The organism is Pseudogracilibacillus sp. ICA-222130 (genome assembly GCF_037892545.1).
In the GTDB taxonomy this organism is placed as follows: Bacteria; Bacillota; Bacilli; order Bacillales; family Amphibacillaceae; genus Pseudogracilibacillus.
Genome location: NZ_JBBKBG010000001.1, coordinates 57,672 through 115,342, shown reverse-complemented (window position 1 = coordinate 115,342; position 57,671 = coordinate 57,672). Strand labels below are relative to the sequence as shown.

The window sequence follows — 57,671 nt, the reverse complement described above, 5'->3', positions numbered from 1 at the left end:
TCACTAAATCAGATGCTCGATTCTCAATATATTCATAATCTAATGACGCATACCCTTTTGTATGTGATTTCAATTGATCAAAGAAATCAAAAACAATTTCAGACAGTGGTATTTCATATACGACATTGACACGAACATCATCTAAATATTGCATATCAACGAATGACCCACGTTTTCGTTGACAAATCTCCATCACCGGACCAACAAAGTCGTTTGGAACCATGATCGTTGCTTTTACATACGGCTCTAAAATTTGTTCAATTTCAGTTGGCTCCGGCATTTGGGCTGGGTTATCGATACGTAAAACTTCCCCATCTGTTTTATGAACTTCGTAAATAACACTTGGTGCTGTTGTAATTAAATCAATGTTAAATTCTCTTTCAATTCTTTCTTGGATAATTTCCATATGAAGTAAACCTAAAAATCCAGTTCGAAATCCAAAACCTAATGCTTGAGATGTTTCAGCTTCGTATTGTAATGCAGAGTCATTTAATTCTAATCGTTCTAATGCATCACGTAACGGATTATAATCTTCCGAGTTAACAGGATATAAACCACAGAAAACCATTGGATTTAATTTACGATACCCTGGTAGCGGTTCTGTTGCTCCGTTTATTGCATTTGTAATCGTATCTCCAACACGTGTATCTTTCACATTTTTAATTGCTGCCGCCATATAGCCTACATCCCCGACGGTTAAATGGCTACGTTTTTCTTCTTTTGGTGTAAAAACACCGACTTCTAACACTTCATATTCTTTATCTGTTGCCATCATTTTTATTTTATCGCCAACATTAATTTGTCCTTCTTTCACACAAACATATGCGATGACTCCACGGTATGGATCATATAGTGAGTCAAAAATTAATGCTTTTAATGCGTCATCTGGATTCCCCTCTGGTTCTGGTACTGCTTCTACGACCCGCTCTAAAATATCTTCAATACCGATATTTTCCTTTGCCGATGCTAAAATAACATCATCAGGATTGATCCCAACAATATCGACCAATTCCTGAGTAACTCGTTCAGGATCAGCATTTGGTAAGTCAATTTTATTAATGACAGGGATAATTTCTAAATCATTATCTAAAGCTAAATAAACGTTTGCAAGTGTCTGGGCTTCAATTCCTTGTGCCGCATCCACCACTAAAATAGCTCCCTCACACGCCGCTAAACTACGGGATACTTCATACGTAAAATCGACATGCCCAGGTGTATCGATTAAATGGAATATAAAGTCTTCTCCAGCTTTACTCGTATATTCCAGTTGTACAGCGTTTAATTTTATTGTAATTCCACGTTCTTTTTCTAAGTCCATCGCATCTAATAAACGATCAGACATTTCTCTTTCAGTTAATGCTTTTGTATTTTCTAAAATTCGATCTGCTAAGGTTGATTTTCCATGGTCAATATGTGCGATGATCGAAAAATTTCGTACACTACGTTTTTGTTTTTTCATTTCCTGCCACTCCTACAATAAATTGAGCATATATTTTTACATATCTGTTACATGATTATATCAGTACCCTTTATTACTTTCAATATTATTTCACTGTCCTATGTTTTCATCAGAAAAATAAGGAGGCAAATTGATAAAGAAAATCTACTAATGTTGTCATTAAAAAATTAAATAGTTTTTCTATTTTACTAGTGATCGTATAAATAAAAGGTTCGTTTTCTTGTACAATCGTCTCTTGTTCTTCCGGTTCATAATTCCATAAAGGTTGTTCTCTGACATCTATCGTCGGTTCTTCCGTTTGTGCATCTACAGATTTATACGTCATCCCACTTACGAAACAAAATATACAAATGATCATAATGAAAAAAATCCTCATTGTCATTTCCTCCTATTCCTTCATTACTTTTTCTGTATCAAAGTAAAATTGACTAAACGCATCTGCAAAAACATCTACGGTTGCATATAATTCATCAAAGGTATTTTCATAACCTCCAAGCTCAATTAGGAGTGCATTTTCCGATAAATCTTGATTATAAATACCGTCGTTTCCTGGACCAGATTTCGTAATTACTCCTCTACTTAAGCCAGGATATGTTTCATCGATTTTTTTATGGAGTGTTGTAGCAATAGACAAATTTTTCTCGTACTCTTTATGATCTCCTCCAACGACAAATAGTATTGTCGCATAAGTTTTATCGTTAATCGTTTTCGTTGTTTTATCTCTCGGTAAACTATCACGGTGAATATCGATAAAATATTGTAATTGATTATTTTCCTTCATGACGTCTGCGACAACTTCTCTAGATGCTTCATATGATTGATAAAATTGCCATCCTTTTTTATGCAACATCCCTGTTATATCCGTATCATCTACTGTCACACCAATATTTCTTTTTTCCAACTGTTGTCGAAGTCGTTCACTTATTTTTGTAATATTTACTTCGTCATGGTAAGCGCTATTCGGATTCTCTTCCTTTAAATGTGGCAAAAATGATTCACGATTATGTGAGTTATACAAAAATACCGTTTTTGATTGTGTATTCGGTGTTATTTCTTCTTGTTCCTCTTCTTTTAAATTAGCTTCCCTATCTTCGAGAATTAATTCTAATGGTGGTCCTGATTCATGTGATAAAAATTGATGTGTATCTAACTGTTCACTTTGTACGATAATATTTCTCTCGTAAATAGAAATTCCAGGTATTTCTTTAAAGAGGAATGATTTCATATCATCTAGTTGCACACTCGTGATAAGTTGAAACAACGTATCTGCAACAGAAACTCGTTCTGTATCTTCCATCATGACACCAAAAGCCTGATTTTCCGCATTAAATAAATGGATAAAAAGTGAATCTTGTAAATGGATTGTCCAACTCGAAAAAAAAGATGACGACCATTTATCTGTTGACTTAAATGTCGTCATCCACCCGATGCATATAAATAAAAATATCGTTATGATAAACGAAAGGAGTATTCTTTCATAAGACTTCTTTAGAAACATTCGTATCACCCTTACAACCATCATTTTATATGATTTACTTTTGCGTTTGTTATATATGACATTGTATGTATCGTAAGGATGTTTAGAACGTTTATTTTGTATAATCTGTTGTTTTCTTTAATTTTACTTTTTCATGTAAACATGCATTAATAGCCTGTGCTAATAAATGTGCCATGTCTTCCATATATTGATCCACTTCTTTTGGGGTTACAATTAAGTTTTTGCCAGAAGGCGTTAATATTTCCTGTAAAAACGATCGTTTTTCGTCATCAGATAAAGCACCAATCATACCAAGGTATTTTTTTCTTTCCTTTTCATTTGGTAGGTCACTTTCTGATAAATTTTCATGTTGAATGGGAAGTATATTCGGTAAAAGAGCTGTTTTCGGGCGCCCTTCCTCCTTTGCTTCTCGTCCAAGATTTTTTAAAATTTCATTCATCGTATCATGTACGATGGTCACTGCATCCACAACAGTAGGTACACCAATTGCAAATACGGGGATATGTAATACCTCTTTGCTTAATTCTTTTCGTTTATTCCCCACACCAGAACCAGGATGTATTCCTGTATCCGTAATTTGAATGGTTTCATTAATTCTTTCAATCGACTTAGACGCTAATGCATCCACGACAATGACGAAATCAGGTTTTAATCTTTCTATGACACTTAAGACGATGTCACTCGTTTCCATTCCCGTCGTCCCCATGACCCCAGGTGACATTGCTGCCACTCGTCGGTATCCCTCGTGCAGTGTTTCGTCATCGATGAAAAACAAATGGTTCGTAACTAATAATTTATCGATTGCCATGGGTCCTAATGCATCAGGAGTAATATTCCAATTTCCTAATCCAATTACTAAACATGTTGCATCTTCCTCAATCCCATGAGAAGTTAATAATTCATTTAGTTGTTTACTAATTATTTTTGCCGTTTCTAATTGTTTGTTTGCATCTGATTGAATCACTGACTTGGTATGAACCGTAATATAGGTCCCACTTTTTTTATTAATTTTAGATGCAGCAGATTCTTTTACATGAATGGTAGAAATCTTCATTCCTTTTTCACTTTTTTCCGTGATTTTTACTCCTTCAATTTCTTCATTTGTTTCTTGCACATACATTTCTTTTGCTTCCATAGCTAGATCCGTTCTTATATTATGCATGCTCCATTCCCTTTCTATTTCCAAATATGTATACTTAGTTTAAGCGTAAATCTTATTTTTATGTACAACGGTTGAAATTGCGCCCGTTATTTGATAAAATATTTCTGTCGAATTGCGTTGCTTTACGTAATGGAACAACGAATGAATTGGATGAATAAATATTTCATACAGTGAGAACGAAACTATTTATAGGAGGTGACATCATGGCTAACTTAAAATCAGCAATTAAACGTGTAGAAGTAAACAATAAAAAAAGAGATCGTAACCAAGCGATTAAATCTGATATGCGTACAAATATTAAAAAAGTTGAAAAGTTAATCGAGGCAAATGATGTAGAAAATGCAAAAGTTGCATTTTCAGCAACTACGCGCATCATTGATAAAGCAGTTCAAAAAGGGGTAGTACATAAAAACAATGGATTACGCCATAAAGCTCGTTTAGCAAAAAAACTTAATAATGTTACTGCATAAGTTCATTATAAAAAAGATTCCAGTAATAACTGGAATCTTTTTTACTAAATAAAACTAAGTTGTTACGCATACTGTTCTAATGTGGATAATTGATATAAGAGCATTTCGAATGCGATTGCCTTATCCATTACACCTGTTTTAATTTTTTGGTCCGTATTGGTTAATTCCTCCATAATATTTTGTAATGTATGAATTGAATAGCGATTACTTCGCTCACGCGCAAGCTTAACAACATATGGATGTACGTTAACTTCTGACTGAATTCGTTGTAGTGGATATCCTTTATTAACAAGTAGTTTCACTTGGAAAATGATTCTAAATTGATAACTCAATAAAGCAAGTAGCCCTATTTCATCTTCGCGCATTTTTTCTAATCCTTTATAAATATGTATCGCTTCATACAAATCATTTTTTAATACAGCATCTACTAATTGGAGCGCCGTTTGATTTAAGGAAGTAGACATTAAATTACGAACAATCTCCTTTGTAACATGACCACCTTCTCCAACGTATAAGGCAAGTTTTTTTATTTCAGATGCTAACAAAGTTAAGTTTGTCTCAAATTCTGCCTCTAATAGCTCACAAGCATCAGCATCCATCGTTATTTGTTCTTCCTTTGCTAAATATAACACCCAATTTCTAAGTGCTTTTTCTTTTAATGGTCCACAATGAACGACTTCTACATGTTTTTTTAATATTTTCGTTATTTTTTTACGTTCGTCTAGTTTTTCAAATGGAATAATACAGATGAGTACAGAATAATTAGCGGGATGCTGTACATACGCCTCAAGTGTAGTGACATCGTGCTCTACTTGCATCTTTTCTTGTTTAGATGTAATAAAACTCATATTTTCCGCAATAATTAATTTTCGATCTGTAAAAAATGGTATTGTTTCTACATCAACTAATACATCTTGAATAGCTGTTTCGCGTAAATCATAATAATTAATTTCCTCTTGTATTTCATCCTCTAACAGATCCATAATTTTTTGTTTAAATAAATCGATAAAATATTGTGATTCTCCATACAATATGTACACTGGTTGAACATTGTTTTTCTTTAGTTTCTTGAATGCATCATTAAAATCTACCATATTATACACTTTCCTTTTTATTCATTAGGTTAATCATAGCAAAATTTCCTGTTTATTGATATAATTTAAGGGCAATCAATTTATAAATAATTTTTTAAAAAATAGCTTAGTCTAAAGTAGAATTATTTCACGAAATAATTTATACTTATAGAGAAACAGGAGGGATTAAGATGAACGAATTTGAAAAAGACCCACAAGAAAAATCACTTGACGTACCACATGCGGCAACTGGTTTCATCGCTTCATTTGTATTCTTTATTTTTATTTATATACTCGGAGCAGTAATTGCACAAATGAACTAATCGCATACATACGTTGCATGAGGTTGGATAATAATCCAACCTCATTTTGTTTGCTTAAATTCTCGGAAATATGCATGATCCTCTTTATAGTGAAATTCCACTGCACCCTCTTCATCTGTCCGATATATATTTATATGATGGCCTTCTAAACGATCGATCACTTCTGTTGCAGGATGATTATATCGATTATTTTCTCCCACAGAAATAAGCGCTACCTTTGGTCGAACATGGCGCAAAAGCACATCACTCGTAGATGTTTTACTTCCATGATGTGCAACTTTCAATACATCTATTTGTAAATTAGGGTAATGCTCTATCAATGTTGCTTCATTTTCTATATACATATCTCCCGTAAATAACCATGTGGTAGAACCAAATCTCACCAATATATTTAGTGAATTTTCATTTGCATCATTTTTATTGAAGTTAGGTCCAATGATATGCCATTTTATGCCGTTTTCTTCCATGGATGTTCCCGTTTTAATCCGCTTAATTTTATCTATCTCCCTCGCAACACGGGAATTTTCTATGTCGAAATATTCGGATACGATAATTTTTTGGACGTGAAATTGATCCATAATAAACGGTATACTTCCATCATGATCAAGATCTTCATGACTAATAAAAATAGCATCAATCTTCTGAATACCTTTGCCATATAAAAATGGACGTATGACATTTTTATAAACAGAATTAGTCGGCTCCATATTTTCGTATGAAAATTTTGCTCCGGCATCAATCATATATACCCCTTTTCGATATGGCAATTCAATAACAAAAGCGTCTCCTTGCCCTATATTTAACATCGTTACAGTACCATACGGATTAAAATATGGCCGTAATGCTAGAAAAATTAAAAAGGAACAAAATAATAAGCCTGTTATCATTGCCTTTTTCCATATTTTTCTTTCTAAACTTATGAGGAATAATACGAAGAAACTATAATATAAAATAACCGTGAACATATTCATGGATCCAATAAATAAAGGAAATTGACCAAACGTATCAAGTAATGTAATAAGATTTAAAACTTTTTCATGCACAATACGAAAAAGTGTATCAACGAATGAGGTAATTACACCGGGTAATAATATGATGCTAAGTAATTGAATAAACAATATTGGCATTACAAATAAAGTAAAATAAGGGATAACAAGAACATTTATTATAATAGATAAGGGTTGAAATATGGAGAAGTAATGAATTTGGAGTGGCAAAATAGCCATCTGTGCAATAAAACTAATTTGGAGTGCTTGTACCCAACGAATTTTTGTATTTTTTAATAGTTGGGATGAAATAATTAAACTAAAAGTGACTGCAAATGAAAATTGAAATCCAATGTGATAGATAATGTAAGGTTGAAAAATAATTAACAATAGCATAATCATACTTAATAAATCTGCATAAAAAATGTTTAACGAAAATCGTTGCATAACCAAGACGACGATAACCATTAAGGAAGCCCGCCACACGGAAGGTTCTGCACCTGCTAGAAATATATAAATTGGCAAAAAACAAACGATCATAAGTAAAGCATTTTCCTTTGTCGTTACACGCATGGAAACTAATACGAAATAAAGTAGTGCTGTAATAATTCCTACATGTAATCCAGATATCGCTAATATATGAGAAAGACCCCAACGTTGGAATGTGTCCATTATTTCTTCGTCTATTTGAGCTGTATGACCAAATAATAAGGCTTTCATCCATGCACTCGTGACATCTGAAACATTCATATCTATTTTTGTCATGATGGTTTTTCGTATTTCATATAACTTTTGTAAAAAAGAGGTTGTCGTTTTACAATGAAAATGTTCGGTAGGTGAAAGGACTAATTGTTTGTAAATCCCTTGTTTCGCTAAGTAAGTAGCGAAATCAAATTCATAAGGATTTGTCGCTTGCTTAGGAGCGCTTAACTCCCCTTCAAACTGACAAACTGCGCCATACTGTAGGTGCGATAGCATTTGGGATGATGTATCTTTCTCTTTAAAATATGTCGTATATATTTTTTCACCCTCTACTTCCACTGTAAAATAAATCGTTTTATCTGTCTCCTCTATCTTCGTAATAATTTCCCCTTGTATGGTCACATTTTCATTTTCAATTGGATCCTTATGTTCAATAGTTGGGAGATACGCATATGCGATACCTATCATACCTATACTCGTTAAAACGATGGAGATTTTGAGGCCCCTATACACGTATAAATAAACAAGCCAACTAATATATAAAATAATCAATATATAAGATTGGAAATAAAGACTAATTGGTACGAGAATGACGGCGAAAACAATGATATAAAAATGAAATTGAAAAGGATACAATGTTTGCCATTGCCTCCTTTTATTTCACAGTAATTTCAACATCTGTTAATGGAATTTTTTCGTAATCGATATTCGCTTCTTTAAGCAATTGTTCCGCAATTTTATTGTTACGATAATCATCTGAATAATATATTTTCTTCACTCCTGCTTGAATAAGTTGTTTTGTACAATGTAAACATGGGAAATGTGTAATATAAATAACTGTATCATTTGTCGACACACCGAATTTTGCACATTGTAATAACGCATTTGCTTCCGCATGAACGGTGCGTACACAGTGACCATCAATTTCTAAACAGCCTTCATCCGTACAATGAATTCCATCAGCGACAGACCCGTTGTACCCTGTTGCAATCAATCGATTGTCTTTTACAATAACTGCTCCTACATTCAATCTTGTACATGTACTACGTAATGAAACGATATGTGCTTGTGCAATAAAATATTGTTCCCAATTTAAACGGTTCACCTTGTATTCCTCCCTGTATAGCATGTTTGTTTACGGTACAGAAATTTGATCTCGTATATTTTCTAGCGTTTTCTCCCCTATACCGCTTACATTAAGTAAATCTTCAATCGTTTGAAACGGTCCGTTTTCCTCCCGATGGGCAATAATGGTTTCCGCTTTTTTAGGGCCGATGCCATTCAATGTTTGAATTTCTTCTACCGTTGCATGATTAATGGCTATCTTTCCATCTTGTGCATGTTGAGTGTTAGTGGAGGAAATGTTCGGCTGTGTATGTTCAATCTCTTCTCCAATTGTCGGGATATAAATAACCATTTCATCCTGCAACCGCTGCGCTAAATTAATTTGGTTTTCATCCGCATCCTCTGTTAATCCACCTGCTAAATCAATCACATCTTGGATACGGTCTCCTTCATTAATTTTATATAAGCCTGGATGTTTGATGGCCCCTTTAATATCAACCAACAAGATAAGCGGTTCTTCTGCTTCTACTGTCGTTTCTTTTTCGTTTTGCGCAAATACATTGTCTTGTTGATCCACGATCATCGATGTTTCTTCTTCTTTTTTTGAAAAAAATTGCAACAATATAAATGAACCAACGACTATGATAACAATACCAATGACTCCATATTTTCGCCACATATCGAGCAAATGTATTCCCCCTTTATCATGTATTTAAAATGATTATAGGAGGATTTGTTCGTTTTGTAAAATCGGCATAGATAGAAGAAAATCCGAGAAATAGCATTTTCTCGGATTATTTCTGTGCAAAAATGAAAATTCGCTCACCTTTATCTGTAGAAATTTCATTTTGCATAGAAAAATCAGCATAAAATTTAATTTTACGAAATCCAATATTATGTAACACATTTGCATATGTTTCGATATTGTATGTCTTTTCTTCATGAATTTCATCGAAGCGATGATATGTCCCATCCACTTGTTTTTCAAAGATTGTTAAATAATGTGTCATAGCCCCGATTTCTTCCCCTGATTCACAAAACCATATATAAGCAAGTTCATCGGTTACATCAGCAAATGTTTGATCGACTAACATTTTTTCTACGTATGGAAGTGCATGAATATCAAAAATAAATGCGCCGTCTTCTTGTAGGTGTTCATATACACGCTGACAAACAGTTGTCACCTCATCGATATTTGTTATGTAGTTCATGACATCACAATAACTAATAAATAAATCGGTATTAGAAAAACCTTCCAAGTTTGTCATATCTTGATGAATCCAAGGGATATGGACGCCTTGTTGCATTGCTTTCGCTTGTGCAACAGTTAACATATCTGACGAGATATCTACTCCCGTTATATGAAAGCCGCTATTAGCTAAGCGAATCGCAATTTCACCTGTTCCACAGCCTAAATCGACGATATTTTTTGTTTTTAATTGATTTGATTCGATCATGTCTTTCGTAAATTGCACCCAGCTATCATATGGTGCATGTTCCATCAAACGATCATATACGTATGCAAACTCATTATAGGTCATTTATTTATTGTCCCCCTACAACGTCTGCATCGCCCCATAGTTTCTCTAAATTATAGTACATTCTTTCATCTTTATGGAATACATGACATACTACATCTTTTGCATCGATTAAAATCCAACGAGCTTGTTCAAACCCTTCCATTCGTTGAATATCTACACCATTTTCTTCCACTGCATCTTTAATGGAACGAGCGATTGCTTGAACTTGTCTTTCGTTATTTCCATGACAAATGACATACCGGTCGGTAATTGGCGTCAATTGTTCCATATTTAATACAACACAGTTTTCAGCTTTACGTTCCTCTGCAGCTTCTACAATGATTTCTACTAATTCATTCGTTTCTTTCAAAAAAAATCTCCCCTTTATTTCGCTAAATCATTATAAGCTAAAATTGTATCTGGATGAAGTGTTGCATTTTTGCTTATTAAAAAAATAAGTGTATTTTTTAATGCCTGAAATGCAGCTCTTTTTAAATCAACTTTAGCTAACTCTCTCACTTCTTCTACTCCTGGGAAATCTCTACCAGGCTCGATATAATCTGCCACAAAAATGACGAGTTCCTCTACAGTCATTTTTTCCCTTCCTGTTGTATGATAATACATACAATTATAAATCGTTTCATCCGTTATTTGAAATACATCTTGAACAAAATGTGCACCGACTGGACCATGCCATAACTCTTTATTGTATGTAAGTAATGTTTCGTCGATATTATATTGTTTTATTTTATGCATCAATACATCGTCGGGTTCACATTTACATATATCATGTAATAATGCTGCTTGTTCTACAATTTCTCTGTCGGCATTATATCGCACAGCTAGCTCTTTTGCTGTATCATAAACACGCAATGTATGTTCATATCGATTTTTACTTAAATGATTTTCTAAGTATTTCCTATACTGTTCATACGTCATATAATTGATGCTCCTTTATATAAACATACACAGAATCTAGTATCATATATTGGGCTGAAATATGATGTCGTATTCGTTCACGAATATCTGTTGATGATATGTCGATCATCGGAATATCCACTAATAAAACTGGAAAATCAGTCTCTGTTTTGTATGTCGAACGTTTCACACCGATAAACGTGATCATTTTCATCAGTTCATCAATTTTATACCATTTTGGCAAATATTCAATCATGTCAGCCCCGATAATAAAATAAAATTGATGATCATACATTTCTTGTAGTTGCTTTATCGTATCATAGGTGTATGATTTCCCTTTACGTTGCAATTCGATATCATGCAAATAAAAATGGTCATTCGTTGCTATCGCTAATTCCACCATATTTTTCCGATGTTTATTCGATGATGTCGTATTCGTTTTATGTGGTGGTTCATTCGTTGGGATAAACCATATTTCATCTAAATTTTGGCGATGTAACACTTCATTCGCAATGATTAAATGCCCGATATGTGGTGGATCAAATGTGCCACCAAGTATTCCTACTTTTTTCTTCATTTCATCCCTCTTTATTCCATTCATTGTTTTATCGTCCAAATGATGTACAGAAATTTAGGATGCTATGAGCATAAAGATTTCTTATGTTACATTTAGAAGGTTTGAACAAAGTTTCTGCACAACGTATTTTCTCTTACCAAGATCATTAAAAATTTTTAAGTAATGGACGAATTAATTATCATAACTATTCGTTTCCATTCACACTATAGGACTAATTCGGTAATGTAATTGTTTTATTTTCAACTGATTCGCGGTATAAAACAATCGTGCTTCCGATAATTTGTACAAGCGAGGCATTAGTGCCATCGACTAATTGTGTAGCGATATCATCTTTCTCTTCTAAACAATTTTGTAATACAGATACTTTAATCAACTCTCTTTTTTCTAACAGATCGTCAAGCTGTTTCATTAAATTTTCGTTTACGCCACCTTTTCCAATTTGAAATAATGGCTTTTCATGGTGTGCTTTTGCACGTAAAAATCTTTTTTGTTTTCCTGTTAACATATGTTAATCAACCTTCCAATTTCTTTTCTAATTGTGCATCTAATTGTTCCATTTTTGGTGTGGTGTTTGTCCATATTTCAAAAGCATATTGCGCCTGATATAACAACATCGTATGACCAAAATGAATCGATGCACCTAATTGTTTTGCACGCTGTAAAAATGCTGTCTCTAATGGTTGGTATACGATATCACTAACGATTGCCTTTTCATGTACTTCGTTCAATTCAAGAATTGTTCTATCTGTATATGGTTTCATTCCGACTGATGTTGTCTGTATAACAAGAGGAAAAGTATGGATACATTGTGATGCTTCTTCTATTGTCATCACCTTTCCGTTCCTTTGCCCGATGATACTTACAGCTTTTTCCAACGTTCTATTTGCAATGGTAATATTCGTAAACCCTTCTTTTATTAGTGCATTGTAAATTCCCTTGCAAGCTCCTCCAGCTCCTAATAATAATATTGCTTTGTTTTTTTCATTCGCTAAAACTGGATATTTACTTAATAAAGATCGGACGTATCCAGCACCATCTGTATTAAATCCATACCATTTGCCATTTTTATTAAGTACGGTATTGACAGCACCGATCATGCTCGCTTGTTCATCAAGCTCATCTAAATATGGAATAATCGTTTCTTTGTATGGTGCAGTAACATTAAATCCATCTAATTGTAATTCTTTAAATGTTGCAATTTTTTCATCAAATGGTGCATGTACATCAATTTCATATATATCATATGTTCCTTCTATATTCGTACGTTCGAAAAATTGTCGGTGAATCCACGGTGATAAAGAATGTTGAATGGGATAACCGATCAAACCAAACTTATACATCAATATCAAACCTTTCTCTCGTTAAGATGACATAAATGAATCGCGGATAGATACACTAACTCCTTTTGGACTATGTACTTCTATCGTAACATTTCCTTCCAAAATTGTAATCCAACCTAATCCCGGAAAAACAATATCTGTATATCCTTTAGAAATTTTATACGATTGTTTTACAAATGGAGGTAATTTTTGTAATGTTTCTTCATCTGGTGGACTTAATAATGCCCCATTTTGTTTTTCATACAATGTATCTGCTTTTTCTAATTTAGTCCGGTGAATCGGTAATTCATTAGAGAAATAACAAACAAAAGTTTGTTTATTTCCTTTTATAAAATCAAATCGTGCTAAACCACCTAAAAATAACGTCTGTTCACTATTTAGTTGATAGTTACGCGCTTTAACTTCCTTTTTTGGTGAAATTAATTTTAAATCATGTTTTGATACATAGTGTGCCATTTGTTCATGGTTCATGATTCCAGGAGTATCAATTAATGCCGAAGTTTCGTCCAACGGTACTTCTATAAAGCCTAAGGTAGTACCAGGAAAATAGGATGTCGTAATTGCATCTTTAATGCCAGTGGCACGACGAATGAACTGATTAATAAAAGTAGATTTTCCAACATTTGTTACACCGACCACATGAATATTACGACCCCGACGTTCTTTTTCCATAAACATGGCAAGTTGATCCATATCATGTCCTTTTAAGGATGAAATTAAATAAATATCCTCCACTTTTAAACCAATTTCTTTTGCCATTTTAAATAGCCAATGTTTTAATTTTCTTAAGTTGGATGACTTCGGTAATAAATCGACTTTATTTCCAACTAAAATAATTGGATTATCACCTACAATTCTAGGCAAACTTTTCAATAAAGTTCCATTTACATCAAAAATATCAATGACATGAACGACTAAACTATTTTCATTCCGAATGGTACTTACTAAATGTAAAAAGTCATCACTATCCATTGGAACAGTCGTATTTTTATTGTAATGTCTCATCTGAAAACATCTTTGACAAAGAAGTTGTTCTTTATTTAAAGAAGATGCAGGAATATAACCAATGGCTTCTTTATTTTCCGTTTGAAGTTCTGCCCCACAACCACCACAATATAAATCACTCATCACGTAACACCCTTTTCGATAATTTTCCTTTTACATAAAATCTATTTAAAATTTTCTGTTCCATTCGACGGTTAAACTTTGTAATTGGTGCATCGCTTTGCACAATTGGTACGACTAAAATCGTATAAAAACCAGCACGATTCCCGCCGAATATATCTGTTAATAGTTGATCACCAATAACGACTACTTCATCTTTTTTTACACCCATCAATTTTTGAGCGCGACGAAATTTCGATTTTAAAGGTTTATTTGCTCTATGAATAAAGGGAAGATTTAACGGTTCTGAAAATATCCGTACTCTTTCTTCACTATTATTAGAAAAGATCGTTACTTTAATATTCGCTTCTTCGATGCTACGTAACCAAGTTTTAATTTCTTCTGTAGCATTACTTACATTCCAAGGTATTAATGTATTATCCAAATCCAAAATAATTGCTTTCTTTCCATTGTCTTTTAAAAATGTTGGTGTAATATCATACACCGTATCTACATGTTTATTTGGTAAAAATAATTTTAACAAAAATGTCACCTCTAATATATTCTTTCTATTATTTATCCATCCATTTATTTTATAAGTAATTGTTGCTGCTTAATTATAGCACGTACAAGCATTTTTAAAAACAATCTACTATTCCTGCGGCAAGATAATATAACGATGAAATAATATACAAATTAAATGGTACATACAATATTCCATTCATTTGTTTTCATTCTACGATGAGCGTAAAATTTTGTCGAAAAACAGGTGGAATTTTGTCAAAACACGAAGACTTTTCGACAAAATTCCACCCATTTTATACAAATGTGTATAACTATCCTTATTTCATAACGTTGATATAACGGAATTCCTGAAAGTTATCACCAACATTACTCACAGCTTATGCACATAAAAAGAGTGGTTTATCTTTACTTGTCCAAGGGTTCTTTTCATGATAAATTAAACAGACATGAATTTTAAAGGAGAAAGAAAATGAATGAATTATCAAATGAAATGTTAATGGATACGTATGTACATGCTGTACAATTGAAACTAGATGATCACTTTATATTATTGCTTGAAAAGGAATTATCACGACGTAACTTATATCATTTTTATCATTAAATTTTTTATATGTAATACTTTATTTTTAAACGAAATATCTCTATACTTAAATACATATGCATTGAATTTTTGGTAGTTTTTTTTTGAGCAGATTGGAGGACAAACAGAGAATGCTTTTAGCAGTATTAGCACCACTTATTATCGCATTTTTCATCCCTACTTTAAGTAGATGGAAATCAACCATTCACACTGGTATATTTGTTTTTTTCGTTCCTTTCAGTATATTTTTATTTTTCATACAACATATTGGAAAGGATTTCATCCCGATTAAACAAGTATTTGAATGGATTCCATCGTTACATATTAATTTTGATTTATACTTAGATGGACTAAGCTTATTATTCGTTCTACTTATCTCTGGAATTGGATCACTTGTTGTGTTGTATTCTATTTTTTATTTAGACAAACAAGAAAATTTAGGACATTTTTACGTTTATTTATTAATGTTTATGTCCGCAATGTTAGGAATTGTTTTATCTGATAATATTTTCGTCTTATATTCTTTTTGGGAATTAACATCTATCTCATCATTTTTATTAATTGGATATTGGCATTTTAAGGAAAAATCCCGATACGGTGCATTAAAATCTATGATGATAACTGTTTTCGGTGGTTTAAGCATGCTCGGTGGTTTTTTACTACTTTCCGTGATCACGAACACGACGAGTATTCGTGTGATGATAGAGCAAGCAGATTTAATTTTGGAAAGTGAATATTTACCATTAGCACTCATTTTTATTTTAATTGGGGCTTTTACAAAATCAGCTCAATTCCCTTTCCATATTTGGTTACCGGATGCAATGGAAGCTCCTACACCAGTAAGTGCTTACCTACACTCTGCAACAATGGTAAAAGCAGGGTTATATTTAGTTGCGCGATTTTCTCCGATTTTCTCGCAATACGATTGGTTTTTTATTATTGTAACGACTTTTGGAATCATTACATTATGTTGGGGTTCTTACATGGCTGTTCGACAAACTGATTTAAAAGCAATTTTAGCTTTTTCAACGGTAAGTCAACTTGGAATGATTATGGCAATGTTAGGATTTGGGACAGATATTGCTATTTTTGCTGCAGTATTTCATATTTTAAACCATGCAACATTTAAAGGTAGTTTATTTATGGTAGCGGGAATCATCGACGTACAATCAGGAACAAGAGATATACGTCGCCTCGGTGCTCTATATACACTCATGCCAATTACTGCAACATTAGCATTATTTGGTACATTTTCAATGGCAGGGTTTCCACTACCATTTTTAAATGGATTTTATAGTAAGGAATTATTTTTTGATGCTACATTAGGTTTAACAGCAAATGATGTTGGTATTTCAGCAATAATAGCGGCAATTGTTCCATACTTAGCTGTATTCGGTAGTATTTTTACATTCGTTTATTCCATGTATTTATTTTTTGGTGTTTTTGGTAAATCAAAAAATAACCCAGCAGACTTACCAACAAAACCGAAAGAAGCTTCTATTGGCATGCTACTATCACCTATTATTTTAGTATTAGGGGTTGTGATGATAGGTTTAGTTCCCAATTTGTTTAACAATGGGTTATTGGTACATGCTGCAACGAGTATTAAAGCAACAGCATCATATGAACATATTAAGTTCTGGCATGGATTTAATACCCCATTTATGATGTCATTAATCGTTGTAGGGCTTGGGTCAGTTCTTTATCTGACGAAGGATAAATGGGTCAAGGTGTATGATGTATTACCAGGCACATTAAGCTTTAACAAAGTGTATGATAAAACATTAACTTATATAGACAATGGAAGTAAAAAAATTACAAATTCGTATATGACAGGATCATTACGTCATTATATGTTATTAATCGTTGGTTCCATGTTTATCATCTCATTTATTTTTATGTATATAACAGACGGATTTGCTATAAATATGTCTGACTTGGCTGATATTACGTTTATTGAAGTTGTTGTCGTGATAGCAATCGCTATTGCTGCGGTTGGAACCATTTTTTCTAACCATAATATCACTGCTATTTTAATTTTAGGTATTACTGGATATGGTGTTGCAATTTTATTTGTATTATATCGGGCACCAGATTTAGCGTTAACACAATTAGTGATTGAGACAATTACAATGGCATTATTCTTACTTTGTTTCTATCATTTCCCTAAATTGAGAAAAAGAGATGAGTCAAAGAAAACAATCTTTACAAACCTTTTCGTATCAATTGGTTTTGGATTATTAATGACGACCATTGGTATTTCTGCATTAAGCAGTAATTGGTTTGATAAAATTTCGGATTACTTTGTTGAAACATCACTTCCAATTGGTGGTGGACGAAACATCGTAAACGTAATTCTAGTAGACATGCGTGGATTTGATACATTGTTTGAAATTGCTGTTTTAGGACTAGCAGGTTTAACTGTATTCGGCCTCATTAAATTACGGAACAACAAGGGGGCGAAATAAATGGAGTTTATTATAGCGATTTTGGCTGGAGTGTTATTTGCGACTGGTGTGTATAATCTTTTACAGAAACAATTATTACGAATTGCGATTGGTACAGGATTAATTTCTCATGCGGCACATTTATTTATTTTAACGATGGGTAAATTGAAACGTGGCCAACCTCCAATCATTGTCGATAATGTTACAAATTATACAGATCCATTACCACATGCTTTAATTTTAACTTCCATTGTAATTAGTTTCGGGGTTACAAGTGTTGTATTAGTGCTTGCATACCGAACAATCAATGAAAATAAAACAGATAATATGGAGCAATTAAGGGGCAATGAATATGAGTAATTTAGCTATACTACCTATCGTATTACCACTATTAGCTGGTACGATTGTTGCTTTTACCAATAAAAAAGTTACAATCACAAGGTTTTTATCGAAAATATTTATTTTAATTCATTTAGCGTTTACTATATGGATTACATACCTCGTTTTTACAGATGGTACAATTATATTAGAAACTGGTAGTTGGGTTGCTCCATATGGGATTATTTTTGTCGCTGATTATTTATCAATCTTATTAGTTTTAACAACAGCGATTTTAAGTACTGCATGTATTTTTATTGCACCAAAACTTGTCTCTGAACAAAAAGAAATATTTTACTTTTATACATTTACATTTTTGTTAATCAGTGGTGTTTCTGGTGCATTTTTAACAGGAGATTTATTTAACTTATTTGTATTTTTTGAAGTATTATTAATGGCTTCTTACGGATTAATTGTTCTCGGAGGAAGCAAAGAACAATTACGCGAATCTTTAAAATATGTTTTAATTAATTTGTTTTCATCTGTCGTTTTTGTAACGACGGTAGCATTTTTATATGCAGTTGTAGGTACAGTGAATATGGCACATATTGCAGAACGTGTACACGAAGTAGAACAAGCTGGAGTATTAACAACGATCGGTATTGTACTATTTTTCGTTTTTGCAACGAAAGCTGCCCTCTTCCCTTTGTACTATTGGATGCCTAAATCATATATCGTACCGAATCCAGTAACTTCTGCTTTATTTGGTGCATTGTTAACGAAAGTCGGAATCTATTCGATTATACGTGTTTATACGTTAATCTTTATTTATGAATCCGATACAATTCGTAATTTCTTTATCATCATTGCAGGATTGTCGATGATTTTCGGTGTCATAGGGGCATTATCAACAAATGACATTAAATTAATTATTGCGTATAATGTTATCCCTTCTATCGGGTTTGTACTACTTGGTTTAGCAGTATTTAACGAGACAGGTTTAACTGGTTCAACCTATTATTTAATTCATGATATGATTATTAAAACCGCTCTCTTCTTACTTGTCGGTGTCATTTCATATGTTGCCGGTACATCAGACTTAAAGAAAATGGGTGGACTAATTCATTATTATCCTAAACTCGGTTGGATGTTCTTTATTGCTACATTCGTTTTAGCGGGAATTCCTCCATTTAGTGGTTTTATCGGCAAGATTTTACTTCTAAAAGGTGCTTTTGAAACAGACCATGTGATCATTGTCATTGTCGGTTTATTGACGAGTTTACTTATCCTATATTCCGTCATGAAAATTTTCATATTAGGTTTTTGGGGAGAAAAGAAAAAGAACTTTCAGGTTAAACGTATAAACGGAATGTTATACCCTATTGTATTTTTACTTATTTTCTCTATTTTTATGGGGATTGGAGCAGAGTTTGTATATCCTCATATTGAAACAGTTGGCGAATATTTATTAAATCCAGAGGCATATATTAATTCCGTATTAAAGGAGTAATGAACATGACTTTTCAAATTGTTGTTAATTTAATTATATCCTTTATGTGGATGTTTTTGAGTGAAGATTATACATTCGTCACATTCATCTTTGGATATATTTTAGGTGCTCTTTTATTACTACTTTTAAATCGATTATTCCCTAGTCGATATTATTTAGCACCTATCTATAAATTTTTCGTATTATTTCTTATCTTTATTCGTGAACTTATTTTATCGAATATCGATATCGTTAAAATAGTATATAAGAGGAATCCTGATTTCGAACCTGGTATATTTGCACTTCCAGTTGAAGTTGAAAAAGATTGGGAAATCACTCTTTTAGCGAATTTAATTACCTTAACACCAGGAACATTGTCTGTGGCAATCTCAGATGATAATAAACAAATTTTCATTCATGCAATGGATATTGAAGACAAAGAAGAAGCTATAAATGATATTAAAAATACATTTGAAAAAGCGATCATGGAGGTGACGAAATGATAGATGTATTACATGTCGTTGAACATATATTATATATTACAACACTTATCTGTATTACTGGTATTGCATTATCTTTGATTTTACTTATCTATCGTGTCCTAGTCGGTCCGTCGAATCCAGATCGTGCTACTGCTTTAGATGTGATTGGTGTTTGTTTAATGGCAACAGCTGCATTAACATCAATATTACTTGCAACAACAAAATTAAACGATGTTATTTTATTAATTGGGATTTTATCCTTTATCGGTACATTAGCATTAGCAAAATATTTAGAAATGGGTGTTATCATTGACCGAGACTCTGATTAGTATCATTATGAATATTATTATTATCATTCTAATGTTGTCAGGTACCTTTTTCATTTTTTCTAGTGCTTTAGGAATCAATCGATTCCCCGATGTATTCACTCGTTTACATGCAGCAACAAAAGCACCAACATTGGGAATTATGAGTATTTTACTTGCAACATTTTTATTTCTTTACGGTTCACATCAAATCGTAAGTGGAAAACTACTCTTGGCAATTTTATTCATATTTTTATCTTCTCCTGTCAGTGGACATATGCTTTCAAGGGCTGCTCATAAAGCAAATGTAAAGCCTTATTTACGTCATCGCGAAGATGAATATGAAACATATATGCGAACAAAAAATAAAAAACAAGCGAAGTAAATATGAAAGAAACTTGAACAAGTCCAGGGAAGTGAAAAAGATAATTTCAGTAAAGTAATTTGTACTGGAATTATCTTTTTATCTTATTTGATCCAGTCACTCAATAAATGTGCAACGCTTTTATTATTTTTAAGCAAGTGTGTTCTAGTAATATCAGGAAAAAGCTTTTTTAATGGGCTCTTTGTCAAATGGTATTGGTGACCCTCTTAAAGTCATCTAATATTTAATTGTGTTGAGAGCCTTTTAATGATAATCGGTCCTCTTTATTTTTGTATGTTAAAGAGGACCGATTTTTTATTTTAAAACTAACGATGTCTTATCTCTTTTAAATTGGACGTGCAATTTCCTCCGATCTTATTCATACAATGGTAAAAATATGTGATAGGAGGAATCAAATGTCGACAATTTTAGCGATCATGACATATTTTTTAAAACAGTACGTTGTATTCGTTTCGTATATTAAAAACAACGCATTCCCCCATCCATTAACAAAAGAAGAAGAAGAAAAATATGTAGAAGCGATGCTTGCTGGCGACACGATGGCAAGGGATAAATTAATTGAACATAATTTGCGCCTAGTAGCGCATATCGTAAAAAAGTATGGTGATACAAACGAAAAAAGTGAAGATTTGATTTCAATTGGTACAATTGGTTTAATTAAAGGCGTAGAAAGTTTTAAAGCAAATAAAGGAGCAAAGCTTGCAACATATTGTGCTAGATGTATCGATAATGAAATTTTAATGTATTTACGTTCATTAAAGAAATCAAATAAAGATGTGTCTTTATATAGTCCAATTGGCCAAGATTTAGAAGGAAATGAAATGACTTTAGCCGATATATTAGAAGCAGATATAGAAGATATTGTGACATCCATAGAAAAACATATTGAAATTGAAAAGTTAAATCGTTATATTCATCTTTTATCCGAACGGGAGCTGTTTGTTATTATTCACCGGTATGGAATTCATAAAAGTGAGATATTAACACAGAAAAAAATTGCAAAACAATTAAATATTTCCCGTAGTTATGTATCTAGAATTGAGAAAAGAGCTTTAATGAAATTACTTAGGGCGTACATACGGGAGGAAGAAAATAAATCTTAAAAAAATCATACATGTATGAAGAGGTATACCCGTAAAAGTTGGCTAACTTTTTACGGGTATATAAATTTGCAACATTATGATTTATTACGTTTAATTTTGCGATGGTCATCATTTTACTATCATGTTTTTATACTCGTTTAACGAACTCCATAATTAGCTTGGCAGCATTTGTTGCAGCCACTTCTAAAAATTGTTGGAATGACATTGGTGCCTCTTGGCCCGCAATATCCGATAGCGCTCGTATCACTACAAATGGCACATTATATTGATAACAAACTTGTGCAATCGCAGCTGCTTCCATTTCACATGCAATCATGTTTGGAAACAATTCACGAACAGTTTGTACTTTTGTTTGGTCATTCATAAAGGAATCACCCGTTGCAATTAGCCCAATTTCTGAATCAATTTCCATTTCGTTTAAAATCATTCGAACTTGACGTACCAATGTTTCATTTGCCTTAAAAGTTGCTGGCATTTGTGGAACTTGTCCATGTACATAGTCAAATGCTGTTACGTCTACATCATGGTGCACTACAGCATCACTAATAACGACATCCCCTACTTTTAATGCTTTAGAAAATCCTCCGGCTGATCCAGTGTTAATAACGAATGTTGGTTGATACCTTTCCATTAAAATAGCTGTAGTCATAGCAGCATTTACTTTCCCAATACCTGATTTTACTAAAACAACATCTTTCGTTTCTAATGTACCTTTAATATATATGGTGTTTGCAACAGTTTCGATTGTTTGATTTTTTATTTGTTTCTGTAATAATGCAATTTCTTCATCCATTGCGCCAATAATTCCAATTGTCATGATGTTCCTCCAATATTATTGTTCAATATTCAATGATTTTAATTTTTCTACTTTAGTCGGTTTCCAACCTTTGTCAATCTCCCATTGTAAATATACTTTATATACTTTACTTTGATCATTATTAGAAACGGTAGCAATCACTTTTTGCTCGCCCCCATTTCCAACCCAATGTTCGATGATATCATCTTCTTTTAAATCCGTTACATAGGAAATAGCTTTTTTGATCTCTTTCCGATCTTCTGATTCGTTATCGAAATTGACTGTATGTGTACCAGTTTGATTCGTACCAATTGGTGGCCAATCTGCAACAAATGCTTCTTCTACATTGTCATCTGTTGTAAACATTTCTTCTTTCGTTATATCTGTAGGATAATCTTCTTTTTTCATGATTCCTTCTTTTGCTTCTTCTTTATCATTTTCTTCTTCATCGTTTGCTTCGTTATCTTTTTTCTCGTCCTTATTTTCATCTTCCTTGTTTTTCTCATTCGTCTTTTCTTCTTCATCATCATTCGTTTCGACCGCTATATTTTCTGTTGTAGGATCGGTTTCGTTGCCATCATTTGTTGTACTATCTTTCTTAAATATTAAAGTAATTAATAAAATAGCACATAAAATGGCTAGAATGATTAAAACGATTAATTGTATACGATTATTCCGTCTTTTTGAATGTCGATCAACTCTTGATAAATTATTTGGATCTGTCATATGTACTCCCCCAATGTGAAATAGTGTAAAAAAGGTTGGCCCATAATCATGTATTATTTTAACAATATACGTTGTTAAATGATACTGCGTTTACGTTCCAACCTTTAATATGCTATTGAATGGATACAATTTTTACTTGAATCTCTCCACCTGGTGTTGCAACTGCAACTTCTTCGCCTTCTCCATGACCTAGTAAGCTCTTTGCCATTGGTGAATCGTTTGAAATTTTCCCTTCAAATGGATCCGCTTCTGCACTTCCAACGATTGTATACGTTTCTTCTTCTCCATCTGGTAATTCAATAAATGTAACTGTTCTTCCTAATGACACAACATCCGCATCTTCTTCATCATTTTCAATGATTACTGCATTACGAATCATTTTTTCTAATTGTGCAATACGTGTCTCAACGAAAGCTTGTTCATCTTTCGCAGAATCATACTCAGAGTTTTCCGATAGGTCACCGAAATCACGCGCTACTTTAATACGCTCGACGATTTCTTTACGTTTCTCCGTTTTCAAATAGTGTAATTCTGTTTCTAATTTTTCTTTACCTTCTTCAGTCATGTAATAGCTTTTTTCATCTACCATTTTTAGAACACTCCCTAATCTTATCTTATAATCTTTCTATATTTATATTGTCTTAAAACTATTTCAGAACACTTACAGTCATTCCGTCTCCTATTGGAAGGACGGTTGTGTGATATGTTTCTTCTTTCATTAGCCAATGATTAAAAAGGTCGATTTTGTTTGCAAGTTTCTGTAATCTTTTCTGTTCTGTTAATGATGGATCGATGACATATCCTTTAAATAATATATTGTCACAAACAATGGTCACATCATCTGAAATGAGTGGTTGAACTAGTTCAAAGAATTTCTTATATTGCCCCTTTGCTGCGTCGATAAAGATAAAATCAAAGGTTACATCCTCCATTTGAAATTCCTTTAATACGTCTAAAGCATCACCATGAATGACATGAATGTTTGCTTGTTTATTTAACTTCGTAATATTTTCATTTGCCATACGAACCATCTCATCGTCTCGTTCAATCGTTGTAATAACGGCCTCTGGGTATGCTTCATTTATTTTTAATGCAGAATAACCAATTGCTGTCCCAATTTCTAAAACACGTTTCGGTTGTTTCATTCGAATTAATTGTGTTAAAAACTGGATGCCATCTTTTTCAATGATTGGAACACGATGTATCGTCGCATAATCTTCTAATTCTTTTTCCCAGTTTTCACTTGTAGGAATTAATGCTTGAATATAAGTTTTTATTTCATCCATGTTAATATTCATTTTATTTCTAATCACTCTTTATCTTTCTTTTTGTCTTTCTTTTTCGTGTCATCTTTTTTATTTTCTAAGTCGTACCATTCTTTACGGTATTTTTCTTTAATTTTATTATGTTCCTCTAACGTATCTGCATAGAATGTTTCTCCATTTGGACGGGAGAAATAAAATAATTTCGTAAAGTCGTCCCCTTCAGGATGTAAAACAGCATCGATTGCCTCTTTACTAGGTGAAGCAATAGGTCCAACAGGAAGGCCGTCAATTACATACGTGTTATATGGTGTATCTACTTCAATATCATCATATGTGACAACAGCTTTATGCTCAATATTTTTTAATCCATAGAATGCTGTAATATCACTCTGTAATTTCATATTTTCATCTAATCGATTGATATACACTTGGGCTACTTTTGGACGATCTTTTTCAAATTTTGATTCTCGTTCAATAACGGAAGCAAGCGTTAAAACTTCATGGATGGTGAAATCTTTTTCATTCATTGCATCTAATTCATTAATGACTAAATCATTTGTTCGATCTATCATTTGTGTAATTAATTCTTCTGCCGTTATTGCCTCATCGTAAATATCATACGTTCCTGCAAATAAATATCCTTCTAACGCCATATATAGGTCATCATTTAATACTTCATCTGTAATTAAAGACGGGTATTCTTCCATCATTTTTTCTATAAATGATTTGTCTGTTACAGCACGAAGAAAATCTTCCTCTGTAAACTTTAATTTCTTTGACGTAATTTCAGCAATTTGTTCGATATTTCTACCTTCTGGAATCGTTACCCGAAATAACGGTTCTTCTTGCACAGTACCAGTTTGTAGATTATTAGCAATATCGTCCATCGTCATAGACTGATTCAATACATATTCTCCAGCCTGGAAATCACTATAATTTTTAAACTTTACGTAAAACTGGAATACACGTTCATTTTTAATTAAATCATTCTCTTTCAAAATCGTAGCAATATTTGAAGTAGATGACCCTAATGGTATTTCTATTTCAATGTCCTCTGTAGAATTCTTATCTAAAGGTTCGATGGTTGATTTTATATAAAAAAAGCCAAATACAATAACAGCAATAAATAAAACTGTTAAAGTAGTTAATAAAATAAACACAATTTTCCGCACGGTTTTTGCCTCATTTACAATTTCCTCTAAATTTTGCCTCTTACTCATCGCATATTTACTCCTTTTATCTGTATAGGTATAAATACAGATAAAATAACTTATTTTACAATAAGTTATTTCCATCATCTAAAACAGTATTTAAAGTCTCTTCAACTAAATCCCATTCCGCATCATCTTCAATTGCGAAAATTTTAAATTGATTTTCATCTTTTTCATCATCTTCATAACGAAATGCAAATACATCTACTTCTTCATCGTCGGATTGTTCCACAGGAATTACTGCTATGTACGATTGACCATTCTCTTCAATATCAAATTGTGTTAACACTTCAAATAAATGTTCTTCCCCATTTTCATCTGGAATAGTAATTCTTTCATTTGGTTCTAAGCTCATTGTTTAACCTCCTAAGGTTGTTGTTCTAAGTAATTTTGTAAAATGATGACAGCCGCCATTTTGTCGATTATTTCACTTCGTTTCTTGCGACTAACATCACCTTCTAGTAAAACTCTTTCAGCTGCAACTGTTGTTAACCGCTCATCTAATAAATGAACAGGGAGGTTAAATACACGCTCAAGTCTCCGAGCATATATTTGCGATATTTCTCCCCGTTCACCTAATGAGCCATTCATATGTTTTGGTAAGCCGACAACAATTTCGCTTACTTCATGTTGTTCAATAATGTCACGTAATGCTTTATCTGCTGATGACATATCGTTTTCATCCCAGTAAATCGTAGTCAATCCTTGTGCTGTAATTTTTAGGGCATCACTAACAGCAACACCGATTGTTTTAGATCCTACGTCTAACGATAATATCCTCATTGTTGTTCCTTCTTCAAATCAGCTAAATAAAACTTCACTAATTCTTCGATAATTTCATCCCGCTCTAATTTACGGATAAGATTACGTGCATCTTTATAGCGCGGAATATAAGCCGGGTCACCTGAAATTAAATAACCAACAATTTGGTTAATCGGATTATATCCCTTTTCTTTTAATGCACTATGAATCGTGAGCAAAGTTTCTTTTATATCTTGATCATACTGATCATCGTGAAAACTAAATTTCATCGTTTTATCAATTGAACTCATCGTCAGCACCTCGCTTAACAATTGCTTGTCTACATTTTACCACGAATAGTGAAATTATAATATCTTTTTATGTTATTTTAAATGGTTTTCTACATATGAAAATGCGGTTCCTAATGCATCCTTAATTTTTGAAGGATCCTTACCACCTGCTTGTGCCATATCTGGGCGACCACCGCCACCACCCTGGCATTTTTTCGCTGCTTCACCGATTAATTTTCCGGCATGAAGCCCACGAGCAATTAAGTCTTTTGATACACCAGCTATTAACTGTACTTTACCGTTATTTTCTGCCGCTAATAAAATAACACTGTTCGGTAATTGCTCTTTTAATGTATCCATCATATTTCGTAATTGATTCATATCTTTTACATTTACTTGTTCTGCTAAAATTTGAACATCTTCGTATGTTGTAATATTGTTTACTAGCTCTTTTGTTGTTTCATTCGATAGTTTTTGTTGTAAGGAATCATTTTCTTGTTGTAATTGTTTCAGATCATCTAATAACGAATCAACACGTGTTAAAACTTGATCATCTTTTGTTTTTAACTTCGTGCTTAATTTTGTTAACACATTTAATTTATCTTGTAAATATTTATACGCTTCTTTACTCGTCACTGCTTCAATTCTTCTCACACCAGCACCGATTCCACTCTCGGAAACAATTTTAAATAAGCCAATCTCAGCACTATTATTTACATGACATCCACCACATAATTCTACGCTATAATTATCTAGTTGAACGACACGAACGATATCACCATATTTTTCACCGAAAAGTGCCATCGCTCCCATTGCTTTTGCCTCATCAATTGATTTAGACTCAATGACGACAGGAATATTTTCCCATATTTTTTCATTGACAAGTTGTTCAATCTTTTCCAAGCTTGCTTTATCCGTCGCTTCAAAATGTGTAAAATCAAAACGTAAGCGATCTGCACGGACTAATGAACCAGCTTGATGGATATGACTTCCTAGTATATCACGTAATGCTTGGTGTAAAAGGTGTGTAGCAGTATGGTTTTTCACAATTTGATCTCTAATTTCTTGATTAATTTGTGCTGTCACCAATTCTTCTTTATGCAATGTACCTTCGACAACTTTCACTTGATGTAAATGTTGCCCATTAGGTGTTTTTTGTACATCTTGAACAATAGCTTTTCCATTTGCACTTTGAATGATACCGTTATCGGCAACTTGCCCACCACTTTCAGCATAAAAAGGTGTTTCTTCCAAGATAATCGACACTTCTTCTCCTTCTGTTGCTTCTGTAACGAAACCAGCTTCTGTAATTAAATTCAAAATCGTTGTGTTTGTTTCAAAAGTATCATAACCGATAAATGTACTTTTATCATGAATGTTTGTTAAAATATCATTTTGTACTTGCATAGAGCTTGTCTGTTCTCTTGCTTCACGTGCTCGAGCACGTTGTTTTTCCATTTCTTCTTCAAAACCAGCTTCATCGATCGTAAAACCATATTCTAATACATATTCTTCCGTTAATTCTTTCGGGAATCCATACGTATCATATAATTTAAATACATCTACGCCGGGCACAACATTTTTTCCTGTTGCTTTTTGTTCTTCGATAATTTCCGTTAATCTTTGTAATCCATCATTTAACGTTTCATTGAAACGCTCTTCTTCTACTTTAATAATGTTCATAATATGATCTGCTTGTTCTTGTACTTCCGGATAGTAATCTTTCATAATTTCTGCCACTGTCGGCACTAGTGTATACATAAATGGTTTTTCTATGCCGATTTGCTTTGCGTAACGAACTGCACGACGGATGAGACGACGTAAAATATACCCTCTTCCTTCGTTCGATGGTAGTGCATGGTCACCTATCGCAAATGCTACCGTACGAATATGGTCTGCAATAATTTTATATGCTGCATCTGTTTCCGTTGCTTTTCCATATGGAACATTTGCTATTTTTTCCGTTTTTCTAATTATTGGTAAAAATAGATCTGTATCAAAATTCGTTTCTGCATCTTGTAATAAAGAAACTAAACGTTCTAATCCCATTCCTGTATCAATATTTTTCTTCGGTAATGGAGTATACGTATCATCTGGATTATGATTGAACTGAGAAAATACTAAATTCCATACTTCTAAATAACGTTCATTTTCTCCACCTGGATATAACTCAGGATCTGTTGGATCATTTCCCCAACTTTCTCCACGGTCATAAAAAATCTCTGTATTTGGTCCACTCGGTCCTTCTCCAATATCCCAAAAGTTTTCTTCTAAACGAATAATACGTTCTTCCGGTAATTGAATCTCGTGTAGCCAAATATTATATGCTTCATCATCTTCTGGATGTACCGTTACAGAAAGACGTTCAGGATCAAAACCAATCCAGTCTTTGCTCGTTAAAAATTCCCACGCATAATGAATCGCTTCTTTTTTAAAGTAATCACCTATAGAAAAATTCCCTAACATTTCAAAAAATGTATGGTGTCTAGCTGTGAATCCAACATTTTCGATATCGTTCGTACGAATTGCTTTTTGTGCATTGACGATTTTGGGGTTGTCAGGGACGATTGTTCCATCAAAATATTTTTTTAATGTTGCTACCCCACTGTTAATCCATAACAAACTTGGATCATCTTTTGGTACGAGGGAAACACTTTTTTCTACCTGATGCCCTTTTTGCTCGAAAAAGTCTAAAAATAGTTGTCTTACTTCAGCCGATGATAATTTTTTCATCCTATTTCCTCCATCATTCGTTTCATTTTTATTATGTTGCCATTATGTATATAAAAAAATAAAAAAACTCCTCTCTGCAACATTGCAGGGACGAGATTCTATTCGCGGTACCACCCTAATTATGAATTATATAATTCACCACTTTTACATCGTAACGTGATGTTGACGTCGGGTATGAGCCGCACTCAAGTAATAGCTTTCTGTTCGCTCATATTAGGACGTTGCACCAAATTCGCCCCTCTCTATAAATATAATGCTGAACATACTTTTTACTCTCATCATTTTTTCGTATTTTAACGTTAGTATAAGGAACAAACGCGTAAATGTCAATTTACTTGCAAAAAGCCTATACTTCCTTTGTCCTTTAATCACATTTTATATTTTCCCCATCCTAACAACATCTTTATAATGGGTTCGTAATAGGAATATATACTACATATGATATAAGGTTTTACATTTAGTTTATTGTTTTTTCTATCCGCTTTATATTTTTTCGATCGGTTAAAATTACCTTTATACATAAGACGATCGGAATACTCCAAATAACCCCAATAAATCCTGCTACATGTGCCGCAATAATCATCGCTATTAAAACAATCATCGGGTGTAATTGAACAGTTTTTCCTAATATAAAAGGGGTGATAAAGCTATTTTCTATTAATTGGACCAATACATGTAAGATGACCACATAGAAAATATACATTGGAGCAATAAAACTAGCCGCAAACATGACAACAACCGTACCAAAAATGGCGCCGATGAAAGGAATGATATTTAATACTCCCATCATAAGAGCTAAAACAAATGCAAATGGAAGATCCATCCAATAATATACCACCCATAAAATAGCCGTTAATATCGCTGTTACATATAATTGTCCTTTTACATATTGACCAATTGTCTGTTCCATTTTTTGTAATAACGCATTAAATTTGCTCCGTTTTTCTATACTCCCTTTGTCCAACATCCATTGTTTCCACTTTGCACCATCTTTCATCATAAAAAACATAATAAATGGAATGATGGTGCAATAAATAATATATTCCGTAATTTTCGTAGCATACGTAAGCAATGTTACACTAAAGGTACTTATATTTTCTAAAGGTACAGATAGTGTATGTAATAATGATTCTTGCATCTTAACAGGAAGTGTCTCATATAGCGGCATCGCAAGGGCCTGCCAGTTTCTATAAAATTGGCTCGGATGCAAAAATAGACTTTCTGCGTAAATCGTCCGATAAAAGAAATATCCGAGAAGCAATAACATTAAAAAAAGACCAAGAATAAGCATAGCAATATTAATCCCGTCATGCCACGGAAACTTTTCCATTTTCTTTTGAATGGGCCGCAATAAGTATGCAAAAATATAAGCAATTAAAAATGGCAATAAGAGATAAAGCAAAGCCATCACAAGCGTTTGAATGAACGGGATCATTAAAAATATGTATAGAGCGATCATAAAACTAACAGGTCGAATATACCGTTCAAACATGACAAAACCTCCCTAATATAATATGAGTGATATAAGGGAGGTTTATACAAATTAATTTAAAATCGTGTTTGCTCTTCCTCTTCCATAAAATCATACGGTGTAAAATCATCCACATGCACAGGTTCTGGCAATTCATATGTTTCCACTATTTCTACATCGGTATTTGTATCAGATTCAATATTTGTAGCGGTGGCAATGGAAGGTTCCTCTTCTTTTTTCTCGTCTAACTCTCCTTGTAGTTTCTCTTTTATATACTGCTGTAACGTCGTATAACGAACATTCGTGTCAACCGTATAAATCCCTTCCATAAATGCATCCAATTCCCCACATAAAATAAGCGACGTTTTACTTCTCGTAATCGCTGTATACAATAAATTTTTGCGTAACATTCTTCGATATGTCCAAACGATTGGCAAAATAACGATGGGAAATTCACTACCTTGTGATTTATGGATAGAGATACAATATGCATGTGTAAAATTAATATAATCAGAGCGTGTATAAATTACTTCTCTTTCATCAAATTTTATAATGATTTGCTCTTCTTTATCTTCATTTTCCTTTGCAGAAAAAATTTGAATGATTTCTCCAATATCTCCATTATATACACCGTCTTCAGGCTGATTGACGAGCTGAATGACACGATCTCCTACACGATAAACAACTTCTTGAAAGGTTCGTTCCCGTTTTTTCTTAGCTGGTGGGTTAACTAATTGTTGAATGGCTTTATTTAATGCATTAATTCCTGCTTGCGTCTTATACATTGGTGCAAGTACTTGAATATGTTGAATAGGAATATCTTTTTGTAACGCTCTAGAAATAACGGTTGTTACTAACTCGACCACTTGGTCCTCCTGACATGGTAAAAAACTAAAGTCTTTTTCTTTTACGATATCATTCGGTGTACATGCATCATTTTTAATACGATGTGCCAGCTGAATAATTTTCGATCCTTCTTCTTGACGATACACTTCATTCAATTGTACAGCAGGAATTTGTTTACTATGCAATAAATCGGACAATACTTGTCCAGGTCCTACGGAAGGAAGTTGATCTTCATCACCGACGATTAATACTTGCATATCTGACGGTATTGCTTTAAATAAATGATTTGCTAACCACGTATCCACCATTGAAAATTCATCTATAATTAATAATTTACCAGAAAGTTTTTCATATTCATTTTTTTCAAATGTTTTATCTCCGTCCCATCCTAAAAGACGGTGAATCGTCATTGCCTTTAAACCGGTAGACTCTTGCATCCGTTTTGCGGCACGCCCTGTCGGCGCTGTTAAAATGAAAGGAAAATCTTTTTTATTTTTATATGCATGGTAATCTAATGAAACATCATGGACAGCTGCATAAGCTTTTAAAATCCCTTTAATAACAGTTGTTTTTCCTGTTCCTGGTCCACCTGTTAAAATCATTACTTTTTCATGAAGAGCATCGCGCATCGCTTCAAATTGTTGTTCCCCATAATAAATCGATTCTTCTTCTTCAATTTGCCCGATTATTTTTAAAAGTTCCGCTTCTGTCGTTTCGTTTTCAATCTTCGTTTGCATAATTCGCTTTATATGTGCACTAAAATGATCTTCCGCATAATATAAGCTTGGCATATAAACATTACTTTGCGATAAGATAACTTTCTTTTCTTCCGCAATCCGTTTTATTTCATCCTTTATTTGATTATCTGAAATTTGAGGGATACGTAATGTTTTTTTCATTTGCTCCATACATAGTGTTAGTGGTAAATAAACATGTCCTGCAAATACACTTTCTTGTAACACATGAAAACAACTAGCTTGAATTCGTTTTGGATCTGCTCGGTCCATTCCATTTACCTCTGCAATTTTATCAGCGGTTAAAAATCCAAATCCTTCTACTTCAAAAACAAATTGATATGGATTTTCACGTAATATAACCATTGTTTCATCTTTATATATTTTATATAATTGTTGAGCCATTTTTAATGAAACACCATATTTTGTAAGAAGAACTGCGATTTTTTCAAAGCCTTGATTTTCTTGTATTGTTTTAGCAATGATGTTTGCTGTTTTCTTACGCATGTTTGGAATACTAAGTAATACTTGTTCATTGTCTAGTATTTTATCAATTGCCTTTTCTCCTAAATGTTCCACTATCCGTGTTGCAGTTTTTTTACCAACACCTGGGAAAATATCACTTGATAAATATTGAATGACCGCTTTTTCTGTTTTGGGGACAAATGTTTGATAAGAGGTCACATCATACTGTAAACCAAACTTTTTATGTTGGATCAGCGACCCGTAAAACTGGTATACAACCCCTTTTTGTAATTGTATAAAGTGACCTTTGACGACAATTTCTTTCTCATCAAAATCTTCATTCGTTTCGATTATTTTAATTTTTGCGATAGAGAAATGTTGATCGACATTTTCATAAATCGTAAACACTATTTCTCCAGTTATATATAACGTTTCTTCTATCTGTTCATTTTCCATCGTTATACCTCGCAATCGTTTCGGTCATTTTTACTATTCTTTCTTAAAAAGAGCATTTTCATATCATTATTAAAATAGTTTTTCTATTTCCTTTTTAGCTTGTAGAGCTAGACTATGTGCTGGTACTTGTTCCAACACTTTTTCTAAATGTTGTAATGCAAGCTCTAGTTCATTTTTATGTACATATATGATCGCTAAATTATATATCGCATCAGTATGTGTGTCATCTAATTCTATGGCGTTTATAAATTGGTTTTTTGCTTCATCATAATAATTTAATTTCGCTAAACTTAAACCATATTGAAATGACTTTTCTGCATCTTCTGTAAGTTCTGCACTTCGTTGTAAATATGGTAAGGACAAAGTAATATTATTATTTTGTACATAACTCATTCCAAGCATGAAATGTACATCACTTTCATCCAAACCTAATTTTAATGTATGTTGAAACATTTTTATCGCATCATCAAATAATTTCGTTTCGTAATATAAATTTCCTAAACTATAAAAATGCTCTGGCTTAGATTCATCTAAGGAGATTGCTTTTAGAAAAAACCTTTCAGCTTCCTCATATTGTTTCATTTGAAATAGTAGTTTCCCGAAATGCATAAAATGACGTGGTTCTTCTTTTTCTGTTTCCATTAATTCGATAAATATTTTTGCTGCTGCTTCATAATTTCCATCAAGCATGTATTGTAATGCTTTCTCTTCTTTTGCCATCGATTCAACCCCTATTATTAAAACGGATAAAGACTATGCCCAATTTATCAAAGAACATAGTCTACTTTTTATCCTACATATTGTAATTTTTCCTCATTTTTAAATATTTCATCGATCGTACCGCCACCTAAACAAACATCTCCATCATAAAAAACGACAGCTTGTCCGGGTGTGATGGCACGTTGTGGTTCATGAAAATTAACTAAGACAGATCCATCGTCTTGCACCTTTACTGTAACATCACTATCTTTTTGACGATAGCGGAATTTTGCGGTACAAGTAAATGTATCGTCTACCTCATTAATCCAGTTCACATCCGTTGCAATCAGTTGATCGGAATATAAATATTCACTGTCCTCACCTTGAGCAACATATAAAATATTTTCTTTTAAGTTTTTTCCGACAACAAACCATGGCTCTCCAGAACCACCTATACCAAGCCCATGGCGTTGACCAATTGTATAATACATTAAGCCATCATGGGTTCCTTTTTCAACATAATCCATCGTCATCATTTTCCCAGGGTTTGCAGGTAAATATTCACTTAAAAATTGTTTGAAATTTTTCTCACCAATGAAACAAATACCTGTACTATCCTTTTTCGTTGCTGTTGCTAAGTTGTGTTCTCGGGCAATTTCACGTACTTTTGATTTTGGTAAATGACCGAGTGGGAACATTACCTTTTTTAATACATCACTTGTCAATTGATTTAAAAAATATGTTTGGTCTTTATTCTCATCATTGCCACGAAGCATTTCCACTTTTCCATCAGCATGACGTACTTGTGCATAGTGCCCTGTTGCAACATAATCTGCACCTAATGATAATGCATAATCTAAAAAGGCTTTAAATTTAATTTCTTTATTACACATCACATCAGGATTTGGTGTACGGCCTTTTTTATATTCGTCTAAAAAGTACGTAAACACTTTATCCCAATATTGTTTTTCAAAGTTGACAGAATAATACGGTATGTTTAATTGACTTGCAACTTTTGCAACATCTTCATAATCTTCTGTCGCCGTACAAACACCATGTTCATCTGTGTCATCCCAATTTTTCATAAACACACCGACGACATCATACCCTTGTTCTTTTAATAAAAGTGCAGCAACGGACGAGTCCACTCCACCACTCATCCCGAGTACTACTCTTGTTTTTTCTTTCATATAAATCCCCTTTACAAGCCTTTTAATTTTTTGACTGTGTTCGCAATAATTTTTGCCGCTTCCACCACATTTTCTTCATTATTAGCTGTACCAAAACTAAAACGAAGTGAATTATCCATCCGGTCACTTTTAAACCCGTACATTGCTTTTAACACATGAGATGGTTCAATCGTTCCTGCTGTACATGCACTTCCACTAGAAGCAGCGACACCAGATAAATCCAAATTCGTCAATAAGCTATCGATTTTCGTACCAGGAAAGCTAATATTAACAATCGTCGGAATACTATTATTTATATCCCCATTCACCGCAAACTCTACTTCTTCTTCCTCTAATGTTTGAATAAATAGATGACGTAAATGGGTGTAATGTGCGTAATTTTCACGACGGTGTGCAGAAGCAATTTTGTATGCTTCATGGAAACCGACTGCACCAATTAAATTTTCCGTTCCAGCACGTCGTTTTCTTTCTTGGTCTCCACCATAAATTTGTGGTTCAATCACGATATCGTCGTTTTTATATAAAAAACCGATTCCTTTTGGTCCATTTAATTTATGCGCAGACGTTGTTAATAAATCAATTCCCATTTCTTTTACATCCATATCTACAAGGCTATATGCTTGAACGGCATCTGTATGGAAATATGCTTGATGCCCTTTTAATAATTCCCCAATTTGTTTTATTGGTTGAATTGCACCGGTTTCATTGTTCGCTGTCATGACAGATACTAAAATGGTTTGATCTGTTAAAACTTTTTCAACGTCACGTATATCCACTTGTCCATTTTGATCGACAGGTAAATAGCTAACATGAAATCCTTTCCGTTGCAAGTATTTCATAATATTCATAATAGCATGATGTTCTTGAGTAGAAGTAATAATATGACTTCCATTATATTCATTTTCAATTGCTGTACCGATGATCGCTAAATTATTTGCTTCCGTCCCACCACTAGTAAAAATGATTTCCCGTTCTTCTGCATTTATACTATCTGCTAAAAATTTTCGTGCGTCATCTAAAAACTTTCGTGATTTTCTACCGAATCCATGAACACTTGATGGATTACCAAATGTTTCTTTTTCCACTTCATACATTTTTTTCAATACATCTTCATGTACTGGAGTTGTTGCGGCGTGGTCAAGATATATCATGGCCTCATCTTCCCTTCCTTAAATGTAAAACATATATTCCTTTTGTTGTTCTTGATTATCGCTTTTGATTAAGTCTTCTAATGTCGTTGTATCAAGGACCTCTTTGACAACATCACGTATTTGCATCCACAATGCTTGTTGTGCGGCTTCTTCCTCTTCAATCCCTTCCACAGGTGTGATTGGACCTTCTAATACACGAATAATATCTCCTGCTGTAATTTCGTGAGGGACTTTTGCCAAGACATACCCTCCATATGCACCTCGAACACTTTTTACAAGCCCTGCATTGCGAAGCGGCGCAGCTAACTGCTCTAAATAATGGGCTGATAATCCTTTATCTTCCGCAATTGATTTTAGGGAAATTGGGCCCGCCCCATATTTTCTAGCTAACTCTATCATTACCGTTAGTCCATAACGGCCTTTCGTTGAAATTTTCATGTAAAGCACCTCTTTATTTTCATTCCGAATTTACTTTAAAAAATCGTTATTATAAATAATTATAACATGAACAGTCTTGTTCTTGCATTTTAACACATTCACTACTACGCTTAATATAATTATGTTTCAAAAAAGGACGATGTATAATGAAAGAAACGTTAGCAGTGCGTATGAGACCAAATCATATTGATGAAATAATAGGACAAGAACATTTAGTTGGTGACGGAAAAATCATCCGTCGAATGGTGGATGCAAATCAAGTGGCATCGATGATTTTATATGGACCGCCTGGAACAGGAAAAACGTCGATGGCATATGCCATTGCAAAAAGTACCAAAGTCCCTATACGTACCTTAAATGCAGTGACAAATAAAAAGAAAGATATGGAAATTGTCGTAGAAGAAGCAAAAATGATGGGACAAGTAATGCTCATATTAGATGAAGTTCATCGTCTAGATAAAGGGAAGCAAGATTTTTTACTTCCTCATTTGGAAAGCAATTTAATTACGATGATTGGGTGTACAACGAGTAATCCATATCATGCGATTAATCCCGCAATTCGAAGTCGTTGCCATTTATTTGAATTAAAACCTTTAGAAGTGGAGCAAATTAAAGTTGCTATCGATCGTGCTTTACAGGATAAGGATCGTGGATATGGCAATGTAAAGGTCAAAATGGATCATGCAGCATTAGACCATTTTGCATATAGTACAAATGGAGACTTACGCGCCGTTTTAAACGGAATCGAACTCGCAGTAAGTTCTACACCAAAAGATGCCACTGGTACTATTCATATTACTTTGGAAGATGCGGAACAATGTATGCAAAAGAAAAGTTTTTCCCATGATAAAAGTGGAGATGCACATTATGATGTATTGTCTGCATTTCAAAAATCTATTCGCGGTAGTGATGTGAATGCAGCGCTCCATTATTTAGGTAGATTAGTCGAAGCAGGAGACCTTGATAGTATTGCTAGAAGAATGATTGTCATTGCATACGAAGATATTGGACTAGCAAATCCCCAAGCAGGACCAAGAGCGATTGCAGCTGTCGAAGCAGCGGAACGTGTTGGTTTTCCAGAAGCACGTATTCCATTAAGTGTTGCCGTTGTAGAGCTAGCTTTGTCTCCTAAATCCAATACAGCTTATAAAGCGTTAGATGCTGCCTTACACGATATTCGTACGATGAATACAGGCGATGTCCCAATTCATTTAAAAGATAGTCATTATGCAGGAGCAGAAAAACTTGGACGAGGAATCGATTATAAATATCCACATAATTATGATGGCAGTTGGATTTTACAACAATATTTGCCAGATAATATTAAACATAAATTGTATTACGAACCAAAAGATTCTAGTAAATTTGAATCCGCATTAAAACAAATTTATACAAATATAACAAAAAAACAAAAAGATATATAAGTGTATATTTTCCCATCTAATTGGTCATACTAACGAACAAGAATTATAGATAGATGAGGTGGGAAAAATGACAAAAGTAAGACAAGATGCTTGGTCACATGAAGATGATTTACTATTAGCCGAAACCGTCTTACGTCATATTCGTGACGGAAGTACGCAATTAAATGCATTTGATGAGGTTGGGGATATTTTAAATCGCACGTCTGCTGCGTGTGGATTTCGGTGGAATGCAGAAGTTCGATCAAAATATGTGGATGCAATAGAACTAGCAAAAAGACAACGAAAAGAAAAGAAACGACAAATGGCGGTTCAATTAAAAAAGAGACCGGTGCTACAGGAAGAAATTATACAAGATGCATCCATTCATACGCCGATACAGCCATTACACCTTGAGGAAAATCAACTTACGATGCATGAAGTCATTCAGTTTTTACAACAATATACAAGTAGACAAATAGATACAAATAGTTTGCAAACAAAACTAGCATCATTGGAAGAGGAAAATACACGTTTGAAAGAAACGTTAGTATCGACCGAACAAATGTTAGAGAAAACGAATAAAAAATTAAAAATTGTAGAGGAAGATTATCAAACATTTATTCAAATTATGGACCGTGCTAGAAAACTAACCGTTCTCGAAGATGATGTAAATATGCAATCCCCTACGTTTAAAATGGATAAAAACGGCAATTTACAACAAATTTCCGATCAGACTAATTAAAAATAACCTTCTCCATTAATTTGGAGAAGGTTATTCTCATAGTACATCATTAAACCCAACTATGCCGTTTCATATTTACATTTTGATCCCGCATAATGGCAGGTGGGTGTCTGATTTAATACAACATCATTCACGAACGTCTAAGTAAGGATGACAAGCTGTATTAAAATACATAACTCCCAATGTATAGGTGTTCGGTCAAAATGGTCTATTCCACGTACATCTTAGGAATAATGATTGATCTTAATTAAAGAATAACATATGTAAGCGCTTTATGCAACTTTGATTATCAGATTTTTGCTAGATAGCTGTAACATACTGTTAGTAGCTTACTTTGAGTGCGTTATAACATATTCGTTCACAAGAAAACAGCAAGCTGGTCATAATAAATAGACACCACTTGCTGTTTCATTATTTTATGCTTCGTCGTCTTCGACTAAAGACTGGATAGATAATTCTTCTAGTTGATCTTCACTAACCGGACTTGGTGCTTCTGTAAGTAAGTCAGATGCAGATGCAGTTTTCGGGAATAAGATTACATCGCGAATGTTTGTTGTGTTTGATAACAACATGACGAGACGGTCTAAACCTAATGCAATCCCTCCGTGTGGTGGAGCACCAAACTGTAAGGCATCTAATAAAAAGCCAAATTGTTCTTGTGCGCTTTCTTCTGTGAATCCTAATGCTTCAAACATTTTATCTTGTACCGTTTTTTCGTGAATACGAATGGAACCTCCTCCTAATTCATATCCATTTAAAACAATGTCATACGCATTTGCACGAGCCTCTTCAGGATTGGATGTTAATTTTTCAACATCTTCTTTTACAGGAGATGTGAATGGATGGTGAGCCGCTGTAAATCTTTTTGCCTCTTGGTCATATTCAAATAATGGCCAATCTACTACCCATAAGAAATTAAATTTCGACTCATCGATTAAATCTAGCTGTTTCGCTAATTTTAATCGTAAATGACCTAATGCATCTTGTACGACCGTTTTCGTATCTGCTCCAAATAATAATAAATCGCCATCTGCAACATTTGCAAGTTCATAAATATTTGCTTTTTCTTCTTCTGAAAAGAACTTAGCAATTGGTCCAGTAAAGTCGCCATCTGCAACTTTAATCCATGCTAATCCTTTGGCACCGTATGTTTTAACATAATCCGTTAATGCACCATCGATATCTTTACGAGTAAATTTATCTGCATGGCCTTTCACGTTTAATACATTTACAATTCCACCACTATTAGCTGGTCCACTGAATACTTTGAAGCTACTATCTTTTACAACTTCAGTTACATCAATTAATTCCATATCAAAACGTGTATCTGGTTTATCTGAACCGAAACGACGCATTGCTTCTTCATGTGGCATACGTAAGAAAGGTGTTTCAATATCTATGTTCAATACATCTTTCATTACCTTTTTCATCATTTCTTCTGTCATCGTCATAATTTCATCGCTCGTTAAAAAAGCTGTTTCAATGTCAACTTGTGTGAATTCAGGTTGTCTATCTGCACGTAAGTCTTCATCACGGAAACAACGAGCAATTTGGTAATAACGTTCAAAGCCACTCATCATAATTAATTGTTTAAACAATTGTGGTGACTGTGGCAATGCATAAAATTCACCCGGATGTACACGTGAAGGTACTAAATAATCACGTGCACCCTCTGGCGTACTTTTCGTTAAAATAGGAGTTTCCATTTCTAGAAAATCTTGTTCATTTAAATAGTTACGGATCGCTTGTGTTGTTTTATGACGAATACGGAAGGTACGCTGCATATCTTCTCGACGTAAGTCAATATAGCGATGTTTTAGACGTAAGTCTTCTGATACATCTTGAGCTTCATGAATTAAGAATGGTAAATTCTTGGATTTATTTAAAACATTAATATTTGCAACCGTTACTTCTATCGTTCCCGTTGCGATATTTGGGTTCACTGTATCTTCGTCACGTTTAATAACTTTACCTTCCACTTCAATTACATATTCACTACGTAATGTTTCTGCAATAGCTAAAGCCTCTTTTGAATAGTTTGGATTAAATACGATTTGCACAATTCCAGAAGCGTCTCGTAAATCAATGAAAATTAACTCTCCTAAATCACGACGACGATGTACCCAACCTTTTAAAACAATATTTTCCCCTACATGTTGTTCTGTTAATAAGCCTGCTTTTTGTCTTTCAGTCATTACTTTTCTCCTCCAAATATAGTTTGCAATTTTTGTTCTAATTGATCGATAACCACTTCTTCTTGTTCACCTGTATCCATTGAACGTAATTGAATGACATTTCGTTCTAATTCTTCTTCACCTAATACGAGAACATATTTTGCCCCTAAGCGGTCGGCATGCTTAAATTGCCCTTTCATTTTACGTTGTTGGTAATCTTTATCAATTTGAAAGCCAGCCTCACGTAAATGTTGAATAATACGAACTGCTTCCACATCCACATCGCCCATCGTTACTAAGAATAAATCAATGTTCTCATTAATAGGTAATGTAATATTTTCTGCTTCTAATGCAAGCTGTAACCGTTCGAGCCCCATTCCAAAGCCGATACCTGGGGTGCTTGGCCCTCCTAATTCTTCTGCTAAACCGTTGTAACGACCACCACCAAGTAGCGTCGTAATTGCTCCAAATCCTTCTGCATCACTCATTATTTCAAATGCCGTATGGTTGTAATAATCTAAACCACGAACAAGGGTTGGATCAACAATATAAGGAATGTTCATCGCGTCTAAATAAAGTTTTACTTTTTCAAAATAAGCGGTAGAATCTTCATTTAAATACTCTAATACAGAAGGAGCCGTTGCCATTGCTGGGTGATCCATATCTTTTTTACAATCCAAAATACGTAATGGATTTTTTTCCAAGCGACTGTTACAATCGTCACATAATTCTCCCATATGTGGTTTAAAATGTTCTATTAACGCATTGCGGTGTGCAATACGACTATCTGTATCCCCTAAACTATTAATCACGAGTTTAATGTTTTTTAATCCGAATTTTTTATATGCCGTCATAGCAAGCGCGATGACTTCCGCGTCAACACTCGGATCGGCACTACCTAATACTTCCACACCGAACTGGTTCAGTTGACGCATTCTTCCTGCTTGTGGTCTTTCATATCGAAACATTTGCGCAAAATAATACAATTTAGTCGGTTGAATGGGAGAGCCGTACATTTTATTTTGTACATACGCACGAACAACCGGTGCAGTTCCTTCTGGACGCAAGGTGATACTTCGACCGCCACGGTCATCAAATGTATACATCTCTTTTTGAACAATATCTGTTGTATCTCCTACCCCACGTTGAAACACTTCCGTATGCTCAAATAGTGGAGTACGAATTTCTTCATAATTAAATTTTGCACTAATATCACGTAATACTTTTTCTACATATTGCCATCTTGCTGTTTGCTCTGGTAATAAGTCTACTGTTCCTCTCGGAGCACTCAATGCCATAGATAAAAACCTCCTTATAAAAATAAAATCTCGTCCCTTTATTCCATTATAAATACGGAATAAAGGGACGAGATATACCCGCGTTGCCACCCTAAATTAATGTATGTCCTACATTCACTTTCACAGTTAACGCCTGTTATACGTTCATTAAAGAATCCTCTAGGACTGTCTTTCATTAGGCATTCCATGTGAAAATAGTTTCAACCTTGCTATTTTCTCTCTGTTCATGATGACACTAACTACTTCGTTCCTTCATCGGATTTCATTATTCATTTTATCGTTTTTATCATAAGTTTATTTATTCATTTTGTCAAGAATTAACTAGGGTCCACTATAAGCCCTTCTTTTGTTTCTACCATGATCGTAACTGGTCCATCATTTGTTAAGGTTACTCCCATCATTGCACCAAACTTCCCTGTTTCAACATGTATGCCTTCGCTTCGTAATGCATCATTAAATAATTCGTACAATCGATTCGCTTCATTTGGATGCATTGATTTTGTAAAACTCGGGCGACGACCTTTACGAATATTGGCATATAATGTGAATTGAGATATAGATAACACACTACCTTCTACATCTATCAAAGAGCGATTCATTTTACCTTCTTCATCTTCAAAAATACGTAAATGAATAATTTTTTGTACAATTGCTTGGACATCTTTCTCCGTGTCATTTTCCCCTACACCAAGTAAGATGACAAAACCGTGATCAATCTGTCCAACGATTTCATGATCTACTTCTACTTTTGCATCTTTACTTCGTTGTACAACTGCTCTCAACTGACATAACTCCTTTTTTTAATGAACTGTACGTGTTACTGCATAAATATCTTTTACTTGTTTAATTTTATCGACAACATAATGTAAGTGATCTGTATTTTTAATTAAAACAGTCATATGAATATGTGCTATTTTATTTTTATCTGCCCGTCCACTTACGGAAGAAATTTGTGTGTTCGTCTCATTTACAACTTGTAAAATTTCATTTAATAACCCGTGACGATCATAACCAGAAATTTCAAGATCTAAATAATAATCTTTTGAAAACGTATTTGTATTGCGCCAACGTACTTCTAGCATTCGGTCTTTTGCTTCGTCGGATTGTATATTCGGACAATCTGTGCGGTGAACAGATACACCGCGACCTTTCGTAATATAGCCGACAATATCATCATTTGGCACAGGATTACAACATCTAGATAAACGAACTAATATGTTGTCGATTCCCTCGACGATGACGCCCGAATCTGATTTACCAATTGGCGCCGCTTTCTCTTGAATTACTTTATTTACTTCTTCTGTGGAAGATTCTAACTGTTGTTCTTCTAACTCTTTTTCTTTACGTAATTTATCTGTTAAACGTGTCACAATTAAAGAACTGGTAATTCCTTGATACCCAACCGCAGCATATAAATCATCTTCATTTTGGAAATTAAACTTTTCACAAACACGTTTAATATTTTCTTCTGTTAACACTTCTTTTGTTGTAAATCCAAGTTCTTTAATTCCTTTTTCTACTTCTTCTTTTCCTTTTTCAATATTTTCTTCTTTACTCTGTTTTTTGAAATATTGTTTAATTTTACTTTTTGCTTGTGAAGATTGAGTCAGTTTCAACCAATCTTGTGACGGACCATAGGAATGTCTAGATGTAATAATTTCGACAATGTCCCCATTTTTTAATTTATAATCTAATGGCTCCATTTTCCCATTCACTCGTGCTCCAACTGTTTTATTTCCAATTTCGGTATGAATGCGATAAGCAAAGTCTAAAGGAATAGACCCAGACGGCAATTCAATGACATCGCCTTTTGGGGTAAATACATAAACCATATCAGAGAATAAATCTACTTTTAATGACTCAACAAATTCCTCTGCATCATGTGTATCTTGTTGCCAATCTAAAATCTCTCTAAACCATGTTAATTTTTCAGCAAAACTTGATTTGTTTTGATGAAGTTGTTTTCCTTCTTTATATGCCCAATGTGCAGCAATACCATATTCTGCAATTTCATGCATTTCTTTCGTTCGAATTTGCACTTCTAATGGTTCTCCCTCTGGACCAATTACTGTCGTATGAAGGGACTGATATAGATTCGGTTTCGGCATTGCTATATAATCTTTAAAACGACCAGGCATCGGTTTCCAGTACGTATGAATAATTCCTAAAACTGCATAACAATCTTTAATACTGTCCACAATAATACGGACAGCTAATAAGTCATAAATTTCATTGAAAGCGACACCTTGCGCTTGCATTTTTCGATAAATACTATAAATGTGTTTCGGTCGTCCAGAAATTTCTGCTTCAATACGAACGTTTGCTAATTCATTTGCAATTTCATCAATAATTTCATCGATATATGATTCACGCTGATCTCGTTTTTGTCGCATTAATTGCACAATACGATAATATTCTTGTGGATTTAAATACCTTAACGCAGTATCTTCTAATTCCCATTTAATCGTTGACATTCCAAGTCGATGTGCCAATGGAGCGAAAATTTCCAATGTTTCATTTGAAATGCGTCGTTGTTTTTCGTTCGGTAAATGTTTTAACGTACGCATATTATGTAACCGGTCTGCCAATTTAATTAAAATGACACGAATATCTTTCGCCATGGCAACGAACATTTTTCGATGGTTTTCGGCTTGTTGTGCTTCTTTTGATTTATATTTAATTTTTCCTAGTTTCGTAACGCCATCCACAAGCATTGCAACTTCATCATTAAATGCTTCTGCGATTTCTTCTTTTGTTACATCCGTGTCTTCTACCACATCATGTAAAAATCCACCTGCAACTGTTTCAGGATCCATATCTAAATCAACTAAAATACCTGCAACTTGCACAGGATGAATAATATACGGTTCGCCTGATTTCCGATATTGACCTTCATGTGCATCCTTGGCGAATTCATAAGCACGGTAAATAAATAAAACATCATCGTCTGATAAATATTGCTCTGCTTTTTGAATAATATCGTCAATCGTTACTATTTTATCTTTTGACATGGGTATCACCTAAATTTCATCTAAGTTATGGGCCGATCGACATATATTTCGAATCAATTGTAAATGTAAAAGTTATGGAAACACGAATAGCTTAGTGAAAGTAACCATACAGACATGTACTACAAGCACCTTCGTGTTTCAAATGATATTTATGATGTTGTGAACCTAATCAAAAGATTTGTAACTTTTACTTACTACATATAGTTGTTTGTGATCGGTTTATTCGTATCTCATTAATGTTAAAACATCGTAATTTTCTAACTTGCTCATACCATCTAAATAGGCTAATTCAATTAAAAATGCACAACCTACTACGACACCACCAAGTTGTTCAATTAATTTTATCGTTGCTTCTATTGTACCACCAGTTGCTAATAAGTCATCTGTAATTAATATACGTTGTCCAGGTTTAATTGCATCTTTATGCATTGTTAACACATTTTCTCCATATTCTAAACCATAATCAACTTTAATCACTTCACGTGGTAGTTTCCCTTCTTTACGTACTGGAACAAATCCTATCCCCAATTTATATGCGACAGGACAACCAATAATAAAGCCTCTCGCTTCTGGTCCTACAATTAAATCAATTTCTTTTTGCTCAGCATATTTTGCAATCTCCTCTACAGCGTAGGCATAAGCTTCCCCGTTTGCCATAAGTGGTGTAATATCTTTAAATTCTACCCCTTCAATCGGCCAATCTTGTACAATTGCAACATGTTCTTTTAAGTTCATAATGTTACTTCCTCTCTGTTTTCCTCTTCTTCATGCATCAATGGCAAAAACCATGATTTTAATTCATTATAATTTGAATAATATAGCGTACGTTCAATTTCACTTTGTTGTAATTGAAATTGATAAGTTCGTGATTTGTCTAATGGTGTTTTTTCCACGTCTGGATTCATATACACCAAATCATTTTCAACACGAATAAATTTTAAGTCAAAAAATACTTTTAACATAAATATCGCTTTTTCTTTCGACCATTTTTGTTGGTAAATAATTTTTGGTAAATCGGATTTTAAATGTACAGGTTCTTGTTGAAATAAGAAACGATACATCTGTTTAAATTCGTCACGCGCTGGAATGGATTGTAAAAATGCATCCTCTGTCGCTTCAAAGCACAAATGAATCGCATTTGGTTGGGTATGTTTTACAATCTCTTGTAACACGGTTAAGTCATGCGGTAAATCATAAATATATAAACAATCTACTTTTTCTAACGTAGAAGGTGTTACTTCATACGTAATGGTTTGGACATTGGAATAATGTGCAAACTGTTGCATCGTTTCATTTTCATATACGACAACTAAATTAGCATCATAATGATTAAAAAAAGGAACGATATTTCTTTCCGATCGTTTCCCACGATAATCAAACAATTGCCATTCATGAATTGCCATATCTTCCATAAATATTTGTACTGTTTTTATTCCGTTCCATTCATTTATTTGTAATTTCCCTACGATATCGATCGGTGTTTTCTCTGATATAAAATGAAAAAGTTCTCCTTTCGAAAAGGCAATCACATCTAATACACCGGCATCTTTTTTGAATTGCAATTTTAAATGTTTATTATCTTGCCCAATTTGCCGCACTTGAGAAGGGATTCCTCGTACATGTAAAATTGGTTCTTCATTTTTCATTCCAAAAGGAGCTAATGCATTAATTTGTTGCACTAAATTTTCCGTTAGTGCATCGATGGAAACAGATGCATCAATATGAATTTGTCGCTTAAAATCTTCTTTATCTAACAATGAATAAATACGTTCATGTAAAAATTGTTTAATTTCATCAAGATTTTCCATCGGGAACGTCATACCAGCTGCTTGTGCATGTCCCCCAAAGGCAGAAAATAAATGTTTGATTTCCATACAATTTTCAAATAAATCAAATGCACCAATACTTCGTGCAGATCCTTTTAATTCATTGGTATCTTGTTTATATGTCAACATAATAACTGGACGATCAAATTTTTGTACGAGCCTAGAAGCAGCAATCCCTAATACTCCTTCATGCCATTGTTCGTCATACAATATAATAACACCATCATTGTTATTTACTTTCCCTTCCGCTTGCTGCACAATTTTTTCTACAATTTGCTGTCTTTCTTTATTTAGTTCTTCTATTTCTTCTGCTAAAAATTGCGCTTCTTCTTCATCTTCCGTTAATAAAAGTTGAACAGCTAATGTTGCATTATCCAAACGTCCCACCGCATTTATACGTGGCGCCAATATAAATCCTATGTCTTTTTCAGAAATTTCTTCTCCTACATTGGCGATTTTCTTTAATGTTTGAAGCCCGATATTGTCAGTTTTTGCTAATTGTTTTAAGCCGTATGTAACAAGTACACGGTTTTCATCGACTAATGGAACGAGGTCAGCAACCGTACCAATTGCAACTAAATCAAGCCATTCTGTCGGCATATAATCTAATAGATGGTAAGCAAATTGAAATGCAACCCCAACACCTGCTAAATATTTGCATGGATATGCTGGTGATAATTTCGGGTGAATAATGGCTAATGCATCAGGAACTTCATCTTGTACTTCATGGTGATCAGTAATGATGACATCCATGCCAAGACTTTTAATATAAGCAGCTTCTTCTACATTTGCAATTCCATTGTCAACGGTAATGATTAAAGAAGCACCTTCATTTGCCATATAGTCAATCGCGACTTTGTTTAATCCATATCCTTCTAGAAATCGATTAGGAATATAGTAATCACATTTTGCATCTAACGTTTGTAACGCCTTCATTAATACAGTTGTTGATGTAACGCCATCTGCATCATAATCTCCGTAAACGAAAATCTTCTCCCCATTTTCAATCGCCGAAAACACACGTTCTTTCGCTTCATCCATATCATTGAATTGGCTTGGATCAGAAATCTGATCCAAGCTCGGATATAAAAATTGTTGTCTCTCTGATTCTGTTGTAATGCCACGACGTTGTAATAATTGATCTATAATCGACACATCAACATCCTCATCTACTGTTTCGACGATCCAATTCGCCTTACTCTTTAACATACATTTCCTCCTTGCTTTTCAGAGTAAAGACAATTACTTTAAGTCTTCATCTTGTGATGAACGGATAGATGTTTCTTCTTCCACATCTGTCGTAACATCAATAATTTCCTGTTCATTTCTCATTTGTAGTTGCGCTTCTAATTTTTTGATCTGTTTTTTTAGTTGAAAATGTTTTTTACTTGCAACCATCATCATTAGTAATCCACCAAGTAAAACAGAAAATAAAATAACAAAAATTAACGGGGATGAACCACTCCAAAATAAATAGTTTACCTCTACTTCATCAATATTTAAAACAGCAAATACGGAGATAATAATTGTAAAGACAATTGCTAAAATAACATATGTTTGACCTTTCATGAATCCATCACCTCTGCCTTATTATACTTGTGGACCTTCTATACGCTTTTTCTTTCTGAAATCGATTGGTTTTTCTTTTAAATTTCTGCCTCGTAACCATAACCATAATTGGGAAGCTAAGAATAAAGATGAGTAAGATCCAGCTATTAACCCAACAACTAATGCAATCGCAAATCCTGAAATCGATTCAGCACCTAAAATTAAGAAAGATAATACGGCAATTAATGTTGTCATTGTCGTATTAATACTACGCATAAATGTTTGAATTAAACTATCATTAATAATTTTTGCCAATTCATCTTTTGATTTAATTAATTTATTTTTCGCACGAATATTTTCCCGAATTCGATCGAATACGACAATCGTATTATTAATCGAATATCCAACAATGGTTAAAATTGCAGCGACGATTGTAACGTCAAATTCAATTTGGAAAATACTAAATATAACGAGCATGAAAAAGACATCATGTAACAGAGCAACAATTGCTGTAATCGAGAAATAAAACTCAAAACGCATTGTCACATAAATAATCATTCCAAGTGCCGCAATTGCTAATGCTTTAATGGCATTTTTCACTAATTCTTGTCCGACAATTGGAGAAACAACACTTACACTTGGCTCGTGTCCATACTTGTCCATGAAATAATTTTTCACTTCATTTATCTTTTCTTTATTTAATACAGAATCATATCGTACAACGGCTATTTCACCATTTTCTCCAGATGTAACAATAGATTTTGCTTCTAAATCTAATTCTTCCATCGCATCTTCTATGGATGTTGTCGAAATGGTTTCATCTGATAAAATTTCCACACGTGATCCACTTGTAAAATCAATGCCCGGATTTAATTGTAAGAACGATAAAGATGCAATCCCAATTATTAATAGTGAAATCGTCAAAGTGAAAATCTTTTTACGATGTTTCACAATATCGACACGACGATGAAAGATCGTTGGCTCTACTTCTTTGTTTTTACTAATATCTTGAATTTGATCTTTCTTAACACCGAACCAGCCTTTACGTTTCGTTAAGAAACCACTTTGAATCCATAGACTTAATAATAATCTAGTACCAAATACCGCTGTTAAGAAACTAATTAAAATACTAACAATTAACATCGTTGCGAATCCTTTAACAGAACTCGTACCAAAAATAAATAGAACTGCTGCAGCTAATAACGTCGTAATATTCGCATCTAAAATCGTAACGAGCGAGTTTTTTCCTCCAGCTTTAAAAGAAGCTACGACAGATTTACCTGCACGTAATTCTTCTTTAATCCGTTCAAATGTTAAGACGTTTGCATCTACAGCCATCCCAACACCGAGAATTAATGCTGCAATACCTGGTAATGTTAATACCCCATTCATTAATTGAAACACTAATAAAATTAAGTAGACATAGATGGTAATATTGATTCCAGCAATAAATCCTGGAAAACGATAAGTAACAATCATGTATAAGAAAATAATTGCTACACCAATAATTCCTGCAAATACCGTTTCATTTAATGCTTGCTCTCCAAATTGTGCCCCGACAGATGTGGAGTATAATTCTGTCATTTGCACTGGTAATGAGCCAGAGTTTATAATATCGGCAAGTCTTTGCGCTTCTTCTACTGTAAAGTCTCCTTCAATTTGTACACTAGTAGTATTCAATGTACTAGATACAGCAGGTGCCGAAATATATTTTGGGTTAGCTTTTCCTACCTCATCTAAAAATGCATCTTCTCCCTCTTGGAAGTCCATCCAGATGACGAGTAAGTTTTGTCCTTCCCCCATATTTTTAATCTTTGTCGTTACATCAGCAAATTTCTCTGCATCTTTTAATTGTAAAGTAACAATTGGTTGATTTGTATCTTGGTGAAAATCCTGTTTTGCACTACCTTCTTTAATATCCGAACCATTTAAATGTTCTTCATCATAAATATCTCTAAAGGATAATCTTGCTGAAGTAGATAACATTTCACGTGCTTCCTCTTGGTTATCTACACCAGCTAATTGCACACGAATTCGGTCATCTCCTTCAATATCTATGACCGTTTCACTAATCCCTAATCGGTTTACACGGTCATTTAATGTTTGGACTGTTCCTTCGAGTAAGGATTGATTTACCTCTTGACTTTCATCAATTGGTTCCACTTCATAGAGAATTTCAAATCCACCTTGTAAATCTAATCCTAAATTAATTTTTTTACTAATATCTGTTACAGTCGTTCCAATAATCGACATAAAAGCTACGACGATAATGAGAAACGCTATAATTCTACTTCTTTTCTTCATGCATTCATTTCCTCTCTTTAGGTATGCTTCGTTTACGATTGTTCATTGTTTGTAACTGCTTGAATCGATGCCATTAAATCACTATCATCCACTTTTAAAGCATTCACTGTAATGAAATTCATGTACGTACTAGCTGGAAGATGAAAAATATCTTGAACAATTTCATGTAAATATTTTTCTGGATTACTTTTCCATATTGTTTCCATTAAACAACGCCATAACTCATCAACGGTTATTTCGTTATACCCAATAAGTTTAAATTCAGATTCTTTACTTTTTAATGCTGGATAAACATGTTCTTTCCATTCACGTACATGTTTTCTTTCCATTGATAAACCCCTTTCTATGAAATCGATAATTTATGTCATTTATGTAAGGTTACAGAGCATATATATGATTATAATCGTATTTCTTCCTAATAGAAAGAAAGGTGAGGTTGTGACGAAACAATCTTTTCTATATGGCACAATTGTATTAATTGTTGCTAGTATGTTGACAAGGTTCCTTGGTTTTATCAACCGAATGATTACAGCAAGATTAATGGGTGAAGAAGGAATTGGGCTATATATGTTAGTAATGCCTACATTGTTCCTCCTATTAACTCTAACCCAAATAGGATTGCCGTTAGCGATCTCCAAAAATATTGCGGAGGCTTATGCAAAAAACGACGAAGGACGCATCCGAAAAATAATGACATATGCTTTCATTATTATAACATGTACGAGCATATTTTTTACTGTTTCACTCATAGTTTTTGCACCGGTCATTGCAACGTATTTATTAACAGATGAACGAACAGAATATTTATTGTATGCATTGGCTCCGGCTATTCCAATTATCGCATTTTCTTCATTATTTAAAGGATATTTTCAAGGGTTACAAAATATGAAACCACAAAGTATTGGATTAGTAATTGAACAAATAGTCCGTATTGGTTTCGTATATGTTGCCATCCACTATTTTATCCAGTTTGGAATTGTACATGCTGCAGTAAGTGCAGTTGTATCTATTACAATTGGCGAAATTGCTTCATTCCTATTTCTTTATTACCAATATAAAAAATTTCAAGTAAAGAAAACACAAGCGAAGCAATCATCACATATATTAAGTAGTTTACTAACGATTGCTTTACCACATACGACAAGTAAATTAGTACAATCCTTTTCTAATTTTTTAGAACCTATCTTCGTGACAAAAAGCTTAAAAGTAGCTGGCTATAGTACAGTTGAAGCAACGAAACAATATGGTGAATTAACCGGTTTTGTCATGCCACTTTTGTTTTTACCAACATTTATAACGAATTCTATCTCTGTTGCATTATTACCATCTGTTTCTATGCTACAAACACGAAATGAACAAAAAGTATTATTTGAACGAATGGAACAAGCAATTCGATTTTCATTTTTATCTGGTGCCGTTGCAACCATTATTTTTATGTTGTTTGCCAATCCTATTTTAACATATATATATGGTACAAGTAATGCAAGTCTATTTGTAAAAATGATGGCACCGTTTTTTCTATGTCTTTATATACATACACCATTACAAACCATTCTTATATCACTTAATTATGCTCGAGAAGTGATGTGGAATAATATTTTAGGGGCAATTGTAAAATTTTCTATATTAATTGTTTTTACGTCCCATTCGGCATTTGGAATTTATGGCGTCGTCATCGCCCTTAATACGTACGTTCTCTTTGTTATGTGTTTACATTTTTTACTGTTGTACCGTCGAACAAAGTTTTTTCTTCCTTTTAAAAATGTGTTCCGATTAGTTTTATTATTCATTAGTACCTATGCTGTCGCCTATATGTTGAAAACATATATCATCATTGATGGAATCTTTATGTTTATGATGTTATTAGGTCTAATTATTTGTATATATACTATCTTTATTTTTCTTTTCCGCTGTATTACTAAAGAGGAATGGATACAATTTAAAAAGATTTTATGGAAAAGTAATGGATAGCTTTATCATTCATTAGCTGTATAAATGAATGGACACAAAAAAACATTTCATCTATATTTTGATGAAATGTTTTTTTTCGATGTATGTACAATTAGTCTACTTTTACTTCGCGAATAGCAGCACGATCAAATGTTAATCGAGCATCATTTGATTTAATAATGACTTTTCCTTCGTCGATCGCATCGATGATACCATGAAGCCCACCGATTGTCACAATTGAATCGCCTTTTTGTAAATTATCTTGCATTTCTCTTACTTGTTTCTGTCGCTTCTGTTGTGGACGAATTAATAAGAAATAAAAGATAACGAACATTAAAATAATTGGTGATAGTGATATTAATTGCTCCATTATGTCCCTCCTCCCTAAAAGTTTTTCGGTTTATCTTTGTTGAACCCATATTGTTCAAAAAAGATTTCTTTAAATGTTCCAAGTCGGTCCTCTCGAATAGCTTCTCTGACTTGCTCCATTAATTTTAACAGAAAATAAAGGTTATGATAAGTAGTAAGCCTAAATCCGAATATTTCATTCGTATTAATTAGATGACGAATGTATGCACGAGAATAATTTTTACATGTGTAACAGTCACAATTTTCATCAATTGGCGAGAAATCACGTGCATATTTAGCGTTTCGAACGACTAAACGACCGTTAGACGTCATACATGTACCATTACGAGCAATTCTCGTCGGTAAAACACAGTCAAACATATCAATGCCACGTAATGCTCCCTCAATTAAGGAATCAGGTGAACCAACCCCCATTAAATAACGTGGCTTATTGGAAGGCATGAATGGGATGGTTTCTTCAAGCACTTGATTCATAATATGTTTCGGTTCACCGACAGATAACCCTCCAATTGCATATCCTGGGAAATCTAGTGATGTTAGATCTTCTGCACTACGTTTACGAAGGTCTGCATATTCTCCCCCTTGGATAATGCCAAATAATCCTTGGTCTTGTGGACGTTTATGTGCCTCTAAACAACGTGCTGCCCAACGTGATGTACGTGCAACAGATTTTTCCATATACTCATAAGTTGCGGGATATGGTGGACATTCATCTAACACCATCATAATGTCTGGGCCGAGGTCATTTTGTACTTGCATCGCTTTTTCAGGAGAGAAAAATAATTTTTCCCCACTTAAATGGTGTCTAAAATGAACTCCTTCTTCCTGAATATCCCGAATTTTACTTAAGCTAAATACTTGGAACCCACCAGAATCCGTTAAAATCGGTCTATCCCAATTCATAAATCGATGTAGGCCCCCTGCTTCTTTTACGATATCCTCTCCAGGACGTAACCATAAATGATACGTATTAGAAAGAATGATTTGTGCATCCATCTGTTTTAATTCTTCTGGACTCATTGTTTTAACTGTAGCTAATGTTCCTACAGGCATAAACATCGGTGTATCAAACGTACCATGTGGCGTATGGACTTTACCAAGTCTAGCACCAGTTTGTTTACACGTTTTAATTAATTCATACGTAATTGCCATTTTATTTGTCATCCTTTTTATCTTTTTCACTTGGCAAAATAAACATTGCATCTCCAAAGCTAAAAAAACGATATGATTGCTGGATCGCTTCTTCATATGCATTGAAAATTAGTTCTTTTCCTGCTAATGCACTAATTAATAATAAAAGTGTTGATTTGGGCAAATGGAAATTCGTGATTAATCCATCTATTGCTTTATACGTATATGGTGGATAAATATAAATATTCGTCCATCCCGTCTCTTCGACAAATTTTCCATCATGTGCATGTGCAATCGTCTCTAACACCCTCGTTGATGTTGTACCTACCGAAATGATTCGCCCATTTGTTGCTTTCACATGATTTAATGTTTCAGCTGCTTCTTTGGACATATGGTAATATTCACTATGCATATCATGTTCTTCAATTTCATGAACTGTCACTGGTCGGAATGTTCCAAGCCCGACATGTAACGTAACATAAACGATATGGATTCCTTTTGCCTTTATTTCTTCTAATAATTCTTTTGTAAAATGTAAACCAGCTGTTGGTGCCGCTGCTGATCCTTCTTCTTTTGCATACACCGTTTGGTAGCGATCATCATCTTGTAACTGTTCTTTTATATATGGCGGTAAGGGCATTTCTCCTAATTCATTTAATATTTCAAGAAAAATCCCTTCATACGTAAGGCGTAATACACGAGCCCCTTCTTGTTTTTCCTCGATACAAGTTGCAACAAGTTTTCCATCACCAAAAGAAATCTTTGTACCAACCTTTACTTTACGAGCCGGTTTTACAAGTGCTTCCCATTCATTGTTATCATTTTCATGTAATAGTAACACTTCGATTTTAGCAAATGTTTCTTCTTTCACCCCAAATAATCGAACTGGAATTACTTTAGAGTTGTTTAATACTAAACAATCCCCACTTTTCAAGTAATCTGTCACATGTTTAAAATGATCATGTACCATTTCTCCTGTATCTTTATTCAACACAAGCAGTTTCGACGATGTGCGATCCTTTAATGGTGTTTGTGCAATTAAATGTTCTGGTAAATAATAATTATATGATTCAATATCCATGTTTTTAACTCCTATTTAAAACGTGAAAAGATAGCGAACAACAACGATAAGATAACCGATACGACGATAGATGTCATAATAGGAAAATGAAAAGATACATTAGCTTTTTTAAACGATATATCTCCTGGTAACTTCCCAATCCATGTCCAAATAACACCAATTATAATAAAGACAATCCCTATTAAAATAAACATTTTTCCAAATTGCATCGAATTCACCTTTTTATTCCAAAATGTTCATATGCTTTTCCAGTAACTATACGCCCTCTCGGTGTTCGTTGGATAAAGCCGATCTGTAATAAGTATGGTTCGTATACTTCTTCAATTGTTTGTGATTCCTCACCAATTGTTGCTGCAATTGTATCTAAACCGACAGGTCCACCTTGAAAATCTTGGATGATACCTTGTAAAAATTTATGGTCTATATGATCGAGTCCAACATCATCCACTTGCAACATTTCTAGTGCCCTTTTTGTTGTTTTTAATGAGATTTCTTCTTCCCCACTAACTTGTGAAATATCTCGGATACGTTTTAATAAACGATTCGCAATTCGTGGAGTCCCACGAGAACGTCCAGCTATTTCTAATGCCGCTTCTTTTTCGATAGGCATTTGGAAAATAGATGCGGTTCGTTCAATAATTTCACATAAGTCATCCCGTTCGTAATATTCTAATCGACATAATACACCAAAACGATCACGTAATGGTGCCGTTAAAAGTCCTGCACGTGTCGTCGCTCCAATTAATGTAAATGGTGGTAAATCGATACGAACAGACCTAGCACTTGGCCCTTGACCAATCACAATATCTAAAAAATAATCTTCCATTGCTGGGTATAATACTTCTTCAATCGCACGCGGGATTCGATGTACTTCATCGATAAATAATACATCTCCCGGTTCAAGAGAAGACAAAATAGCGGCTAAATCACCTGAACGTTCTATTGCTGGTCCAGATGTTGCACGAAATTGTACACCCATTTCATTGGCAATGATGGCAGCTAATGTTGTTTTTCCAAGTCCTGGTGGACCATATAATAATACATGGTCTAACGCTTCTTCACGCATTTTTGCTGCTTGAATAAATATGTCTAAATTTTCTTTTACTTTATGCTGACCAATATATTCTGCTAGCATGGTAGGACGTAATGATAATTCTACTAGTTTGTCATCTTCATTTTGTTCGCCAGTTACAATACGGTCTTCCATCACGATCCCCTTTCCTAGCTTACATTAATTTTTCACAAATAATGCTAATGCTTTTCGAATAAGTTCATCTGTTTCCGTTATGTTCTCTTTTTTCAACTGTGACATCACATGGTTAATTTCTTTATCCGTATATCCTAATGCTTTCAATGCCTCTTTCGCTTCTGAAATGTGAGCAGAAGATGTAGGTGATACGGTCGTTGTCGTTTCTTCCATAGAGAACACAGCCGTTAATTTGCCTTTTAAATCTAAAATAATTTGTCTAGCTGTCTTCTTTCCTACACCAGGAAATTTCGTTAAGTATTTTTCATCTTCCTGTTCAATCGCCGTGATAAATTCATTTACATCTGCATTCCCCAAAATAGCGACAGCACTTCTAGGACCGATACCTGAAACAGAAATTAATTTAGTAAATAAATATTTTTCCTCTTCATCTTTAAATCCATACAAAGTTTGATTATCTTCCCGCACATGATGATACGTAAAAATAAATAATTCCTTTTGTAAAGAATTTTGGTAAATGAATGGATTGGGACATACGATTTCATAGCCAATGCCACCTACATCAACGATAATCGATTCGTCTA

Annotated in this window: 59 protein-coding genes, 1 other RNA gene and 2 other annotated features (2 of these 62 cut by a window edge); of the genes, 13 read left to right on the top strand and 47 right to left on the bottom strand. The window is 33.8% G+C overall.

What is annotated here, in order from left to right:
- From lepA to gpr, 4 genes are all read right to left on the bottom strand, one after another.
- On the bottom strand, nucleotides 1-1,459 hold the 5' portion of the coding sequence (lepA, locus tag WKT09_RS00575; protein ID WP_340414172.1) for a translation elongation factor 4. It extends 350 nt beyond the left edge of the window; only the first 1,459 of its 1,809 coding nucleotides appear in the window; it begins with the start codon at nucleotides 1,457-1,459; the stop codon falls past the left edge of the window.
- A gap of 109 nt (nucleotides 1,460-1,568) precedes the next feature.
- Entirely contained in the window at nucleotides 1,569-1,835 is a 267-nt protein-coding gene (locus tag WKT09_RS00570; protein ID WP_340414171.1) for a hypothetical protein, read from the bottom strand.
- A gap of 12 nt (nucleotides 1,836-1,847) precedes the next feature.
- Entirely contained in the window at nucleotides 1,848-2,879 is a 1,032-nt protein-coding gene (spoIIP, locus tag WKT09_RS00565; protein WP_340414170.1) for a stage II sporulation protein P, read from the bottom strand.
- Nucleotides 2,880-3,048: 169 nt separating this feature from the next.
- Nucleotides 3,049-4,137, bottom strand: coding sequence for a GPR endopeptidase (gene gpr / locus WKT09_RS00560; protein WP_445323958.1), 1,089 nt, complete (start codon nucleotides 4,135-4,137; stop codon nucleotides 3,049-3,051).
- A 185-nt stretch (nucleotides 4,138-4,322) separates the two neighbouring features.
- Here gpr and rpsT point away from each other — a divergent pair, with 185 nt between their 5' ends.
- Nucleotides 4,323-4,589, top strand: coding sequence for a 30S ribosomal protein S20 (gene rpsT / locus WKT09_RS00555; protein ID WP_340414168.1), 267 nt, complete (start codon nucleotides 4,323-4,325; stop codon nucleotides 4,587-4,589).
- Nucleotides 4,590-4,651: 62 nt separating this feature from the next.
- Here rpsT and holA read toward each other — a convergent pair whose 3' ends face one another.
- Nucleotides 4,652-5,683 carry a DNA polymerase III subunit delta gene (gene holA, locus WKT09_RS00550; RefSeq protein WP_340414167.1) on the bottom strand — a complete coding sequence of 344 codons (1,032 nt, stop codon included), beginning with the start codon at nucleotides 5,681-5,683 and terminating at the stop codon, nucleotides 4,652-4,654.
- A gap of 170 nt (nucleotides 5,684-5,853) precedes the next feature.
- Between holA and WKT09_RS00545 the strand changes: the two genes are divergently transcribed.
- Complete coding sequence (locus WKT09_RS00545; protein ID WP_340414166.1) at nucleotides 5,854-5,985, top strand: YqzM family protein; 132 nt, start codon at nucleotides 5,854-5,856, stop codon at nucleotides 5,983-5,985.
- Between the two features lie 41 nt (nucleotides 5,986-6,026).
- Here the strand turns inward: WKT09_RS00545 and WKT09_RS00540 are convergent, their stop codons facing one another.
- From WKT09_RS00540 to WKT09_RS00490, 11 genes are all read right to left on the bottom strand, one after another.
- Nucleotides 6,027-8,225 (bottom strand): DNA internalization-related competence protein ComEC/Rec2, encoded by a 2,199-nt coding sequence (locus tag WKT09_RS00540; RefSeq protein WP_340414309.1) that lies wholly within the window; start codon nucleotides 8,223-8,225, stop codon nucleotides 6,027-6,029.
- Nucleotides 8,226-8,328: 103 nt separating this feature from the next.
- Nucleotides 8,329-8,778, bottom strand: a complete 450-nt coding sequence (locus WKT09_RS00535) for a ComE operon protein 2 (RefSeq protein WP_340414165.1) — start codon at nucleotides 8,776-8,778, stop codon at nucleotides 8,329-8,331.
- A 30-nt stretch (nucleotides 8,779-8,808) separates the two neighbouring features.
- Nucleotides 8,809-9,417 (bottom strand): helix-hairpin-helix domain-containing protein, encoded by a 609-nt coding sequence (locus WKT09_RS00530; protein ID WP_340414308.1) that lies wholly within the window; start codon nucleotides 9,415-9,417, stop codon nucleotides 8,809-8,811.
- A gap of 115 nt (nucleotides 9,418-9,532) precedes the next feature.
- Complete coding sequence (locus WKT09_RS00525; RefSeq protein ID WP_340414164.1) at nucleotides 9,533-10,279, bottom strand: class I SAM-dependent DNA methyltransferase; 747 nt, start codon at nucleotides 10,277-10,279, stop codon at nucleotides 9,533-9,535.
- 4 nt (nucleotides 10,280-10,283) lie between these two features.
- Nucleotides 10,284-10,628, bottom strand: coding sequence for a ribosome silencing factor (rsfS, locus tag WKT09_RS00520; protein WP_340414163.1), 345 nt, complete (start codon nucleotides 10,626-10,628; stop codon nucleotides 10,284-10,286).
- A 14-nt stretch (nucleotides 10,629-10,642) separates the two neighbouring features.
- A complete protein-coding gene (gene yqeK, locus WKT09_RS00515) occupies nucleotides 10,643-11,197 on the bottom strand; it encodes a bis(5'-nucleosyl)-tetraphosphatase (symmetrical) YqeK (protein ID WP_340414162.1) in 555 nt (184 codons plus the stop codon).
- Entirely contained in the window at nucleotides 11,187-11,753 is a 567-nt protein-coding gene (locus WKT09_RS00510) for a nicotinate-nucleotide adenylyltransferase (protein WP_340414161.1), read from the bottom strand. Before WKT09_RS00510 ends, yqeK begins: the two co-directional genes overlap by 11 nt.
- A 211-nt stretch (nucleotides 11,754-11,964) precedes the next feature.
- Nucleotides 11,965-12,258 (bottom strand): ribosome assembly RNA-binding protein YhbY, encoded by a 294-nt coding sequence (gene yhbY, locus WKT09_RS00505; RefSeq protein ID WP_340414160.1) that lies wholly within the window; start codon nucleotides 12,256-12,258, stop codon nucleotides 11,965-11,967.
- A 7-nt stretch (nucleotides 12,259-12,265) separates the two neighbouring features.
- Nucleotides 12,266-13,096: a shikimate dehydrogenase gene (aroE, locus tag WKT09_RS00500; protein ID WP_445323952.1), complete on the bottom strand. Its 831-nt coding sequence runs from the start codon at nucleotides 13,094-13,096 to the stop codon at nucleotides 12,266-12,268.
- Nucleotides 13,097-13,114: 18 nt separating this feature from the next.
- Entirely contained in the window at nucleotides 13,115-14,221 is a 1,107-nt protein-coding gene (yqeH, locus tag WKT09_RS00495; RefSeq protein WP_340414159.1) for a ribosome biogenesis GTPase YqeH, read from the bottom strand.
- Nucleotides 14,214-14,759 (bottom strand): YqeG family HAD IIIA-type phosphatase, encoded by a 546-nt coding sequence (locus WKT09_RS00490; RefSeq protein ID WP_340414306.1) that lies wholly within the window; start codon nucleotides 14,757-14,759, stop codon nucleotides 14,214-14,216. The genes yqeH and WKT09_RS00490 overlap by 8 nt, the downstream gene beginning before the upstream one ends.
- 432 nt (nucleotides 14,760-15,191) lie before the next feature.
- Between WKT09_RS00490 and WKT09_RS00485 the strand changes: the two genes are divergently transcribed.
- From WKT09_RS00485 to sigK, 8 genes are all read left to right on the top strand, one after another.
- Entirely contained in the window at nucleotides 15,192-15,323 is a 132-nt protein-coding gene (locus WKT09_RS00485; protein WP_340414158.1) for a sporulation histidine kinase inhibitor Sda, read from the top strand.
- A 110-nt stretch (nucleotides 15,324-15,433) separates the two neighbouring features.
- Complete coding sequence (locus WKT09_RS00480; RefSeq protein WP_340414157.1) at nucleotides 15,434-17,770, top strand: Na+/H+ antiporter subunit A; 2,337 nt, start codon at nucleotides 15,434-15,436, stop codon at nucleotides 17,768-17,770.
- Complete coding sequence (locus WKT09_RS00475) at nucleotides 17,771-18,109, top strand: Na(+)/H(+) antiporter subunit C (protein WP_340414156.1); 339 nt, start codon at nucleotides 17,771-17,773, stop codon at nucleotides 18,107-18,109.
- Nucleotides 18,102-19,577 (top strand): Na+/H+ antiporter subunit D, encoded by a 1,476-nt coding sequence (locus WKT09_RS00470; RefSeq protein WP_340414155.1) that lies wholly within the window; start codon nucleotides 18,102-18,104, stop codon nucleotides 19,575-19,577. The genes WKT09_RS00475 and WKT09_RS00470 overlap by 8 nt, the downstream gene beginning before the upstream one ends.
- A gap of 5 nt (nucleotides 19,578-19,582) precedes the next feature.
- Nucleotides 19,583-20,059 (top strand): Na+/H+ antiporter subunit E, encoded by a 477-nt coding sequence (locus tag WKT09_RS00465; RefSeq protein ID WP_340414154.1) that lies wholly within the window; start codon nucleotides 19,583-19,585, stop codon nucleotides 20,057-20,059.
- Nucleotides 20,056-20,367 carry a monovalent cation/H+ antiporter complex subunit F gene (locus tag WKT09_RS00460; protein ID WP_340414153.1) on the top strand — a complete coding sequence of 104 codons (312 nt, stop codon included), beginning with the start codon at nucleotides 20,056-20,058 and terminating at the stop codon, nucleotides 20,365-20,367. Before WKT09_RS00465 ends, WKT09_RS00460 begins: the two co-directional genes overlap by 4 nt.
- Nucleotides 20,339-20,728 (top strand): monovalent cation/H(+) antiporter subunit G, encoded by a 390-nt coding sequence (gene mnhG / locus WKT09_RS00455; protein ID WP_340414152.1) that lies wholly within the window; start codon nucleotides 20,339-20,341, stop codon nucleotides 20,726-20,728. Before WKT09_RS00460 ends, mnhG begins: the two co-directional genes overlap by 29 nt.
- Before the next feature lie 395 nt (nucleotides 20,729-21,123).
- Complete coding sequence (gene sigK, locus WKT09_RS00450) at nucleotides 21,124-21,831, top strand: RNA polymerase sporulation sigma factor SigK (RefSeq protein ID WP_340414151.1); 708 nt, start codon at nucleotides 21,124-21,126, stop codon at nucleotides 21,829-21,831.
- A gap of 127 nt (nucleotides 21,832-21,958) precedes the next feature.
- Here sigK and mtnN read toward each other — a convergent pair whose 3' ends face one another.
- The 15 genes from mtnN to cymR all read right to left on the bottom strand — a co-directional run bounded on the left by mtnN (nucleotide 21,959) and on the right by cymR (nucleotide 37,043).
- Nucleotides 21,959-22,648 (bottom strand): 5'-methylthioadenosine/S-adenosylhomocysteine nucleosidase, encoded by a 690-nt coding sequence (mtnN, locus tag WKT09_RS00445; protein ID WP_340414150.1) that lies wholly within the window; start codon nucleotides 22,646-22,648, stop codon nucleotides 21,959-21,961.
- Nucleotides 22,649-22,663: 15 nt separating this feature from the next.
- Nucleotides 22,664-23,353 carry a YrrS family protein gene (locus WKT09_RS00440; protein WP_340414149.1) on the bottom strand — a complete coding sequence of 230 codons (690 nt, stop codon included), beginning with the start codon at nucleotides 23,351-23,353 and terminating at the stop codon, nucleotides 22,664-22,666.
- Nucleotides 23,354-23,465: 112 nt separating this feature from the next.
- On the bottom strand, nucleotides 23,466-23,942 hold the full coding sequence (gene greA / locus WKT09_RS00435) for a transcription elongation factor GreA (RefSeq protein WP_340414148.1): 477 nt from the start codon (nucleotides 23,940-23,942) through the stop codon (nucleotides 23,466-23,468).
- Nucleotides 23,943-24,000: 58 nt separating this feature from the next.
- On the bottom strand, nucleotides 24,001-24,666 hold the full coding sequence (locus tag WKT09_RS00430; RefSeq protein ID WP_340414147.1) for an O-methyltransferase: 666 nt from the start codon (nucleotides 24,664-24,666) through the stop codon (nucleotides 24,001-24,003).
- A complete protein-coding gene (gene mltG / locus WKT09_RS00425; RefSeq protein ID WP_340414146.1) occupies nucleotides 24,663-25,838 on the bottom strand; it encodes an endolytic transglycosylase MltG in 1,176 nt (391 codons plus the stop codon). Before mltG ends, WKT09_RS00430 begins: the two co-directional genes overlap by 4 nt.
- Nucleotides 25,839-25,893: 55 nt before the next feature.
- Nucleotides 25,894-26,184: a DUF1292 domain-containing protein gene (locus tag WKT09_RS00420; RefSeq protein ID WP_340414145.1), complete on the bottom strand. Its 291-nt coding sequence runs from the start codon at nucleotides 26,182-26,184 to the stop codon at nucleotides 25,894-25,896.
- Between the two features lie 11 nt (nucleotides 26,185-26,195).
- Nucleotides 26,196-26,612: a Holliday junction resolvase RuvX gene (gene ruvX, locus WKT09_RS00415; RefSeq protein ID WP_340414144.1), complete on the bottom strand. Its 417-nt coding sequence runs from the start codon at nucleotides 26,610-26,612 to the stop codon at nucleotides 26,196-26,198.
- A complete protein-coding gene (locus WKT09_RS00410) occupies nucleotides 26,609-26,881 on the bottom strand; it encodes an IreB family regulatory phosphoprotein (protein WP_336267826.1) in 273 nt (90 codons plus the stop codon). The genes ruvX and WKT09_RS00410 overlap by 4 nt, the downstream gene beginning before the upstream one ends.
- A 72-nt stretch (nucleotides 26,882-26,953) precedes the next feature.
- Nucleotides 26,954-29,593 carry an alanine--tRNA ligase gene (gene alaS, locus WKT09_RS00405; protein ID WP_340414143.1) on the bottom strand — a complete coding sequence of 880 codons (2,640 nt, stop codon included), beginning with the start codon at nucleotides 29,591-29,593 and terminating at the stop codon, nucleotides 26,954-26,956.
- Between the two features lie 83 nt (nucleotides 29,594-29,676).
- Nucleotides 29,677-29,881: a binding site (T-box leader), on the bottom strand.
- A gap of 169 nt (nucleotides 29,882-30,050) precedes the next feature.
- Nucleotides 30,051-31,085, bottom strand: coding sequence for an AI-2E family transporter (locus WKT09_RS00400; protein ID WP_340414142.1), 1,035 nt, complete (start codon nucleotides 31,083-31,085; stop codon nucleotides 30,051-30,053).
- A gap of 56 nt (nucleotides 31,086-31,141) precedes the next feature.
- On the bottom strand, nucleotides 31,142-33,565 hold the full coding sequence (recD2, locus tag WKT09_RS00395) for an SF1B family DNA helicase RecD2 (protein WP_340414141.1): 2,424 nt from the start codon (nucleotides 33,563-33,565) through the stop codon (nucleotides 31,142-31,144).
- 69 nt (nucleotides 33,566-33,634) lie between these two features.
- Nucleotides 33,635-34,285 carry a tetratricopeptide repeat protein gene (locus WKT09_RS00390; protein WP_340414140.1) on the bottom strand — a complete coding sequence of 217 codons (651 nt, stop codon included), beginning with the start codon at nucleotides 34,283-34,285 and terminating at the stop codon, nucleotides 33,635-33,637.
- Between the two features lie 68 nt (nucleotides 34,286-34,353).
- Nucleotides 34,354-35,454: a tRNA 2-thiouridine(34) synthase MnmA gene (mnmA, locus tag WKT09_RS00385; RefSeq protein ID WP_340414139.1), complete on the bottom strand. Its 1,101-nt coding sequence runs from the start codon at nucleotides 35,452-35,454 to the stop codon at nucleotides 34,354-34,356.
- An 11-nt stretch (nucleotides 35,455-35,465) separates the two neighbouring features.
- Nucleotides 35,466-36,605 (bottom strand): cysteine desulfurase family protein, encoded by a 1,140-nt coding sequence (locus tag WKT09_RS00380; RefSeq protein ID WP_340414138.1) that lies wholly within the window; start codon nucleotides 36,603-36,605, stop codon nucleotides 35,466-35,468.
- An 18-nt stretch (nucleotides 36,606-36,623) separates the two neighbouring features.
- The gene (cymR, locus tag WKT09_RS00375; protein WP_340414137.1) at nucleotides 36,624-37,043 is read right to left on the bottom strand and encodes a cysteine metabolism transcriptional regulator CymR; all 420 of its coding nucleotides are present in this window, start codon (nucleotides 37,041-37,043) and stop codon (nucleotides 36,624-36,626) included.
- A gap of 143 nt (nucleotides 37,044-37,186) precedes the next feature.
- Between cymR and WKT09_RS00370 the strand changes: the two genes are divergently transcribed.
- On the top strand, nucleotides 37,187-38,467 hold the full coding sequence (locus tag WKT09_RS00370; RefSeq protein WP_340414305.1) for a replication-associated recombination protein A: 1,281 nt from the start codon (nucleotides 37,187-37,189) through the stop codon (nucleotides 38,465-38,467).
- A 67-nt stretch (nucleotides 38,468-38,534) separates the two neighbouring features.
- Complete coding sequence (locus WKT09_RS00365) at nucleotides 38,535-39,188, top strand: RsfA family transcriptional regulator (RefSeq protein WP_340414136.1); 654 nt, start codon at nucleotides 38,535-38,537, stop codon at nucleotides 39,186-39,188.
- Between the two features lie 48 nt (nucleotides 39,189-39,236).
- Here the strand turns inward: WKT09_RS00365 and ssrS are convergent.
- The 10 genes from ssrS to WKT09_RS00315 all read right to left on the bottom strand — a co-directional run bounded on the left by ssrS (nucleotide 39,237) and on the right by WKT09_RS00315 (nucleotide 51,678).
- A non-coding RNA gene (ssrS, locus tag WKT09_RS00360) (6S RNA) lies at nucleotides 39,237-39,422 on the bottom strand.
- A gap of 182 nt (nucleotides 39,423-39,604) precedes the next feature.
- A complete protein-coding gene (gene aspS, locus WKT09_RS00355; RefSeq protein WP_340414135.1) occupies nucleotides 39,605-41,383 on the bottom strand; it encodes an aspartate--tRNA ligase in 1,779 nt (592 codons plus the stop codon).
- Entirely contained in the window at nucleotides 41,383-42,660 is a 1,278-nt protein-coding gene (hisS, locus tag WKT09_RS00350; RefSeq protein WP_340414134.1) for a histidine--tRNA ligase, read from the bottom strand. Before hisS ends, aspS begins: the two co-directional genes overlap by 1 nt.
- A gap of 60 nt (nucleotides 42,661-42,720) precedes the next feature.
- Nucleotides 42,721-42,925 (bottom strand) — a binding site (T-box leader).
- Nucleotides 42,926-42,977: 52 nt separating this feature from the next.
- Nucleotides 42,978-43,442: a D-aminoacyl-tRNA deacylase gene (gene dtd, locus WKT09_RS00345; protein WP_340414133.1), complete on the bottom strand. Its 465-nt coding sequence runs from the start codon at nucleotides 43,440-43,442 to the stop codon at nucleotides 42,978-42,980.
- A gap of 18 nt (nucleotides 43,443-43,460) precedes the next feature.
- Nucleotides 43,461-45,671: a RelA/SpoT family protein gene (locus WKT09_RS00340; RefSeq protein ID WP_340414132.1), complete on the bottom strand. Its 2,211-nt coding sequence runs from the start codon at nucleotides 45,669-45,671 to the stop codon at nucleotides 43,461-43,463.
- A gap of 219 nt (nucleotides 45,672-45,890) precedes the next feature.
- Nucleotides 45,891-46,406, bottom strand: a complete 516-nt coding sequence (locus tag WKT09_RS00335) for an adenine phosphoribosyltransferase (protein WP_340414131.1) — start codon at nucleotides 46,404-46,406, stop codon at nucleotides 45,891-45,893.
- Nucleotides 46,403-48,706, bottom strand: a complete 2,304-nt coding sequence (gene recJ / locus WKT09_RS00330) for a single-stranded-DNA-specific exonuclease RecJ (protein WP_340414130.1) — start codon at nucleotides 48,704-48,706, stop codon at nucleotides 46,403-46,405. The genes WKT09_RS00335 and recJ overlap by 4 nt, the downstream gene beginning before the upstream one ends.
- A 33-nt stretch (nucleotides 48,707-48,739) precedes the next feature.
- The gene (locus WKT09_RS00325) at nucleotides 48,740-49,066 is read right to left on the bottom strand and encodes a LapA family protein (RefSeq protein WP_340414129.1); all 327 of its coding nucleotides are present in this window, start codon (nucleotides 49,064-49,066) and stop codon (nucleotides 48,740-48,742) included.
- A gap of 21 nt (nucleotides 49,067-49,087) precedes the next feature.
- Nucleotides 49,088-51,349: a protein translocase subunit SecDF gene (secDF, locus tag WKT09_RS00320; RefSeq protein WP_340414128.1), complete on the bottom strand. Its 2,262-nt coding sequence runs from the start codon at nucleotides 51,347-51,349 to the stop codon at nucleotides 49,088-49,090.
- A 32-nt stretch (nucleotides 51,350-51,381) separates the two neighbouring features.
- A complete protein-coding gene (locus tag WKT09_RS00315) occupies nucleotides 51,382-51,678 on the bottom strand; it encodes a post-transcriptional regulator (protein WP_340414127.1) in 297 nt (98 codons plus the stop codon).
- A 64-nt stretch (nucleotides 51,679-51,742) separates the two neighbouring features.
- Here WKT09_RS00315 and spoVB point away from each other — a divergent pair, with 64 nt between their 5' ends.
- Entirely contained in the window at nucleotides 51,743-53,320 is a 1,578-nt protein-coding gene (gene spoVB, locus WKT09_RS00310) for a stage V sporulation protein B (protein WP_340414126.1), read from the top strand.
- Nucleotides 53,321-53,411: 91 nt separating this feature from the next.
- Here the strand turns inward: spoVB and yajC are convergent, their stop codons facing one another.
- The 6 genes in view from yajC to ruvA are tightly spaced (at most 24 nt apart) and all read right to left on the bottom strand, a layout consistent with a single transcriptional unit that may run on beyond the window.
- Nucleotides 53,412-53,669, bottom strand: coding sequence for a preprotein translocase subunit YajC (gene yajC, locus WKT09_RS00305; RefSeq protein WP_340414125.1), 258 nt, complete (start codon nucleotides 53,667-53,669; stop codon nucleotides 53,412-53,414).
- A 14-nt stretch (nucleotides 53,670-53,683) separates the two neighbouring features.
- Nucleotides 53,684-54,820 (bottom strand): tRNA guanosine(34) transglycosylase Tgt, encoded by a 1,137-nt coding sequence (gene tgt, locus WKT09_RS00300; RefSeq protein ID WP_340414124.1) that lies wholly within the window; start codon nucleotides 54,818-54,820, stop codon nucleotides 53,684-53,686.
- Between the two features lies 1 nt (nucleotide 54,821).
- On the bottom strand, nucleotides 54,822-55,880 hold the full coding sequence (queA, locus tag WKT09_RS00295; protein ID WP_340414123.1) for a tRNA preQ1(34) S-adenosylmethionine ribosyltransferase-isomerase QueA: 1,059 nt from the start codon (nucleotides 55,878-55,880) through the stop codon (nucleotides 54,822-54,824).
- Between the two features lie 11 nt (nucleotides 55,881-55,891).
- Complete coding sequence (locus WKT09_RS00290; RefSeq protein ID WP_340414122.1) at nucleotides 55,892-56,089, bottom strand: DUF2905 domain-containing protein; 198 nt, start codon at nucleotides 56,087-56,089, stop codon at nucleotides 55,892-55,894.
- A 5-nt stretch (nucleotides 56,090-56,094) separates the two neighbouring features.
- Entirely contained in the window at nucleotides 56,095-57,087 is a 993-nt protein-coding gene (ruvB, locus tag WKT09_RS00285; RefSeq protein ID WP_340414121.1) for a Holliday junction branch migration DNA helicase RuvB, read from the bottom strand.
- 24 nt (nucleotides 57,088-57,111) lie between these two features.
- Nucleotides 57,112-57,671: the 3' portion of a Holliday junction branch migration protein RuvA gene (gene ruvA, locus WKT09_RS00280; protein ID WP_340414120.1), read on the bottom strand. It continues 37 nt past the right edge of the window; 560 of the gene's 597 nt are visible here — the last part of the coding sequence; its start codon lies off the right edge, out of view — the gene reads right to left on this strand; the stop codon is at nucleotides 57,112-57,114.

Excerpts from the sequence above, each read along its gene's own strand:
- WKT09_RS00570 (WP_340414171.1), bottom strand. The coding sequence starts at position 1,835 with ATGAGGATTTTTTTCATTATGATCATTTGTATATTTTGTTTCGTAAGT.
- spoIIP (WP_340414170.1), bottom strand. The coding sequence starts at position 2,879 with ATGACGACATTTAAGTCAACAGATAAATGGTCGTCATCTTTTTTTTCG.
- rpsT (WP_340414168.1), top strand. The coding sequence starts at position 4,323 with ATGGCTAACTTAAAATCAGCAATTAAACGTGTAGAAGTAAACAATAAA.
- holA (WP_340414167.1), bottom strand. The coding sequence starts at position 5,683 with ATGGTAGATTTTAATGATGCATTCAAGAAACTAAAGAAAAACAATGTT.
- WKT09_RS00545 (WP_340414166.1), top strand. The coding sequence starts at position 5,854 with ATGAACGAATTTGAAAAAGACCCACAAGAAAAATCACTTGACGTACCA.
- WKT09_RS00530 (WP_340414308.1), bottom strand. The coding sequence starts at position 9,417 with ATGTGGCGAAAATATGGAGTCATTGGTATTGTTATCATAGTCGTTGGT.
- WKT09_RS00525 (WP_340414164.1), bottom strand. The coding sequence starts at position 10,279 with ATGACCTATAATGAGTTTGCATACGTATATGATCGTTTGATGGAACAT.
- yqeK (WP_340414162.1), bottom strand. The coding sequence starts at position 11,197 with ATGACGTATGAACAGTATAGGAAATACTTAGAAAATCATTTAAGTAAA.
- WKT09_RS00510 (WP_340414161.1), bottom strand. The coding sequence starts at position 11,753 with ATGAAGAAAAAAGTAGGAATACTTGGTGGCACATTTGATCCACCACAT.
- yhbY (WP_340414160.1), bottom strand. The coding sequence starts at position 12,258 with ATGTTAACAGGAAAACAAAAAAGATTTTTACGTGCAAAAGCACACCAT.
- yqeH (WP_340414159.1), bottom strand. The coding sequence starts at position 14,221 with ATGAGTGATTTATATTGTGGTGGTTGTGGGGCAGAACTTCAAACGGAA.
- WKT09_RS00485 (WP_340414158.1), top strand. The coding sequence starts at position 15,192 with ATGAATGAATTATCAAATGAAATGTTAATGGATACGTATGTACATGCT.
- WKT09_RS00480 (WP_340414157.1), top strand. The coding sequence starts at position 15,434 with ATGCTTTTAGCAGTATTAGCACCACTTATTATCGCATTTTTCATCCCT.
- WKT09_RS00475 (WP_340414156.1), top strand. The coding sequence starts at position 17,771 with ATGGAGTTTATTATAGCGATTTTGGCTGGAGTGTTATTTGCGACTGGT.
- WKT09_RS00470 (WP_340414155.1), top strand. The coding sequence starts at position 18,102 with ATGAGTAATTTAGCTATACTACCTATCGTATTACCACTATTAGCTGGT.
- WKT09_RS00465 (WP_340414154.1), top strand. The coding sequence starts at position 19,583 with ATGACTTTTCAAATTGTTGTTAATTTAATTATATCCTTTATGTGGATG.
- WKT09_RS00460 (WP_340414153.1), top strand. The coding sequence starts at position 20,056 with ATGATAGATGTATTACATGTCGTTGAACATATATTATATATTACAACA.
- sigK (WP_340414151.1), top strand. The coding sequence starts at position 21,124 with ATGTCGACAATTTTAGCGATCATGACATATTTTTTAAAACAGTACGTT.
- mtnN (WP_340414150.1), bottom strand. The coding sequence starts at position 22,648 with ATGACAATTGGAATTATTGGCGCAATGGATGAAGAAATTGCATTATTA.
- WKT09_RS00440 (WP_340414149.1), bottom strand. The coding sequence starts at position 23,353 with ATGACAGATCCAAATAATTTATCAAGAGTTGATCGACATTCAAAAAGA.
- greA (WP_340414148.1), bottom strand. The coding sequence starts at position 23,942 with ATGGTAGATGAAAAAAGCTATTACATGACTGAAGAAGGTAAAGAAAAA.
- mltG (WP_340414146.1), bottom strand. The coding sequence starts at position 25,838 with ATGAGTAAGAGGCAAAATTTAGAGGAAATTGTAAATGAGGCAAAAACC.
- WKT09_RS00420 (WP_340414145.1), bottom strand. The coding sequence starts at position 26,184 with ATGAGCTTAGAACCAAATGAAAGAATTACTATTCCAGATGAAAATGGG.
- ruvX (WP_340414144.1), bottom strand. The coding sequence starts at position 26,612 with ATGAGGATATTATCGTTAGACGTAGGATCTAAAACAATCGGTGTTGCT.
- WKT09_RS00410 (WP_336267826.1), bottom strand. The coding sequence starts at position 26,881 with ATGAGTTCAATTGATAAAACGATGAAATTTAGTTTTCACGATGATCAG.
- alaS (WP_340414143.1), bottom strand. The coding sequence starts at position 29,593 with ATGAAAAAATTATCATCGGCTGAAGTAAGACAACTATTTTTAGACTTT.
- WKT09_RS00400 (WP_340414142.1), bottom strand. The coding sequence starts at position 31,085 with ATGTTTGAACGGTATATTCGACCTGTTAGTTTTATGATCGCTCTATAC.
- recD2 (WP_340414141.1), bottom strand. The coding sequence starts at position 33,565 with ATGGAAAATGAACAGATAGAAGAAACGTTATATATAACTGGAGAAATA.
- WKT09_RS00390 (WP_340414140.1), bottom strand. The coding sequence starts at position 34,285 with ATGGCAAAAGAAGAGAAAGCATTACAATACATGCTTGATGGAAATTAT.
- mnmA (WP_340414139.1), bottom strand. The coding sequence starts at position 35,454 with ATGAAAGAAAAAACAAGAGTAGTACTCGGGATGAGTGGTGGAGTGGAC.
- WKT09_RS00380 (WP_340414138.1), bottom strand. The coding sequence starts at position 36,605 with ATGATATATCTTGACCACGCCGCAACAACTCCAGTACATGAAGATGTA.
- cymR (WP_340414137.1), bottom strand. The coding sequence starts at position 37,043 with ATGAAAATTTCAACGAAAGGCCGTTATGGACTAACGGTAATGATAGAG.
- WKT09_RS00365 (WP_340414136.1), top strand. The coding sequence starts at position 38,535 with ATGACAAAAGTAAGACAAGATGCTTGGTCACATGAAGATGATTTACTA.
- aspS (WP_340414135.1), bottom strand. The coding sequence starts at position 41,383 with ATGACTGAAAGACAAAAAGCAGGCTTATTAACAGAACAACATGTAGGG.
- hisS (WP_340414134.1), bottom strand. The coding sequence starts at position 42,660 with ATGGCATTGAGTGCTCCGAGAGGAACAGTAGACTTATTACCAGAGCAA.
- WKT09_RS00340 (WP_340414132.1), bottom strand. The coding sequence starts at position 45,671 with ATGTCAAAAGATAAAATAGTAACGATTGACGATATTATTCAAAAAGCA.
- WKT09_RS00335 (WP_340414131.1), bottom strand. The coding sequence starts at position 46,406 with ATGAACTTAAAAGAACATGTTGCAATTGTACAAGATTGGCCGATTGAA.
- recJ (WP_340414130.1), bottom strand. The coding sequence starts at position 48,706 with ATGTTAAAGAGTAAGGCGAATTGGATCGTCGAAACAGTAGATGAGGAT.
- WKT09_RS00325 (WP_340414129.1), bottom strand. The coding sequence starts at position 49,066 with ATGAAAGGTCAAACATATGTTATTTTAGCAATTGTCTTTACAATTATT.
- secDF (WP_340414128.1), bottom strand. The coding sequence starts at position 51,349 with ATGAAGAAAAGAAGTAGAATTATAGCGTTTCTCATTATCGTCGTAGCT.
- WKT09_RS00315 (WP_340414127.1), bottom strand. The coding sequence starts at position 51,678 with ATGGAAAGAAAACATGTACGTGAATGGAAAGAACATGTTTATCCAGCA.
- spoVB (WP_340414126.1), top strand. The coding sequence starts at position 51,743 with ATGATTATAATCGTATTTCTTCCTAATAGAAAGAAAGGTGAGGTTGTG.
- yajC (WP_340414125.1), bottom strand. The coding sequence starts at position 53,669 with ATGGAGCAATTAATATCACTATCACCAATTATTTTAATGTTCGTTATC.
- tgt (WP_340414124.1), bottom strand. The coding sequence starts at position 54,820 with ATGGCAATTACGTATGAATTAATTAAAACGTGTAAACAAACTGGTGCT.
- queA (WP_340414123.1), bottom strand. The coding sequence starts at position 55,880 with ATGGATATTGAATCATATAATTATTATTTACCAGAACATTTAATTGCA.
- WKT09_RS00290 (WP_340414122.1), bottom strand. The coding sequence starts at position 56,089 with ATGCAATTTGGAAAAATGTTTATTTTAATAGGGATTGTCTTTATTATA.
- ruvB (WP_340414121.1), bottom strand. The coding sequence starts at position 57,087 with ATGGAAGACCGTATTGTAACTGGCGAACAAAATGAAGATGACAAACTA.